The organism is Micromonospora sp. NPDC049171, assembly GCF_040648275.1.
Lineage (GTDB): Bacteria > Actinomycetota > Actinomycetes > Mycobacteriales > Micromonosporaceae > Micromonospora.
The window spans coordinates 1-56,944 of sequence record NZ_JBEZDJ010000023.1 but is presented as its reverse complement, the minus strand read 5'-3'; the positions used below and the strand labels follow the sequence as shown (position 1 = coordinate 56,944).

The following is a 56,944-nucleotide window of genomic DNA, read 5'->3' as shown; positions in this document are numbered from 1 at the left end:
CAGTTCATCTCCGGGGTGTTCTTCGTCTTCACCGACCTGCCCACCTGGATGCAGCAGGTCGCGGCGCTGTTCCCGCTCAAGTGGATGTGCCAGGGCCTGCGATCGGTCTTCCTGCCGGAGAGCTTCGGCGCCCAGGAGCCGGGCGGCTCGTTCGAGCTGGGGCGGGTCGCCCTGGTGTTGGCCCTGTGGTGCGTGATCGGTGTGGTGCTCTGCCTGACCACCTTCCGCTGGACCACCAAGCGCGACGGCTGACCCGTTTCCCTGGGCCCCGGATCGCCCCGAGGCCTGTCAGACTTTGCCGATGGCCGCTCGACCAACCCGGCGTGGTCTCCTGCTCGCTGGTGCGGGAGCGACGGCGCTGGCGGTCGGGCTCGGCTGGGCGGCCCGCGACCTGATCCGTCCCTCGCCGGCACGGCCGACGCCCCCGGACGCGCCGGCCGGTGACGAGCGCCTGACCAGCCGGCCGTCCACCGCACGGGGCCGCTCGGTCGACTTCTACACCGCCGTCCCGGACGGGCACGGCGACGGCCAGGGGCTGCCGGTCTGCCTGGTGCTGCACGGCGCGTCCACCACCGCACGCGACTTCCCCGGGCTCGGCCTGGGGCGCTTCCTGACCGACGCGGTACGCCGAGGCGCACCGCCGTTCGTGCTCGCCGGAGCGACAGGCGATCGCCTCTCCTGGCGCCCCGCCGGACGAGACGACCCGCAACGGATGGTGCGGGAGGAGTTGCCGGCCTGGTGCGCCGAGCGGGGCTTCGACACCACCCGGCTGGCGGCCTGGGGCTGGTCGATGGGGGGCTATGGCTCGCTGTTGCTCGCCGAGACCTGGCCGGGCCTGCTCCGGGCGGTGGCGGCCTGCTCCCCCGCCGTCGCGCCCGGCGACGCCGTCTTCGCCGGTGTCGACCGGCTGCGCGGCACCCCGCTGGGCCTCTGGTGCGGTCGGCAGGACGACTTCCTCGACGACGTGCAGGCGCTGGAGCGGGCCCTGCCGGAGCCGGCGGTCCGCGTGGAGTACGCCGACGGCCGACACGACTTCCACTACTGGGGCTCGGTCATCCCCAGCGCGTTGGACTTCGTCGCGGCGGCGCTGGACGCGCCGGCCGGCCCCACCTGAGCCGGCCGCGAGGCCCGCGAACGGGCCCGCGCGGCTGCCGGTCTCAGTACGTGTAGAAACCCTTGCCGCTCTTGCGGCCCAGGTCACCGGCGGTGACCATCCGCTGGAGCAGCTCCGGCGGGAAGAACTTCTCGTCGGCCGTGTCGGCGTAGATGTTCTTCATGGCGTGCAGCAGCACGTCCACGCCGGTGAGGTCGATGGTGGCCAGCGGGCCCATCGCGTGCCCGAAGCCCAGGCGGCAGGCCGTGTCCAGGTCCTCGGCGGACACCACGCCGGACTCCACCAGCTTGGCCGCCTCGGCGACCAGAACGGTGATCAGCCGGGTCGTGACGAAGCCGGCGATGTCCCGGTTGACCACCACCACCGTCTTGCCGACCTCCTCGGCGAAGGTCCGTGCGGTGGCCAGCGTGGCGTCGCTCGTCTTGTAACCGCGGACCAGCTCGCAGAGCTGCATCATCGGCACCGGGGAGAAGAAGTGGGTGCCGACGACCGCCTCCGGCCGCTCGGTCACCGCGGCGATCTGGGTGACCGGAATGGCCGAGGTGTTGGTGGCGAGCACCGCGTCGGCCTTGCAGATCTTGTCGAGGGCGCGGAACACCTCGTGCTTGATCTCCAGCCGCTCGAAGACGGCCTCGACCACGATGTCCGCGTCCGCCGCCGCCTCCAGGTCGGTGGTCGGGGTGATCCGGGCCAGCGTCGACTCGACCTCGGACGCCTCGATCTTGCCCTTCTCGGCGAACTTCTCCAGTGACTTCCGGATGCCGCCGAGCCCTCGGGTGGTGGCCGCGTCGTCCAGGTCGCGCAGCGTCACCTGCCAGCCCGCCTGCGCCGCCACCTGGGCGATGCCGGAGCCCATCAACCCCGCCCCGACGACCGCGAGTCGACCCGCCATCTACTTCTCCCTCGCTGCGATTGGGTGCCTGCCTGGCACCCTAAGGGTCTGTGTCGAAGCCCCGGGCCGGCCCGTGGCGGGCCCAGGACTCTGACACAGACCCTAGTCGGCGAGCCTGAACGATGGCTAAGTGGCGGTCGGGCCGGGTGGCGGGGTTCCGGCCTCAGATCTCCAGCGACGGCTCCTGCGGTGTGGTGCCCCGCTCCACCGCCACCCCGAGCGCCCGCAGGTCGGCCACGAAGTCCGGATAGCCCCGGTCGACGTGATGCACGTGGGAGACCTCGGTGACCCCCAGCGCACACAGCCCGGCGATGATCAGCCCGGCACCGGCACGGATGTCGGTCGCCTGGACCGGGGCACCGGAGAGCCGACCCCGCCCACGGACCACCGCGTGGTGCCCGTCGGTCTTGATGTCCGCGCCGAGCCGCATCATCTCGTTGGCGAACATGAACCGGCCATCGAAGATGTTCTCGGTGATCAGGGAGGCGCCGTCGCTGACCGCGGCCAGCCCGATCGCCATCGGCAGCAGGTCGGTGGCGAAGCCGGGGTACGGCAACGTCACCACGTCCACCGCCCGGGGCCGGTCGTCCATCCGTACCCGGAAGCCGTCCCCCCGGGTCTCCACCAGGCCGCCGGCCGCGACCACCTTGTCCAGCGCGACCTCCAGGTACGCCGGGTCCAGCCCGGTCACCGTCACGTCGCCCCGGGTCATCGCCGCCCCGAACGCCCAGGTGCCGGCGACGATCCGGTCCCCCACCGTGGCGTGCCGGACGGGGTGCAGACCCGGCACGCCGGTGATCCGCAGGGTGGACGTGCCCGCGCCGGAGATCCGGGCGCCCATCTGGTTGAGCATCGTGCAGATGTCGACGATCTCCGGCTCCCGGGCCGCGTTGTCGATCATCGTGACGCCCTGGGCCAGCACCGCCGCCATCACCAGGTTCTCGGTCGCGCCGACGCTGGGAAAATCCAGCACGATCTCCGCGCCACGCAGCCCGTGCGGAGCGGAGGCGATGACGAAGCCGTGCTCACCGGAGATCTCCGCGCCCATCCGGGTCAGCCCGGAGATGTGCATGTCCAGCCCTCGTGACCCGATGGCATCACCGCCGGGATGGGCCACCCGCACGTACCCCCGGCGGGCCAGCAGCGGGCCGAGCACACAGATCGAGGCGCGCAACCGGCGAACCAGGTCGTAGTCGGCCTCCGCCCCGGGCTGCTCGGGCACGTCGATGGTCACCGAACGGGACCGGGCCACGCCGCCGCGGGCGACCATCGGGTCGACCGGGTCGTCCGCGTCGAACCGGACGTCGCAGCCCAGCCGACGCAGCACCTCGCCCATGATCGCGATGTCGGTGATCCGGGGAACGTTCGTGATCACGCTGCGGCCCGGGGCGAGCAGCGCGGCGGCCATCAACTTCAGGGCCGAGTTCTTGGCGCCGACCACGTGCACGGTGCCGGCCAGCCGGACGTCACCGTGGACCCGAATGACGTCGACATCGTTGACCGCCGGGTCGCCCGCGTCGCCGGGGCCCACCACCACCGGCCAACTGGGGGCGCTGCCCGGCCGCGCCGGGATGGTCAGGTCGGGAATCCGTAGGCTGTGCGTCATGGCCGTCCACCTCACGCGCATCTACACCAAGGCCGGCGACGCCGGCATGACCAGGCTGAGCAACAACGAGCAGGTGCCGAAGACCGATCCACGGATCGCCGCGTACGCGGACGTCGACGAGTGCAACGCGGCGATCGGCGTCGCGCTCGCCCTGGGCGGGCTCGACCAGGAACTGCGGGACGTGCTGGGGTCGGTGCAGAACGACCTGTTCGACGTCGGCGCCGACCTGTCCACCCCGGTCGAACCGGAGCCGAAGTACCCGCCGCTGCGGGTGACCGAGGAGTACGTCGAGCGCCTGGAAGGCTGGTGCGACGAGTACAACGCACGCCTGAGCAAGCTCGACTCCTTCATCCTCCCCGGCGGCACCGCGGGCGCGGCGCTGCTGCACGTGGCGCGGACCACCGCCCGGCGCGCCGAACGGGCAGCGTGGGCGCTGGTCAGCCACGATCCGGAACGAACCAGCACGCTCCCGGCAAAGTATCTCAACCGGCTCTCCGATCTGCTCTTTATCCTGTCAAGAACGGCAAATCCGGCGGGAGACGTGCTATGGGTGCCGGGCGGCAAGCGCTAGAACGTCGGCGCACCGCACCACGTCGAGGTATGGGTTCCCAATCTGCCCGCCACCACGCGTAGCCAGGGCCCAACTCCCGCCCCCATGATCCACTCGGGATCATGAATACGCGGCATCCGGCCCAGCGGAACACCCCGACTTCAAGAGAGTCGAGTCGAAAACCGCGCCAGACCGACGCACAGCGGCAACATGGGGTTTCCGGGGGAGCCCGCCCGGCGCAGGGATCAAGCCTGACCGCCCGGAGCCGGGTGGGCTCCCCCGGAAACCCCGAGCGCAACCACAAGCGAGCCAGGCGGGGCCCCCAAGAACCCAGGAGCAACCACAGACGACCCGATCAGGCAGCCGGCCAGTCCTGGGAGGCCATACGCGGCGAGACCGCCCCCGGAGGGGCGGCCTCGAGCCAGGACAGGAAACCGGTAACGGTCGACCGCGCCATGGCGATCTCCACCGGTGCGTGGTGACTGGTACAGCGGAGGATCACCCAGTCGGCCGGCATGGAGAGCCGTTCCTGACCCTCCGGGAGTCGTCGGCGCTCGACCGCCAAATCTTTGCGGGAGAGAACCCGCTTGGGTCGGATCGCGAAGCTGAACATCCTGTACCACCGCAGTTCGTCACCGGCGAACCGGCCGAAGCCGGGCGACCAGCCACGGCCGTCGAGCATGGTGGTGACGCGGACGCTGAGCCGGATGATGCCACCGCTGCGGGTGACCAGGGCTCGCCGGACGAAGAGGGTGAGCAGCGCGCCGACGATGACGACAACGCCGATCCCGATTCCTTCGACGATGTCCATCCCCGGTGTGACTCAGCGGCTCTGCGCGGAGACCGGGGTTGCGCTCTCGGCCAGCACGATGACGCCGTCGGCGCTCACCGAGAGGAAGCCGCCGGCCACCTCGTAGGAGACCTGCTCACCGCCGGCGAGCTTGATGCGGACCTGACCGGGCTCCGCGAGCTGGCCGAGCAGCGGCGCGTGCCCCGGCAGGACACCGAGCTCGCCTTCGGTCGTCCGGGCGACGAGCATCTCTGCGTCACCGGACCAGACCTTCTCCTCGACGGCGACGAGCTCGACGTGAAGCTGCTTTGCCACGCTGTCTCCTTGCTGCGGCGACGGATTGCCGAAAGTCTAGCCTGACGCACAGGCGCTCCCAACGCGGGTGGCGAGAACCGCGTCACGACTACTTGGTCTTGTTGACGAAGTCCGGATGCTCCAGCAGGAACGGATCGAGCTGCTCGCTGTGCAGGGCGGTGAAGAAGTCCGCAACGGCCGGCTGGAACTGCTCGCCGAGATAGACACCCCTGTTGTTCGTGAGTTCACCACCGGCGAGCTTGATCATTTGGATGGTGTTGGGGCGGATGTCCTTCAGGGCGAGCCCGAAGTCGACAACGCTGCTGCCCCGACCGTTGAAGATCAGCGACTGGCCGGCGGCGCGGAGCACCTTGTCCAACTTGATCGGGTTGGCCACCACGTCGGCGCTGAACGCCTGGCCGACCATGGCCTTGACGAACTGCTGCTGGTGGCGCTGCCGGCCGTAGTCGGAGTCCGGGACGCCGTTCTTCGGATAACGCTGCCGGACGTAGTCCAGGGCCTGCCACCCGCTGAGGTGTTGGTTGCCCTTCTTGTAGATCGCCTGCGGGCCGACGTAGCCCTCGCCGTACGTCTTGCCCGGCCGCGGCTTACCGTCGGGCTGCTTGTGCTCGGACTTGACCTCGCGCTCGATGTACATGTCGACGCCGCCCATGGCATCGACGATCTTCTGGAAGCCGGTGAAGTTGATGATGGCGCCGGCGTCGAACCGTTTGATGCCTGTCACGTTCTGCACCGTGGTGGCCAGCAGTTCGAAGCCGCGCGCCGCGTCGGGGTTCGCTCCCGGCACCTTGCTGCCGAACGACATGGCGGCGTTGATCTTCGTGGTCTCGCCAGGGAAGTTGGCCTTCTTGAACGCCGGGATGGGCACGTAGAGGTCGCGCGGCAGCGAGAACAGGTAGGCCCGGTCCATCGAGGCCGGCACGTGCAACACCATGATCGAGTCGGCCAACGGCGCGGCCGTGGGCGTACGCGGGTCGATGCCGACGAGCAGGATGTTGAGTGGGCCCTTGATGTCGCTCTTCTTCGGCTGGGCGCCGGCCGCCTGGTCGCCGAACAGGTCAGCCTTGCCGACGGCGCCCTCGTAGCGGGCCATCAGGACCTCCGCGCCGACCAGCACCGCACCGCTGAGCACGACCAGCACGGTGCCGAACACCGTGCAGATCCTGGCCCAGCGCGGGACGCCCCGCCAGACGGACGACTTGCGGCCACGCTTGCCGGCCTTACCCACGAGCAGCTCCGTTCGTTACGCCCACACGAGGGAAGACGGGCGCACGTCGTCGAAAGGTTGCAAAGATCAACGCTCGTCGGGTGAGCGTGCGGATCGACCGTATCTCGGGTGGCGCGCAACGAACGACCCCGAGTAACGGACCGCGACGATGGTAAGACGCGAAGGTGAACAAAAGACTGCCCCGGCATTGCCGGGGCAGTCTTTTTGTTACGGGTCGAATCGGGGCTGATCAGCCCTTCATCAGCTCCTCAGCCTTGCGCTCCAGGTCCTCAAGACCGCCGCACATGAAGAACGCCTGCTCGGGGAAGTGATCGTACTCACCCTCGCTGATCTTCCGGAACGCCTCGATGGTCTCCTTGATCGGGACCGTCGAGCCCGGTACGCCGGTGAACTGCTCCGCCGCGTAGGTGTTCTGCGAGAGGAAGCGCTCGATCCGCCGGGCCCGCGCCACGGTGATCTTGTCTTCCTCGGAGAGCTCCTCGATACCGAGGATGGCGATGATGTCCTGCAGGTCGCGGTAGCGCTGCAGGATCCGCTTCACCTCGGTGGCGACCTGGAAGTGCTCCTGACCGACGAACTCCGGGGCGAGGATCCGGGACGAGGACGCCAGCGGGTCGACCGCCGGGTAGATGCCCTTGTCGGAGATCGACCGCTCCAGGTTGGTGGTCGCGTCCAGGTGGGCGAACGTGGTGGCCGGGGCGGGGTCGGTGTAGTCGTCCGCCGGCACGTAGATCGCCTGCATGGAGGTGATGGCCTGGCCCCGGACCGAGGTGATCCGCTCCTGGAGCTCGCCCATCTCGTCGGCCAGGGTCGGCTGGTAACCCACGGCGCTCGGCATCCGGCCGAGCAGGGTGGACACCTCGGAACCGGCCTGCGTGAAGCGGAAGATGTTGTCGATGAAGAGCAGCACCTCCTGCTTCTTCACGTCGCGGAAGTACTCCGCCATGGTCAGCGCGGAGAGCGCCACCCGCAGCCGGGTGCCCGGCGGCTCGTCCATCTGGCCGTAGACAAGTGCGGTCTTGTCGATGACGCCGGACTCGGTCATCTCGGCGATGAGGTCGTTGCCCTCACGGGTGCGCTCACCCACGCCGGCGAACACCGAGGTACCACCGAAGTTGCGGGCAACCCGGGTGATCATCTCCTGGATGAGCACCGTCTTGCCCACGCCCGCGCCGCCGAACAGGCCGATCTTGCCGCCCTTGACGTACGGGGCGAGCAGGTCGATGACCTTGATGCCGGTCTCCAGCATCTCGGTCTTCGGCTCCAGGTCCGCGAAGGCCGGGGCCTTGCGGTGGATGCCCCACCGGTCGTCGGCCTCGAACGTCTCGCCCTCTTTGAGGTTGAGCACCTCGCCGATCGCGTTGAACACGTGGCCCTTGACCGCGTCGCCCACCGGCACCGTGATCGGCTCACCGCGGTCGCGCACCTCGGCGCCACGGACCAGACCGTCGGTCGGCTGCATCGAGATGGCACGGACCAGGTTGTCACCCAGGTGCTGGGCGACCTCCAGGGTCAGCGTCTTCTCACCGCCGGACAGGTTCACCGTGACGTTGAGGGCGTTGAACAGGGGCGGCATGGCGTCGCGCGGGAATTCGGCGTCGACGACCGGGCCGATGACCCGGACCACGCGACCCGTGGCCGTCTTGGTCTCTACTGGTGCAGTCATCACACTTCACTTCCCGACGCGGCCAGCGCGTTGGCGCCGCCGACGATCTCGCTGATCTCCTGGGTGATCCCGGCCTGGCGAGCCGAGTTCATCTCGCGCGTGTACTTCTCGATCATCTCTTCGGCGTTGTCGGTGGCGCTCTTCATCGCCCGCCGCCGTGCCGCCGACTCACTCGCCGCCGACTCGATCAACGCCGCGTAGATCCGCGTGTTGATGTACCTCGGCAGGAGCGCGTCGAGCAGCGCCTCCGCCTCCGGCTCGAACTCGTACGCCGGCAGCAGCCCCTCGGAGGGCGGCCGGTCCTCCACCTGCATCGGACCAATGATCTTGGTAACCGGGTTCTGCGTCATGAGCGAGTGGAACTCGGTGTAGACGATGTGCAACTCGTCGACGCCGAGCACCCCGTCCGCCCCGGCACTGCCGTCGGCGTCGTCCGCACCGGCCGTGAACGCCTTGATCAGCGTCTCACCGACGGTACGGGCGTCCTCGAACGACGGCTGCTCACTGAAGCCGGTCCAGTTCGCCTCGATCGGCCGGTTGCGGAACCGGTAGAACCCGACGCCCTTACGCCCGATCACGTAGAGCACCGGCTCCTTGCCGTCCGCCTTGAGCCGCGCGATCAGCGACTCCGCCATCCTGATCGCGTTGGAGCTGTAGCCGCCGGCCAGACCACGGTCACTGGTGACCAGCAGGACGCCCGCCCGCCGCACCCGCTCGCGCGGGGTGAGCAGCGGGTGGTCGATCCGAGCGTTGGACGCCAGCGCCGTGAGCACACCGGTGATGGCCTGGGCGTACGGCAGGGACGCCTGCACCCGGGCCTGAGCCTTGGCGATCCGGCTCGTCGCCACGAGCTCCATCGCCTTGGTGATCTTCTTCATCGACTTCGCCGAGCGGATCCGTTGACGAAGAACGCGTACCTGGGCGGCCATCAGATCAGCTCTCGGCCGGGCGGTCGGTCGCGCTGTCGCGGAAGCGGGTCACCGTCTCGCGGTTCTCGTCGCCCTCAAGCGGTGCGGCCGGCGCGTCGTTGACCGTGCGCTCGTCGTCCTTGTTGAGGAAGACCTGCTTGAACTCGGCGATCGCCGCGTCCAGCGAGCCGACGATGTCGTCGCCCCACTGGTTGTCGGCGATCCCGGCCAGCACACCCTGGTGCTTGTGCCGCAGGTACTGGAGGAACTCCGCCTCGAAGCGACGGACCTCGCCCACCGGGATGTCGTCGAGCTTGCCCTCGACACCGGCCCAGACCGAGACGACCTCCTGCTCGACCGGGAACGGCGAGTAGTTCGGCTGCTTGAGCAGCTCGACGAGGCGTACACCGCGGTCGAGCTGGGCCCGGGAGGCCCGGTCCAGGTCGGAGGCGAAGGCGGCGAACGCCTCCAGCTCGCGGTACTGGGCGAGGTTGAGCCGCAGCGAACCGGCGACCTTGCGCATCGGCTTCACCTGCGCGGCACCACCGACCCGGGAGACCGAGGTGCCGACGTTGATCGCCGGACGGACGCCCTGGTTGAACAGGTCGGTCTCCAGGAAGATCTGGCCGTCGGTGATCGAGATGACGTTGGTCGGGATGAAGGCCGAGATGTCGTTGGCCTTCGTCTCGATGATCGGCAGACCGGTCATCGAGCCGCCACCCAGCTCGTCGGAGAGCTTCGCGCAGCGCTCCAGCAGGCGGGAGTGCAGGTAGAAGACGTCACCCGGGTACGCCTCACGGCCCGGCGGGCGACGCAGCAGCAGCGACACGGCGCGGTACGCCTCGGCCTGCTTGCTCAGGTCGTCGAAGACGATCAGGACGTGCTTGCCGCCGTACATCCAGTGCTGCCCGATGGACGAGCCGGTGTACGGGGCCAGGTACTTGAAGCCGGCCGGGTCGGACGCCGGGGAGGCCACGATGGTCGTGTACTCCATCGCGCCGGCCTCTTCCAGCTGGCCCTTGATCGAGGCGATCGTGGAGGCCTTCTGACCGATGGCGACGTAGATGCAGCGGACCTGCTTCTTCGGGTCGCCGGTGCGCCAGTTGTCCCGCTGGTTGAGGATCGCGTCCAGGGCGACGGTGGTCTTACCGGTCTTACGGTCACCGATGATCAGCTGCCGCTGGCCCCGACCGATCGGGGTCATCGCGTCGATGGCCTTGATGCCGGTCTGCAGCGGCTCGAACACCGACTGGCGGGACATCACGTTCGGAGCCTGCAGCTCCAGCTCGCGGAAGCCCTCGTTGGCGATGTCGCCGAGGCCGTCGATCGGCTTGCCGAGCGCGTCGACCACGCGGCCGAGGAAGGCATCGCCGACCGGAACGGAGAGAACCCGCTCGGTGCGCTTGACGCGCTGCCCCTCCTCCAGCTTGGCGGAGTCACCGAGAACGACGACACCGATCTCCCGGACGTCGAGGTTCAACGCCACGCCGAGCGTGCCGTCCTCGAACTCCAGGAGCTCGTTGGTCATGGTCGAGGGCAGGCCCTCGACGTGGGCGATGCCGTCACCGGTGTCGGCGACGGTGCCGACCTCCTCGCGGGAGACGTCGGACGAGTAGGAAGAGACGTAGCGCTCCAGGGCGCCGCGGATCTCCTCCGTCGAGATGGTCAGCTCGGCCATCCTCTGCTTCCTTAAAATTCAGGGGCCCGGGATACCTAGTACCGACCGGTCCGAATGGCGTCTGTCATTCCGGGCGCTGCGGCGGCGAAGCCACCGCATTGCTGGGCGGCGAAGCCGTTCAGCGCTTCGCGAGCGCGTTGCGGGTCTCGTTGAGGCGGCGCAGGATGGTGCCGTCGTACAGGTCGGAACCGACCCGCACACTCACGCCACCCAGGACGTGCGGGTCGACCGTCTGCTTGACGGAGACCTCTCGACCGTATATCGCGGCGAGGCTCGCACCCAGCCGGCGTTCGTCCTCGTCACTCAACGGGGCCGCGACTGTCACGTACGCCACCTGCCGGTCGCTCCGCTCGGCGGCGAGCTCCACCAGCCGGGTCAACGCGCCGGTGAAGGAGCGCCCCCCGAACCCGCTGAGCGCCACCTCGACGAGGCGGACGGTGACCGGGCGGGCCTTGTCGGCGAGCAGCTCGCGGGCCAGGGTGGCCCGCTGCTCGACCGGGGCGACCGGGTCGGCGAGCGTGTTGCCCAACGCCGACTGACCGGCCACGACCTGACCGAAGCGGAACAGCTCGTCCTCGACCTCGCCCAGCTCTCCGGCGGAGTCGGCGCTGGCCAGCAGCGCCTCCACGCCGAGCCGCTCGGCACCGTCGAGCAGCTCCGACGGTGCCGACCACCGGCCGGCGACGAGCGACACGAGCAGGTCGAGCGCGTCCGCGCCGATCCGCCCGCCCAGCATGTCGCCGAGCAGGGCCCCGCGGTCCTCGCCGGACCGGGACGGCTCGGAGAGCGCCCGGCGCAGCCGCGGCTCACGCCGCAGCAGGGTCGCCACGGAGAGGATGGCGTCGGCGGTGGAGGCCACCGCCGACGGCTCCGCGCCGCGGACGTACGCGTCGAGGCGCTCGGCCGCGACCTTGTACGACTCCCGGCTGGCGGCCTGCATCAGCGGGCCCCCGTGCTCTCGAGGCCGCTCAGGAACCGGTCGACGGTGCCCTTGCGTCGCGCCTCGTCGGCCAGCGACTCGCCAACGATCTTGCTGGCCAGGTCCACCGCGATCGTGCCGACCTCGGCGCGCAGCTCGCGCACGATGGTGGCCCGCTCGGCGGCGAGTGCGTCCTTGCCCGCCTGGATGACCCGGTCGGACTCTTCCCGCGCCTTGGCGAGGATGTCCTGTCGGATCCCCTCGGCGTCGGCCCGCGCGTCGTCACGGATCTTGGCGGCGTCGGTCCGGGCCTCAGCGAGCTGGGCACGGTACTGCTCGAGCAGCTGGTTCGCCTCGGCCTGGGCGGCCTCGGCACGCTTGATGCCGCCCTCGATCGCGTCGACCCGAGCCTGGAACGTCTGCTCCATGCGGGGGAAGACGAACTTCATCAGCACGAAGCAGAGCACGGCGAAGGCAACCGAACCGACGATCAGCTCCTGCCAGAGCGGGATGATCGGGTTGTGGGTCGTCTCACCACCCTCGGCGGCAAGGAAGTACATGGGAAACCTCCCGGTCAGAGGGGCTGGATCAGCCGGCGGTGCCGGACCAGACGAAGCCGAACGCGACACCCAGCAGCGCCAGGGCCTCGATAACGGCGAAGCCGATCCAGACGTACGGCAGGGTCATCCGGGACGACTCCGGCTGGCGGGCGGTCGACTGGATGTAGGCGGCGAAGACCAGGCCGACGCCGATGCCCGGGCCGATAGCCGCGAGGCCGTAGCCGATGGCGGCGGTGCTGCCGGTTACTTCGGCGAGAACGCTAGCGTCCATTGGTGGTTCCTCCTGGTGATCACGCGTGACTGTCACGCGGGACGACAACGGTTGGTGCGAAGTGGATCAGTGCCCGTCGGCGAGCGAGCCCTGCACGTAGCTCGCGGACAGCACCGTGAAGACGTAGGCCTGCAGAACGATCACCAGGAACTCGAGGAAGGTGAGCGCCACGGTCATCACCCAGGACAGCACCGACACCGGCGCCAGCCAGGCGTTCGACTGGATCATCGCGAACCCGCCGAGCGTGAAGACCAGCAGGATCATGTGACCCGCGAACATGTTCGCGAAGAGACGGACGGCCAGAGTGAACGGCCGGAAGAGGAAGGTCGAGGCGAACTCGATCGGAACCAGGATCGGCAGGATGTACCACGGAGCCGGCGGGATCATCGCCGACTTGAAGTACTTGAAGAAGCCGTGCTTGCGGATGCCGATCCAGATGAACATCACGTAACTGATGGCGGTGAGGATCACCGGGAACGCGATGTGCGAGTTCGGAGAGATCTGGAAAACCGGCACGATCGCGAACAGGTTCGTCACCAGGATGAAGCAGAACAGCGTGGTGAAGTACGGAGCGAACCGCACACCCGCGTGCCCGATCATGTCGACCGCGATGTTGTTCCGCACGAAACCGTAGATCGACTCGGCGAGCCACTGCTTCTTGGTCGGCACGAGCTGCGGCTTCCGGTACGTCGCCAGGAAGAAGATGATCAGGACGCCGACCGCGATCCAGACCATCGCCGTGATCTTGGTGAACCAGTAGGAGTCGTGTGCGCCCCAAGGCAGGATGCTGGGCAGGTAGAAGTCTTCCACGCTGGGTGGGAATATCGCCTGGCCCGCTGCCAGAACGTTCGCCTGTCCGAACACCGCGTCCCTTCCTAAGTAGGCGTGCCGAGCCGGCGGACGACCAGGATGATGCCCCCGGTCATGCCGAGCACGACGCCGATGCCGGTGGCGATGCCGCCGGTCTCGAGCCACTGGTCGACCAGCCAGCCAACGAAACCCCACACGAGCATGCCTCCGATGAGGTAGCTGAGCGCGGTCCAACCCTGACCGGCGCCGGACGGAATGTCGTCCGGTTCGCCGGCGGGACGGGGGGTTTGGTCACCAGCCATGACGGGGCGAACGATATCAGCCGGGAAGACGAGGCTGTGCCTCACCCCCCGCACAACCGTCGTTGTGTGGGCACTTCGTGGGCTCCGTCGTCTGTGGGCACGGTACTCCCCTTCCGCCCGTCGCAAAATGACCGGAGGCCGACACGTTGCCGCGCGTCCGACAGGTGGGACGACCGGGTCGTGGCCAGGTCAGTCCCGCGGTCGGCGAGCGTGCACCGTGGTCAGCCACCAGATGTGCACCGCCGTCCACACTGCCACCCCGGCAACGATGCCGAGGCAGAGCGGGATCAATCCGGCCCAACCGGACGAGGCCACCGCCACCATCACCACACCCAGGAGGGTGAACTTCACCGCGTACAGGCCCAGCCCCAGCGGCAGCAGCAACTGTGGGTTGATCTGGTCGGCCCAGGCCAGCACCACTGTCGTGAGGGTGTAGCTGAGCACCGTGACGCCCACGCCAGCCGCCGCGCCGAGCGCGGCCGTCGCGCCGCCGGTCGCCCCGCCCACCACCGCGGCGAGCACCGCCAACGCCGCCGACGCACCCAACAGGACCGGCAGGTGCCGCAGCCGCCACCGCCGATCGGTCTCGGGCGCGACCACCCCGGGCTCAGCCACGGGGGTACGCCGGAAACGCCGCGACCAGCTCGGCCACCTCGGCACCGATCCGGGTCAGCTCGTCGGCACCACCCGGTGCTCCGGGATCGGTGCGCACCGCGCGGGTGATGAGGGTGGCCACCTGCCGCAGCTCCCCCTCCCGCATGCCCTGGGTGGTCACGCTCGGAGTGCCCACCCGCAGGCCGGAGGCCACCATCGGCGGCTGCGGGTCGTACGGGATGGCGTTCTTGTTCAGGGTGATCGACGCGGCGTCGCAGCGTCGCTCGGCCTCCGCGCCGGTCACCCCCACCTCCCGCAGGTCGATCAGGGCGAGGTGGGTGTCCGTGCCACCGGACACCTGGCGCATCCCCTCGTCGGCCAACCCGGCCGCGAGCGCCTGGGCGTTGCTGACCACCTGCCGGGCGTACGTCTGGAACTCGGGCTGGGCGGCCTCGCGTAGCGCGACCGCCTTGGCCGCGACGGCGTGCATCAGCGGGCCACCCTGGGTGAACGGGAAGACCGCCTTGTCGATCCGCTGGGCCAGCGACTCCCGGCAGAGGATCATGCCGCCGCGCGGGCCGCGCAACACCTTGTGGGTGGTGGCGCAGACGACGTCCGCGTACGGCACCGGGGACGGGATCGCCCGGCCGGCGACCAGGCCGATGAAGTGCGCGGCGTCCACCATCAGGTACGCCCCCACCTCGTCGGCGATCTCCCGGAACCGGGCGAAGTCGATCAGACGGGGGTACGCGGTCGCGCCACAGATGATCAGCTTGGGTCGGTGCGTCCGCGCCAGATCCCGTACCTCGTCGTAGTCGATCAGCTCGGTGTCCGGGCGGACCGGGTAACCGACCGGGCGGAACCACTTGCCGGAGAAGTTCACCCGGCTGCCGTGGGTGAGGTGCCCGCCGTGCGGCAGGTCCATCGCCAGCACGGTGTCCCCCGGCTGCACCAGCGCGGCGTACGCGGCCAGGTTGGCGCTCGCCCCGGAGTGCGGCTGGAGGTTGGCGTGCTCGGCCCCGAAGAGCTCCTTGGCCCGGGCGATGCCGATCTCCTCGGCCCGGTCCACCTCGGCGCAGCCGCCGTAGTAGCGCCGGCCCGGATAGCCCTCGGCGTACTTGTTGGTGAGCGTCGAACCGAGCGCGGCCAGCACCGCCGGCGAGGTCAGGTTTTCGCTGGCGATGAGCTGCAGGCCACCCCGCAACCGGTCCAGCTCGCCGAGGACCACCCCGGCGATCTCCGGGTCGGTGGCCCTGAGCTGGGCGAAATCCGGCCCCCAGAAGGTGCTCGTCTCGGTCTCCACAGCGAACGAGTCTAGGGGGCCGCACACTGGGACCTGTGAGATGCCTGGTCACCGGAGCCACCGGATACATCGGCGGGCGGCTGACGCCGCTGCTGCTCGCCGAGGGTCACACCGTGCGGTGCCTGGCCCGCAAGGCGGTCCGGCTGCGCGATGTGCCCTGGGCCTCGGCGGCCGAGATCGTCGAGGGGGACCTGAGCCGGCCGGACACGTTGCCCGCCGCCTTCGCCGACGTGGACGTCGCGTACTTCCTGGTGCACTCACTCGGCCGGCCCGACTTCGAGGCGGCCGACCGGGCGGCGGCGACGAACTTCGCGGCGGCGGCCCGCGCGGCGGGCGTACGCCGAATCGTCTACCTGGGCGGGCCGCAGCCGGCGTCCGACGCGGAGGTCCCCTCCCCGCACCTGCGGTCCCGCGCCGAGGTGGGCCGGATCCTGCTGGCCAGCGGTGTGCCCACGGCGGTGCTCCGGGCCGCGGTGATCATCGGCTCCGGCTCGGCGTCGTTCGAGATGCTGCGGTACCTCACCGAGCGGCTGCCCGCCATGGTCACCCCCCGCTGGGTGCGCAACCGGATCCAACCCATCGCGGTCCGCGACGTGCTGCGCTACCTGGCCGGCTGCGTCGACCTGCCGCCGGACGTCAGCCGGGGCTTCGACATCGCCGGACCCGACGTGCTGACCTTCCGCGAGATGATGCAGCGCTACGCCCGGGTGGCCGGGCTGCGCCGGCGGATCATCGTGCCGGTCCGCCCGCTCACCCCGTCGCTCTCCTCGCACTGGGTCGGCCTGATCACCCCGGTGCCGAACGCGATCGCCCGCCCCCTGGTGGAGAGCCTGATCCACGAGGCGGTCGCCCACGAACACGACATCGCCCGGTACGTTCCCGACCCGTCCGGCGGGCTGACCGGCTTCGACAACGCGGTGGCGCTGGCGCTCGCCAAGGTCCGGGACGCCCAGGTGGAGACCCGCTGGTCGACCGCGAGCGGCCCGGACGCGCCCGCCGAGCCACTGCCCAGTGACCCGGGCTGGTCCGGCGGCACCGCCTACACCGACGTCCGGGAGAGAACCGTGGACGCGCCGGCCGTGGCGCTCTGGCGGGTCATCGAGGGGGTCGGCGGCGAACACGGCTGGTACTCGTTCCCACTCGCCTGGTCGGTGCGCGGCTGGCTGGACCGGCTGGTCGGCGGGGTCGGGCTGCGTCGCGGCCGACGGGACCCGCACCGCCTCCAGGTCGGCGAGGCGCTGGACTTCTGGCGGGTCGAGGAGATCGTCCCCGGCGAGCTGCTGCGCCTGCGCGCCGAGATGCGGCTGCCCGGCCGGGCCTGGTTGGAGATGCGGGTGCTGCCGGCCGAGGGTGGCCGCAGCCGCTACCAGCAACGCGCGGTCTTCCTGCCCCGCGGCCTGGCCGGCCACGCCTACTGGGGCTCGGTGGCGCCCTTCCACGCGCTGGTCTTCGGCGGAATGGCCCGCAACATAGCCCGCAACGCCGAACAAACTCCCTGATCGGCAGTCGGGTCGGGTTGGTCCCTGTCGCGCGGCGAAGGGGCACGGCAGACCACCCCACCCCCGACCCCTTTGCTCTGCACCCCGATATGCACCGATCACGGAACGTAGCCGTCGCATCCGCGGGTGCAGAGCAAAGGGAACGGTGGAGGGTGGTCCCTGTCGCCTCTTAGGTACGGTTCGCTGTCGAGTCAGTTGCCGGTGCGGGCTTCGGTCAGCTGGTAGGCCGTGCGCTCGCTGGGCGGGACGAAGTCGCGAATCGGCTGGTCGCGCAGGGCGGTGGCGAGCACCTCGCCGACCGCGTCCACCATCCGGGCCTGTACGGCCTGACCGACCGCGTCCCGGGGATCGTCCGGGTTCGCCGCCATCGAGGCGACCGCGAGTTGCGGTGTGAACGCCACGACTGTCTCCGTCTCGTACCGTTCCGAGCTGCCGGTCTTGCCCGCCACCGGACGGCCGAGCCGTGCGCGCAGGCCGGGCGCGGTAGCACCGTCGCAACGCCCGTACATCGACTGGTCGCCGACCGGGCAGCGGGCCGCGTCGGTGGCCGCCCGCGCCACGTCGGCGTCGAGCACCTGTCGGCAGTCCGGCTTGGCGGCGTCGACCGGTCGGCCGCCCGAGTCGGTGATCGACACCACTGGCAGCGGCGCGCACCGGATCCCCTCGGCCGCCACCGTGGCGTACGCGGTGGCCAGGTCCAGCGGCGTGGTCGCGGCAACGCCCAGGGTGAACGGACCCCAGTCCTTCGCGCCGTAGCGGGCCAGTCGGGCGTCGGCGTCGGCCCGGAGCACGATGCCGAGTCGCTCGGCCATCTCCACCACCCGGTCGGCGCCGACCTTCTCGGTGAGCCAGGCGAAGTACGTGTTCACCGACCGGCCGAACGCGCTCCACATGGTGCGGGGGCCGTCCATCGCCGACGGGCTGGCGTTCGCCGGGCACCAGTGGCCGTCACAGCTCGCCTCCCCGGTCACCGGGAAGCGGGTGAGCAACTGGGTGGGGGCCACGAAGTCGGTCGACAGCGGCAGGCCCGCCTCCAGCGCGGCCAGCATGGTGAAGAGCTTGAACGTCGAACCGCCCTGGTACCCCTCGATCGCACCGCCACCGGCGATCAACTGGTTGACGGTGTTGGGGCGGTTCTTCTGCCCGACCGGGTTGTCCCGCACGCCGTAGGCGCGGTTCACCGACATCGCCAGCACCCGTCCGGTGCCCGGCTGCACCACCGCGGTCGGCACCGTCTCGGCATCGGTCGGCTGATAGATCTTGAGCACCTGCTCGGTGGTGGCCCGCTGCACCCCGGGGTCCAGCGACGACACGATGGAGAAGCCGCCCCGGCGTAGCGCCCGCTGCCGCTCGTCGGCCGTCGCCCCGAACGCGGACTGGCTACTCCACCAGCGGGTGAACCAATCGCAGAAGAACCCCCAGTCGTTGTGCGTCTCGGGCACCGCCGTGCAGTCGTTCGGGGTCTCGCTGGGCCGTAGTTGCAGTGGCTCGGCCCGCGCCGCCGTCGCCGCGTCCGCCGGCACCTGCCCCGACTCCACCAGCCGCTCCAACACGTACGACCGCCGCGCCAGCGCGCTGTCGGCGTCACCGTTGATCGGGTCGTCGCTGTCCGGCGAGCGGACCAGACCGGCCAGCAGTGCCGCCTGGGCCAGGGTCAGCTCGGCCGGAGAGCGGGAGAAGTAGCGCTTGCTGGCCGCCGCGATGCCGTACGCCCCGGCGCCGAAGTAGGCGATGTTGAGGTAGCGGGTGAGGATCTCCTCCTTGTCGAGTTCGCGCTCCAACGCGAGCGCGTACCGCATCTCCTGGAGTTTGCGGGCGGTGGTGACCTCGGTGGCCGCCACGCGCTGCGCCTCGGTCAGCCGGGGGTCGCTGCTGAGCACGTTGCGGACGTACTGCATGGTCAGCGTGGAGGCGCCCTGCCGGGTCTGGCCGTCGCGCCGGTTGACGGTGAACGCGCGTACCACGCCCCGCAGGTCCACACCGCTGTGCCGGTAGAACCGGACGTCCTCGGCGGCCACGATCGCCTGGCGCATCACCGGGGCCACCTCGTGCAGCGGCACGTCCACCCGGTCCTCCTGGTAGAAGGAGGTGATCAGGGTGGTGCCGTCGTTGGCGTAGAGGTTGGAGCGCTGGGCGGTGGGCGGCGTGCGGAGCGTGTTCGGCAGCTCCGAGTACGGCGTGGACAGGGCACTGAAGCCGATCCCGAACACCAGCGCCGCCGGCAGGGCGGCCGCGGCCAGCACCAACCCGGCGAGTACGCCGGCGATCACCACGGTCAGCAGTTTGTGGAAATGGGCCCGGATCATCAGCTCTCCCCGCAGGAGCCGGTCACGCTAGGACCCGTTCAGAATGACCCGCAACGCCCCTTTCACCCCAGGTTTTCCCCAAACCCGGAGGAAACTCGCACCGCGCTCAGGGCAGCAGCGCGCCGGCCAGCGGGTGGACCGTCTCCTCGATCTCGTCGGCGACCCGGCTGAAGCACTGGTCACCACGACCCCACGGGTCGTCCAGATCGTCCGTCGGCAGCGTCGAGGTGCCCACCCGGGCATCGTGAGCGGCGGCCACCAGGGCCACACCCCGGGCGTACACGGCATCCGGGGTCGCGTCGCCCGGCGGCAACGCGGCGGCGTCCACCGCGGCCAGTAGCCGGCCGAACTCGCCCAGCACGAACGTGCGGGCCGCCGCGTCCGGTCGCAGCGCCACCACGTACTCCTGCTGGTCGGCAGTGGCGGTCAGGACCAGGTCGGCGGCGTCGATGTGGTCCGAGCGCAGCTTGCGCGCGGCGAACCCCTCCACGTCCCCACCACGGCCGGTGACCTGCCGGGCCGCCGGCGGGTTCATCTCCTCACCCGCGTGCCAACCACCCGTGCCGGCGCTGTGGCTGTGCACCAGCCCGTCGGCCTGGGTCGGGTCCTGCGCACGCCGGGTCAACCGCTCCCGCACCGCGAGGGCGAGCAGCCGCTCCGCCATCGGGGAGCGGCAGATGTTGCCCATGCAGACGTGCAGGACCGTGAACGGGGGCACTCAGACCCCCCGGACGTCGACGAGGTCCGGCACGACGTCGCGCAGCTTCTCCAGCGGGATCGCACCGGCCCGCAGCAGTTGCGGCACCTCACCGGTCAGGTCCACGATCGTGCTGGGCACCGGGTCCGGGCACGGACCGGCCTCCAGGTAGGCCCGCACCGAGTAGCTGAGCTGGTCCCGTGCCTCCTCGGCGGTCACCGCGGCGGGCTGACCGGTCTTGTTGGCCGACGAGACCGCCATCGGGCCGGTCTCGCGCAGCACTTCGAGGGCCACCGGGTGCAGCGGCATCCGCACCGCCACCGTGCCCGTCTTGTCGCCCAGGTCCCACTGCAGGCTCGGCGAGTGCTCGACCACGATCGTCAGCGCACCCGGCCAGAACGCCTCCACCAGGTCCCGTGCGGCGGTGGGCAGCGAGAAGACCAACCCGTCCAGGGTGTGCCGCGAGCCGATCAGCACCGGCGGCGGCATCTGCCGATCCCGGCCCTTGGCATCCAGCAGGGCCTTGACCGCGTACGGGGTGAACGCGTCCGCGCCGATCCCATAGACGGTGTCGGTGGGGAGGACGACAAGCTCGCCGTTCTTGACCGCCTCGATCGCCGCGGCGATGCCGCGGTCCCGATCGGCGGGCGACCGACAGTCGTAGAGCATCACGAGGAGTCAGTCTGCCACGCCGCCCCGGCCGGGGCGTGCTGGCCGTCCGCCCGTCGGGACGCGGTGGCGTAACGGGGCCGTCCGGTGAGGTCCAGATGTTCCGTGACGGCGGTGAATCCGCCGTCCTCGGCCAGCAGGCCGGGGACCGCCGCGCCGTGGGTGTCGTCGTGCTCGACCCCGAAGACGCCGCCCGCGCGCAGCAGCACCGCCGCCCGGCCGACGACCGGACGGATCACCGTCAGGCCGTCCGCGCCGCCGAAGACCGCCTCGGCGGGGTCGTGCCCGGCCACCTCCGGCGGGACCACCACGTCGTCGGGCACGTACGGCGGGTTGCAGAGCAGCACGTCCACCGAGCCCACCAGAGCCGCCAGCAGGTCCGGCGCGGTCACGTCGGCCTCGACCACCTCGATCGGCCGGTCCCCCGCCCCGGCCCGCTCCGCCGCGTTGCGCCGCAGCCAGGCCAGCGCCTGCGGGGACCGCTCCACCGCGATCACCCGCGCACCCGCCACCTCCTGCGCCACCGCCAGCGCGATCGCGCCCGAGCCGCTACACAGGTCGACCACCACCGGGTCGACCCGCCCCCGGGCCTGCTCGATGCCCCAGCCGGCCAACAACTCGGTCTCCGGCCGGGGCACGAAGACACCCGGGCCGACCGACAGTTCGAGGTGCCGGAACCCGGCCCGGCCGGTCAGGTGCTGCAACGGCTCGCGCGCGGCACGCCGACGCGTCAGGCCGTCGAGCCGCGCCACCTGCTCGCCGCTGAGGTCGTCGGCGAGCGCCAGCCGACCGCGGGGCACCCCCAGCACGTACGCCGCCAGCACCTCGGCCTCCACCCGGGCCGAGCCGACCCCGGCGGCGGCGAGCGCGCGGGCCGCTCGGGCCACCGCGGCCGACGGGCGGACGGGACCTGTCCCTTCGGGGGGGTGTTGCGGCAGAGTGGTCACGCGATAATCATGATGCGTCGCGGGCGGCGCGACCAACGGGTGCGCGGACGGCGCACACGACAGGAGGTTGGCGGGTGGGCTGGCTCGACCGGGTCGATGACCAGGTTGATGCCCTCACGCGCGCCCGGGCGTTGCAGGAGGCCAGCCGCTCCGCGGAGTCGTACGTGCTGCTGGAGCGTGTGATCCGCACCACGACCGACCCGGCGGCACGGGCGGACGCGATGGTGCAGCGCCTCTCCGCACTGATCAATCTCGGTCGCACGGCGGAGTTCACCCGGGCCATCGAGGAGGCGTCGGCGGCCGTCCGTGATCTCGCCGAACCGTACCTGCACGGGCACCTCAACGCACTCGCCGCCCTCGCCGCCCACCACCAGGGCGCACTGGACCGCTGCGTCACGCACCTCGTCCGAGCCGCCCGGGCGCTGGGCGCCGTCGAGGACCCGGACCGGGACACCGCCTGGGGCTGGCACGACCTGGCGATGGCGTACAGCTACCTCAGCTTCCACGGGTACGCCCTGGGGGCCATCGAGCGGGCCCGGCAGCTGGGGCTCACCGCCGGGATCCCCGAGGAGACGTTCGCCGCGCCCGGCATCCGGCTGCGCAACGCCGTGGCACTGGACCACAACGGCGACAGCGACGGCTGCCTGCGGGTGCTCCGGGACGTGGCCGCCGACCTGGCCCGCTTCGTCCGCTCCGGGCGGGCCGGCCGGCTACGCCCGAGCAGCCTCGCCGCGTACGGCTACGCGGCGGCCCGGCAGGCCGCGCTCGGCGACCAACTGGAGACCGACCGGAAGACCGAACCGGCCCGCCTGATCAGCCACGGTGGGGACAGCGCCCGCGCCCGCGACATGCGTCAGCTCGGGCAGGTGTGCCTCGCCGTCGCCGACGGGCGGCCGATCGAGGCGGTCACCCGACTGGACACCATCCACGTGTCCAACGAGACGCTCGGGGCGGCCGAGCCGGCCCGCCTGCGCAGCATCGCACTGGCCTGTGCCGGTGACCATCCGGCGGCGCACCGGGCCGACCGGCTGGCGTTCCGGCTCGCCGCCCAACGCAACGATCGGCTGCGTGACGTCTACATCGACGGCATCGCCGCCCGGATCGACCACGAGGAGATGCGCCGCGAGGCGGCACGATTCGAGGGCGAGGCGTTGACCGACCCGCTCACCGGGCTACCCAACCGGCGCCGGCTGGAGCGCTACATCACCGCCGTGGTCAGGCGGGGCGAGCGGGTGGTGATCGGCGTCTGTGATCTGGACGGCTTCAAGGCGGTCAACACCCGCCACGGGCACCACTCCGGTGACCTGGTGCTCCAACGCATCTCCGGGGTGATCAACCGGGTGATGCGCCGGGGTGACTTCGTGGCCCGCTACGGCGGGGACGAGTTCGTGGTGGTGCTGCCGGACACCGGCATGACCGAGGCCGCCGAGGTGGCCCGCCGGATCGAGGCCGCCGTCCGACTCGAAGACTGGGAGTCGCTGGTGCCGGGGACCCCGGTGGGAGTGAGCATCGGCTTCGCGGAGGTCTCCGGCGGCGGGCTGCGGGACGCGCTCAGCGTCGCCTTCGAGCAGGCCGACCGGGAGATGCTCCGCGCCAAGTCCCGCCCCCGCGCGAGCTGATCGCCCGCGCGCCCGCGCGAGCTGGCGTCGATCAAGGAGTTGTGGTGCCTCACGAAGGCCGTGCGGCGGGACAATCCGCCCACCACAACTCCAAGATCGACGAGGGGTGGCGCCGGGTCGGGGGTCGCGGTTAGCGGCGGGTCAGCTCGGTGTCGCCGGCCAGCCGGGCCGCGCGGTCGGCCTCGGCGAGCGCGTCCAGCACCCCGTCCAGGTCACCGGCGAGCGCCAGATCCAGGTTGTACGCCGTGTAGCCGATCCGGTGGTCGCTGATCCGGTTCTGCGGGAAGTTGTAGGTGCGGATCCGCTCCGAGCGGTCCACGGTGCGCACCTGCGCCTTCCGGGCGTCCGAGGCGGCGGCGTCGGCCTGCTCCTGCGCGGCGGCGAGCAGCCGGGCCCGCAGGATCCGCATCGCCTGCTCCCGGTTCTGCAACTGGGACTTCTCGTTCTGGCAGGAGACGACGATGCCGGTCGGCAGGTGGGTGATCCGCACCGCCGAGTCCGTGGTGTTCACCGACTGGCCACCCGGGCCGGACGACCGGAACACGTCGATCCGCAGGTCGTTGGCGTCGATGGTGACGTCGACGTCCTCGGCCTCGGGCAGCACCAGCACCCCGGCGGCGCTGGTGTGGATGCGGCCCTGCGACTCGGTGACCGGGACCCGCTGCACCCGGTGCACGCCGCCCTCCCACTTGAGTCGCGACCAGACGCCGTTGCCACCCTCCGGCACACCCTTGGTCTTGATCGACAGCGAGACGTCCTTGACCCCGCCGAGGTCGGAGTCCTGTGCGTCGATCACCTCGGTGATCCAGCCGTGCCGCTCGGCGTACCGGGTGTACATCCGCAGCAGGTCGGCGGCGAAGAGCGCCGACTCCTCACCACCCTCACCGGCCTTGATCTCGACGATCACGTCCTTGGCGTCGTGCGGGTCACGCGGGATGAGCAGCTCGGCGAGGCGCTCCTCCAGCATCGGCAGGGACGCCGCGATCGCCTCGGTCTCGGCCGCGAAGGACGGGTCCTCGGCGGCCAACTCGCGGGCCGCGGCCAGGTCGGCGCGGGCCTGTTCCAACTCATCGGCGGCCTTGTGCAGCGGCACCAGCTCCGCGTAGCGGCGACCCACCCTGCGCGCGGTGGCCTGGTCGGCGTGGATGGCCGGATCGGCCAACCGCTTCTCCAGCTCCGCGTACTCGTCGAGGAGGCCGGCCAGACGCTCGCTGCTCATGCTGCGGATGCTCCTTCGACGGTGCGACGCCGGCCGGGTCGGGCCGAAGGCCGACCGCCGGATGCGTAACAGGGCACAACGCGGACGGCGCCCGCGCCCGGTGGGAAACCGGACGCGGGCGCCGAACGAGGAGTTACTTGGCCTTCTTGGCCTGAACCTTGGCGTACTTCTGCTGGAACTTCGCGACCCGGCCGGCGGTGTCGAGAACGCGCTGCTTACCGGTGTAGAACGGGTGGCAGGCGCTGCAGGTCTCGGCGTGGATCGTGCCGCCCTTGGCGGTGCTGCGGGTCGTGAACGTGTTGCCACAGGAGCAGCTGACCTCGGTGGTCACGTACTCCGGGTGGATGTTTGCCTTCATCTCGCCTCGGTCCTCTCGTTGGTGGTCGCCGGGTCGCCGTCAACACTCGTCGCGCCGTACACGACGGGCTCGGGCGTGAACCGGAACCGGTGGCCGATTGACCAGTGTGCCATGGGCCTGAGCCGACCCGGTAATCGGGCCGCACACCTCGTCCGGCATCGTCAACACGTGCTCCCCCCTGCGCATTCCCGCCGCCCGGCAGGGCATTCGCCCACCCGGCGGGCCACCGCCACGTGCCCCACCGGGGGTACGCGCACGAGCGCGCGTCTCGGACGTGCCGGCTCGACCGACACGTCCGAGACGCGAACCGAGCCGGAGGTGCGCCGATGACCCGACTGATCGCCACCCGAGGACTGCCCGCCTCGGGCAAGACGACCTTCGCCCGTACGCTTCAGCCGTCCGTCCTCCGGGTCAACCGGGACGACCTGCGCCGGATGTTGCACGGCGAGCGGCTCTTCACCCAGTGGGCCGAGGCGCAGGTGACAGTCGTCCAGCGGGCCCAGGTCGAGGCCCTGCTGCGGGCCCGGGCGGACGTCTGCGTGGACGACACCAACCTGCGCGGGCGGACGCTGCGGGGCTGGGCCGACCTGGCCGCCCGGCACGGTGCGATCTTCGAGGTGCACGACTTCACCGACGTGCCGCTGGACGAGTGCCTGCGCCGTGACGCCGCGCGTGCGCCCGCCGACCAGGTCGGTGCGGACGCGATCCGCCGGCTGCACGAGCGGTACCTGAGGGGGCGGGCACTGCCGTTGCCGGTGCCGCAGGCCCGCACCGGACGCCCCGCCGCCGTGCACGCGCCGTCGAGTGAGCCACCGGAGATCGTCCTGGTGGACATCGACGGCACCGTCGCGCTGGCCGTCTCCCGCAGCCCGTACGACATGACCCGGGTGGGCGAGGACCAGCCGAACACGGCGGTGATCGCGGCGGTCCGGGCGATGCACGCCGCCGGGTACGGGGTGGTCTTCTGTTCCGGGCGGGACGCCTCCGCCCGCCCGGCCACCGAGGCGTGGCTGGCCCGGCACGTGCGGATCCCGTACCTCGGTCTGCACCTGCGTGCCGTCGGCGACTCCCGGAAGGACTCGATCGTGAAGCGGGAGATCTACGACCGGGAGATCCGGGACCGGTTCCGGGTGGCCGGTGTCTTCGACGACCGGGTCCAGGTGGTCCAGATGTGGCGAGCCCTCGGCCTCACCGTCTTCCAGGTGGCCGACGGCGACTTCTGAGGGCCGCCTCTCGGGGTACGACGAAGGGGCACGGCCGGACGGCCGTGCCCCTTCGTCGTCGGTCACCCGGGACGTGTTACTCCCCCGGCGTCGACTTCGCGATCTGCATCAGGAACTCGATGTTGGTGCGGGACTGCTTGAGCCGGTCCAGCAGGAGGTCCATCGCCGCCTGCGAGTCCAGCGAGTGCAGCACCTTGCGGAGCTTGTGGATGATGGCCAGCTCTTCGGGTGCGAGCAGGACCTCTTCCTTACGCGTACCGGACGGGTTGATGTCGATGGCCGGGAAGGTCCGCTTGTCGGCGATCTTCCGGTCCAGCTTCAGCTCCGCGTTGCCGGTGCCCTTGAACTCCTCGAAGATGACCGTGTCCGCCATGGACCCGGTCTCCACCAGCGCCGTGGCGATGATGGTCAGCGACCCGCCGTTCTCGATGTTGCGGGCCGCGCCGAGGAAGCGCTTCGGCGGGTAGAGCGCCGTGGAGTCGATACCACCCGACATGATCCGACCGCTGGCCGGAGCCGCCAGGTTGTACGACCGGCCCAGCCGGGTCACCGAGTCGAGCAGCACGACCACGTCGTGGCCAAGCTCGACGAGGCGCTTGGCCCGCTCGATGGCCAGCTCGGCCACGGTCGTGTGGTCCTGCGGCGGACGGTCGAACGTGGCCGCGATGACCTCGCCCTTGATCGACCGCTGCATGTCGGTGACCTCTTCGGGCCGCTCGTCCACAAGCACCACCATGAGGTGGCACTCCGGGTTGTTGCGGGTGATCGCGTTCGCGATCGCCTGCAGCACCATCGTCTTACCCGCCTTCGGCGGCGACTGGATGAGTGCCCGCTGACCCTTGCCGATCGGCATGACCAGGTCGATGACCCGGGTGGTCAGGATGTGCGGCTCGGTCTCCAGGCGCAGGCGCTCCTGCGGGTAGAGCGGGGTGAGCTTGTAGAACTCCGGCCGGCGCCGCGCCTCCTCCGGCTCCATCCCGTTGATGGTGTCCAGCCGCATCAGCGGGTTGTACTTGTCGCGCCGCTGGTCGCCGCTGTTGCCGCCCTCGCGGGCCGCCCGCACCGCACCGGTGATCGCGTCACCGCGGCGCAGGCCGTACTTCTTGATCTGGGACATCGAGACGTACACGTCGTTCGGGCCGGCCAGGTAGCCGGTGGTCCGCACGAAGGCGTAGTTGTCGAGCACGTCGATGATGCCGGCCACCGGGACGAGAACGTCGTCCTCGCTGACCTGCGGCTCGCGACCGCCGGTCTCGGCACCGGTCTCGGTGCGCTCGCCGCGCCCGCGGCGACGGTCCCGGAAGCGGCTGCGCCGACCGCGCCGGCCGCCACCCTCCTCGTCGTCGCCGTCGCTGTCCCGCTCGACACGCTGACCACGGTCGTTGCGGTCGTTGCGGTCAGCGCGGTCGTTGCGCTCTGGACGGTCGTTGCGCTCGGCACGCTCGCCCCGGTCGGAACGCTCTGCGCGGTCGTTGCGCTCGCCCCGCTCGGCGCGGTCGCCCCGGTCGTTGCGCTCGCCCCGCTCGGCACGCTCGCCCCGCTCGGCACGCTCGCCCCGGTCGTTGCGCTCGCCCCGCTCGGCACGGTCGCCCCGCTCGGCACGCTCGCCGCGGTCGGCACGCTCGGCGCGCTCCGGACGCTCAGCCCGGTCACGGCGATTCTCGCCGCGGTCGGTCCGCTCGCCGGCGCCAGCCTCTTCGGTACGCGCCTCTTCGGTACGGGCCTCGGTCGGACGAGCCTCGGTCGGACGTGCCTCAGCGGGACGCGTCTCGGTCGGACGGGTCTCCGCTGCCGCGGTCCGGCTCCGCCGGGTGCGAGTGCGGCCTTCGGTCTCGGCGGCCGGCTCGGCGGGCGCCGGCTCGGCGCTACGCCCTTCGGCTGCCGGCCGGTCGGCGGTTTCCCGCACTTCGGCACGCACCCCCTCGCGGGTCGGGGCGGCCGCGGCCGCGACCTCGGCCCGCGGTCGAGGGGTCCCGGCGGCGTTGCCGCCCTGCCGCTCGGAGATCGCGGCGATCAGCTCGCCCTTGCGCATGCGAGCCGTGCCGGAGATGCCGAGCGACGCAGCCAGGCTCTGCAGCTCTGGCAGCAGCATCGCCGACAGACCGGTGCCGCTACGCCGCCGACGGGCGGGAGCGGCGGCGGTGGCATCGCCAGCGACGTTGGAAACATCCGACGTCACGTCGGTGGTGTCGCTCAATGGATTCCTTCCCTCGATAAAGGCCGGGACTGCCCGGAGTCGGAGCTCAGGTGGCCGGGCGGCCTCGGTGCACCCGCCTCGCAAGGACGCGTCGCGGGAGTCTGTGACACAGCAGCCGGTCGGTATCCCGACTCACCAACGTCGGTGAGCAGGTCTCGCCGTCTGCGGCGACCTGTGGAATCTGCGGTGCGGCGTGGGCCTTTGGCAGGGGTGTGACGGGCTGACCGCCGAGAGCTTCGGGGGTGCGCCGCCTCGCAGGAGATCGCGTGCTTCGCGGCTGTGCTAGGTCTAGAGCGTAATCAACTCTTCCGACCTGCGGCAACAGGGTCCCGCTCGGCGTGTCCCAGTCTACCCCGAGCAACCCGCGCACCGCTGACGTCTATCGGTAACTGCCAAATCTGCCAGTCTGTTCCCACCGGGAAGCCCGCCGGCGGCTCGCTGAACGCCAGCACGGTCGGCCCGGCACCACTGACCACAGCCGCCACATCCGCCGCTCGCAACGCTCTGACCAGGGCCGATGTGCCTGGCATCCCGGGTGCGCGGTAGTCCTGGTGGAGCCGGTCGACGGTCGCCGGCAGCAGCAGGGTCGGGTCGGCGGTGAGCGCGTGCACCAGCAGCGCCGCCCGCCCCGCGGTCAACGCGGCGTCCTGATGCGGCACGGTGGCCGGCAACGCGGCCCGCGCGGCCGCGGTCAGCCCGCGCTCCGCCGGGACGAAAACGGTGGGCCGGACCCCGTCCGCGACCGGCAGGGAGACCGCCCGCGCGCCCCCCGGCTCGGACCAGGCCACCGTGAAGCCGCCGAGCAGGCACGGTGCGACGTTGTCGGGATGGCCCTCGATCTCGGCGGCCAGCCGGAGCGCGGCCGGGTCGTCCAGCCGGTGCTCCCCGTCGGTGACCAGGGCACGGGCCAGCAGCACCCCGGCGACGATCGCGGCGGACGAGGAGCCCAGACCGCGCGCCTGGGGGATCCGGTTGACGCACTCCACGCTCAGGCCCTCGGGATGGGCGCCGAGCACGTCGAACGCGGCCCGCATGGCCCGCACCACCAGGTGCCGGTCGTCGGCCGGCAGCTCACCGGCACCCTGCCCGGTCACCGTCACCCGAACCCCGCCCGACGCGACCTCGGCGGCCACGTCGTCGTAGAGCCCGAGGGCGAGACCCAACGCGTCGAAGCCCGGACCCAGGTTGGCGCTGGTCGCGGGGACCCGGACACGGACCGGCCCGGCGGTGAAGTTCGTCGGCACGCGCTCATGCTAGGGCGTGTGTCAAAGCCCTCGGTCGAGCCGAGGCGGAGTCCAGGGGCGGTCCGGCGGTCGTCGTCCGGGCCCGCCACAGGCCGACCAGGGGCCTTGACACACGCCCCGGGGCTAGGGGATCGACAGACTCAGCCGGCCGGGCTCGGCACCTGCTCCGCAGCCGGATCGCTGAGCGTGAGCCGGCGGGTGGCGATCCGCCAGCCGACCGCGTACACGAGGGTGATCAGCCCGCAGCCGGCGAGCACCACCCGTTCGTCCACCACGTCCACCACCAGGGCCACCGCCAGCTGACTCACCGAGATCGCCAGCGTCGCGAGCATCATGTCGGTGGCGAAGACACGCCCCCGCAGCCGGTCCGGAACCTCGCCCTGAAGGGCGAAGTTCGACATCACCCAGTTGCTGCCGCCGGCGAAGTGCGCCACGAAGACCAGCAGCAGCACCAGCGGAAACCAACGCGCCGCCGACGCGCCCAGATAGGACAGCCCGTAGAGCGACATCGACAGCGCGAGCCCCGGCAACAGCCACGCCCGTCTGGTGAGCACCCGGCGCATCAGGATCGGCCCCACCAGCGCCCCGGCGCCGCGTACCGCGAAGAGCAGGCCGGCACCGAGCGAGCCGACGCCGTACACGCCGGCCAGCAGCGGGAACACGGTAAGCACGCCGTTGCCCAGGCCCACCGCCGACTTCACCGTGACCAGCGCGAGCACCCGGGGGCGGTGACCGATGTAGCCGAGCGCCTCGCGGACCGCGGCCCAGGTCCGCTGGGGCGGCAGGTCGGTGTCCCGTGGTGCCTGCAACGGGCGGCGGATCCGCGTGGCGAGGGCCGCGGCCAGCACCAGGCTCACCGCCGCCACCCAGAAGCAGGCGTACGGGCCGGCAGCGGTGCTGAGGACGCCGCCGAGCGAGGCACCGACCACGGTCATGGTGCCCCAGGCCGAGCCGGCCACGGCGTTGCCGGCGGCCAACTCGTGCGGTTCCAGCACGTTGGGCAGCGCGGCCTGGGCGGCCGGCGAGTAGAACGCCTTGGCCACCGCGACCACCCCGATCGCGACAAGCGCCAGCCACGCCGTTCCGGCGCTGCGCACGCCGAGCAGCAGCAACACACCCACCAGGGTGGCCACGTTGGCGCCGATCATGATCTTCCGGCGGTCGACGCGGTCGGCGATGGTGCCGGTGTACGGCAGCAGCAGCGCCACGATGCCGGTGTCCACCGCCAACACCAGCGCGCCCCAGACGCCGCTGCCGGTCAGCTGCGGCAGCAGCACCAGCAGCGGCACCATGACGAACCAGTCGGCGCCGAAGACCACCAGTTCGGCCAGGAAAAGGTTGCGGAAACTCCGATTGCCGGTCAGGACCGAGAGGGTGGACGCCACGGAGCCGGACCCTACCGGGTCGGTGTGGGTGTGGGCCGCACACCCGCTGCGAGCAGCGCGGAGACGGTGACGAACGTGAAGCCCCGGGCCCGCAGCCCGTTGATCATGTCCGGCAGACCGCGGAGGGCGACCAGACGTCGCCGGTCACCGACGTCGTGCCCGAGCACGATCGTCCCCGGCCGGACCTCGGTCGTGATCTGCCGGGCGTGGCCGGCCGGGTCGTCCGGAAACTCGCGCTCCACCATCTGCAGCGACCAGAGCACCAGTCGATAGTCGAGTCGCGCCGCGGCGTGCAGCACCGCCCCACCCAGGTGACCGTACGGCGGGCGGACCAGTTGGGGTGCGCTTCCGGTCGCGTCGGCGATCGCGTCGTGGCTGCGGCTCAGGTCGTCGTACACCTCGGCGGCGTCCATCTGGGCCAGGTCGCGGTGTTTCCAGCTGTGGTTACCCACCTCGTGGCCGGCGAGTCGACCGCGGACGACGTCGGCGTGCCGCTTGGCCTGCGCCCCGACCAGGAAGAAGGTGGCGGGCACCCGGTGCTGGGCCAGAGCGTCCAGGACCATCGGGGTCCACTGTGGTGCCGGGCCGTCGTCGAAGGTGAGTGCCACAAGTCGTTGCCCGGTCGGCACCGACCAGATGACCGCCAGCTCACCGGAGTCGACTCCCCGCCCGTTGCCGAGCGTGGCGCTGGCCGGGCCTCCCGCCAGTGGCAACCGGCGATGGGTGCTCCGCCACACCTCGGATGCCCCCACGCCGACGGCCACGCCGCCCACCACCAGGGCGCCCCGGCGCAGCAGGTCGCGGCGGGACCAGCCGCGCGCGCCCTCGCTCATCCGTCCGCCCCACTCCGCACCGCACGTCCAACAGACCACTAGGAGTATGCAAGACGTAACGCAAAGTGCAGGCCCGGATCCCCCCATCGGAGTGTCCCCGGGCCGGGTGGCGGCAACGCCCCCGGCGGAGGCCGCCGGGGGCGTTGCGCAGTGCCTGTCGGAGTCAGGCCCTACTCGGTCGGCTCCGACGGGGGCAGCGGCGAGGTACGGCTACGGGGCAGGCGCAGCACCTCGAACTGGTCCGTGCCGTCCACCAGGGCACCCGACGGGGCGGCCGACTGTGCACTCCCGGCCGTCGCCGGGGCGGACACGTCACCGGGCACCGCCACCTGGTTCGGGCTCGTCGCCTCGCCGGTCTCCGCCGCCGTCACCGCCGGCTCGCCGGAGCGCCGCCGGTCGCGTCGGGCCCGCAGCGACTCCTTGGTGTGCTCCACCATCGTGTAGAGCGTCGGCACCAGGATCAGGGTGAGCAGCGTGGAGCTGAGCAGACCGCCGATCACCACCACCGCCAGCGGCTGCGAGATGAAGCCGCCCTCGCCGGTCAGCCCGAAGGCCATCGGCAGCAGCGCGAAGATGGTCGCCACGGCGGTCATCAGGATCGGGCGCAGCCGACGCCGGCCGCCCTCGACCACCGCCTCCCGGACCCCCATGCCCTGCGCCCGGTACTGGTTGATCAGGTCGAGCAGCACGATCGCGTTCGTCACCACGATGCCGACGAGCATCAGCACACCGATCAACGCCGGCACGCCGAGCGGCGTCCCGGTGACCAGCAGCAGCCCGATCGCGCCGGTCGACGCGAACGGGATGGAGATCAGCAGGATCAGCGCCTGGGTGAGGCTGCGGAACGTGGCCACCATGATCAGGAAGACGATCGCGATCGCCACCAGCACCGCCAGGCCCAGATCACCGAAGGCATCCGCCTGGTCCGCGCTGACGCCACCGATCGTGAAGCTCGCGCCCGGCACGTCGATGCCGTCCAGCCGCTTCTGCAGCTCCTTGCTCGTCGCGCCCAGGTTCGAGCCGGTCGCCGCACCGGTCACCGACACGCTGCGCTCACCGTCGATCCGGGTGACCTGCTGCGGCCCCTCGCCCTGGGTGACGTCCGCGATGTCGTCCAGCTTGACCGAACCCACCGGCAGCGCCCGCAGCTCCTCCACAGTCATCGGTGGTTGCGAGCCCAGCCGCAGGACGACGTTCTGCTGCTGACCGTCGAGCGCGACCTCACCCAGCGGCGCTCCCCGGAACGCCTGCGACACGAGCTGCCCCACGGCGGCCTCGGTGAACCCGGCCCGACCGGCGGCGACCCGGTCGACAGTCACGTCGACCCGCGGCACCCGGTCGGCCAGGCTGGTGGAGACGTCCTCGACGTCCGGGACACCGGCCATCGCCGCCCGGGCCTCCTCGGTGGCCCGGGTCAGCGCCTCCGGGTCGCTGGCCTGGACGATCACCTCCAGTTGGCTGGTCGACGCCTCCTGCCCGCCACCGAAGCTGATCTCACCCACACCGGCGCCGAGCCTGTCGAACTCCTTGCGCAGCACCTCACGCATCTGCTTCGCGTCGGTGTCACCGTCGAGCGCCAGCGACCAGTTGGCGACGTTGTTGCCGCCACCACCCGCCCACGGGTTGTCCCCCGCGCCGGCGGTCACCTGGTACGTCTCGACGCCCTTGGTGGCCGACAGCACCGACTCGACCTGCTTGGCCGCCGCGTCGGTGGCCGCCAGGCCACTGCCGGCCGGCAGCTCCTGACTCATGTTCAGGGTGTCCTGGCCGGAGTCGTCCAGGAAGTTGGTCTCCAGCTTCTGGGCCAGGCCGAAGGTGCCGAAGAGCACCAGCAGACCGAGCCCCACGGTGATCCACCGGGTCGACCGCTTGCGGGTGGCGAACCCGACCACCGGCAGGTACGCCCGCTGCAACGGGCTGCGCAGCTCCTTCTCCTCCGCGACACGTCGCACCGCCTCGTCGTCCGCGGTGCCGCCACGCGGCTTGAGGAACCAGTACGCGAGCACCGGGATCACGGTCAGCGACACCAGCAGCGACGCGAGCAGCGCCACCGTCACGGTGATCGCGAACGGTGCGAAGAGCTGGCCCACGAACCCGCCGACCAGCGCGATCGGCGCGAACACCGCCACCGTGGTGAGGGTGGACGCGGTCACGGCGCCGGCCACCTCACGGACGCCGGTGACGATGGCGTGCCGCTTCTCCTCGCCGTACTCCAGATGTCGTTTGATGTTCTCCAACACCACGATCGAGTCGTCCACCACCCGACCCACCGCGATGGTCAGCGCGCCGAGGGTGAGCAGGTTGAGCGAGTAGTCGCCGATCCACAGGGCGATCAACGCCACCAGCACGGAGAGGGGGATGGAGACCGCGGTGACCACCGTCGACCGCACCGACAGCAGGAACACGAGGATGACGAGGACCGCCATCACCAGGCCGAGCAGGCCCTCGGTGGTCAACGACTCGATCGACTTCTCCACGAACGGCGCCTGGTCGAAGACCACAGTCAGCTCCGCGCCGGAGGCGTCCTTCAGGTCGGCGAGCCGGTCGCGGATCTCGTGCGAGATCTGCACGGCGTTGCCGTCCGGCGCGGCGGTGACCGCGATGCCGAGGCTGTCCTTGCCGTTGGTCCGGGTGATCGCGGTGGCCGGAGCGAGCTGCTGCTCGACACTGGCCACATCACCGAGGCGGACCGGCGACGCGCCCGGGGTGATCACGATGCCGCGCAGATCCTCCAGGCTGGCGATCGGCGTGCCGACCTGCACCGGCAGGGTCAGCCCGTCGTCGGTCACCGCGCCGGCCGGAACGGCAACGCCGTTCGTCTTCAGCGCCGCGCCGATCGCCGTCGGCTGCACCTGCGCCGCGGCCAGCTTCGCCGGGTCCGGGGTGACCACCACGAGGTCGTCGCGGGTGCCGGTCACCTCGACCGTGCGGACGCCCTCGATGCCCTCCAGCTCCGGCACCACTGTCGCCCGCAGCTTCTCGGCCAGCGCCCGCTCGTCCGCCGCGCCGGCCGCGGCCAGCACCACCGCCGGCAGGTCGTCGGTGCTACCCGCGATGACCTGGGGGTCGACGCTCGACGGCAGCTGGGCGTCGATCCGGCTCAGCGCGGTCTGCATCTTGTTGACCACGTCGTCCAGGTCGGTGCCGAACTCGTACGTCACCTGGACGGTGGCCGACCCCTCGCGGGAGGTGGAGGTGACCTTGTCCAACCCCTGGATGCCCTGGAGGGCGTTCTCGATCGGCTCGGTCACCTGCGACTCGACGATCTCGGGGCCGGCACCGGGGTAGGCGGCCACGATGAACGCGGCCGGGAACTCGAGCGACGGCAGCAGTTGCTGCTTCAGCGACGGAACGGCGAACGCTCCGAACGCCGTGGTCACCACCGCGATGAGGGCGATCAGCCCTCGGTTGGCGAGGCTGAATCTGGCGAGCAGCGACATCGGCCTGGTTCACTCCTGAACGAGAATGCGGGCGGGGATACCCGAAAGTGTGCCGGACTCGATCACCCGAACCCCGGCCACCCCCACGCCGTCCCGTTTACCGCCCGTACTCCGCCGGTCACCAACCGGCCGGTGACCGCTCAGGCCAGGTCGAGGGCGCGGGCGGCGGCCAGCGGGTCGTTCGCGATGGTCAGCGGCGCCGGGGCCGTGGAGATCGCCCACTCCGGGTCCTTCAGGCCGTGACCGGTCACCGTGCAGACCACTGTCGACCCGGGCGGCACCGCGCCCGCCGCGGCCTGCTGGAGCAGGCCGGCCACGCTGGCCGCGCTGCCCAGCTCCACGAAGACACCCACCTCGCGGGCGAGCAGCCGGTACGCGGAGAGGATCTCCCGGTCGGTCACCGCGGCGATCAGGCCACCGGAGGTGTCCCGGGCGTCCAACGCCCTGGTCCAGCTCGCCGGGTTGCCGATCCGGATGGCGGTGGCGATCGTCGACGGCTCCGGCACCACCTGGCCGGTCACGATCGGGGCCGCACCGGAGGCCTGGAAGCCGTACATCTTCGGCGCGCGGGTGGTGGCGCCGGCGGCCTGCTCCTCCGCGTAGCCCATCCAGTAGGCGGAGATGTTGCCGGCGTTGCCGACCGGCAGGCAGTGGATGTCGGGCGCGTCACCGAGTGCCTCGACGATCTCGAAGGCGGCGGTCTTCTGGCCGTGCAACCGGTCGATGTTGACCGAGTTGACCAACGCGACCGGGTGGTCCTGAGCGAGCTTCGCGGCGAGCGACAGGCAGTCGTCGAAGTTGCCACTGACCTGGAGCAGCTTCGCGCCGTGCACCAGGGCCTGGGCCAGCTTGCCCAACGCGATCTTGCCCTGCGGCACCAGCACCGCGCAGGTCAGCCCGGCCCGCGCCGCGTACGCCGCGGCGGAGGCGCTGGTGTTGCCGGTGGAGGCGCAGATGATGGCCTTGTTGCCGGCCTCGACCGCCTTGGACACCGCGAGGGTCATCCCCCGGTCCTTGAAGGAGCCGGTCGGGTTGGCACCCTCCACCTTGAGGTGCACGTCGCAGCCGATCCGCGCGGACAGCACCGGCGCGGGCAACAGCGGGGTGTTGCCCTCGTGCAGCGTGACAACCGGCGTGGCCGCGGTGACCGGCAGCCGATCCCGGTACGCCTCGATCAGACCCCGCCACATGTCGTTCTCCTCGCCTCTGACACTGCGCCGACCCGCGCATCGGGCCACCTTGGACCAGCCTGCCGGAGTGGTCAAGGGCACACCCCGGCTTACCCACCTGGCGGGACGCGCGAGCCAGCCCCACCCATGGGTGTCAACGAATCAGGCGCCGCCCTCGACCCGCAACACACTGGTCACGGACCGGACAATGTCCAGACCGCGCAGCTCGCCGACTGTCGCGGCGAGCGCGGCATCCGGTGCGACGTGGGTGACGATGACCAACTCGGCGTCGCCGTCCCGGCCGGGCGACCCACTCGCCGAACCCTGCCGCACCGTCGCGATCGACACGTCGTGCCGGGCGAACACGTTCGCCACGGAGGCCAGCACACCGGGACGGTCGGCCACGTCGAGGCTGACGTGGTAGCGGGTCAACGCCTCGCCCATCGGCCGGACCGCCAGGTCCGCGTACGCGCTCTCGCTGGCCGCGCGCACCCCGGCGAGCCGGTTGCGGGACACCGCGACCACGTCACCGAGCACCGCGCTGGCGGTCGGCGCACCCCCGGCGCCCCGACCGTAGAACATCAGCTGCCCGGCCGCGTCCGCCTCCACGAAGACCGCGTTGAACGCGTCGCCGACGCTGGCCAGCGGGTGACTGCGCGGGATCATCGCCGGGTGCACCCGGACGCTGACGGTCTCCCGGCCGCTGCGGTCGACGCCTCGGGCCGCGATGCAGAGCAGCTTGATCGTGCAGCCCATCGCCTGAGCGCTGGCCATGTCCGCGGCGGTCACCTCGGTGATGCCCTCGCGGTGCACGTCGGCGGCGCCGACCCGGGTGTGGAACGCCAGCGAGGCGAGGATCGCCGCCTTCGCCGCGGCGTCGAAGCCCTCCACGTCGGCGGTCGGGTCGGCCTCCGCGTACCCCAGGGAGGTTGCCTCCTCCAGGGCCTCGGCGAACCCGGCGCCGGTCGCGTCCATCGCGGAGAGGATGAAGTTGGTGGTGCCGTTGACGATGCCGGTGACCCGGTTGATCCGGTCACCGTGCAGCGACTCGCGCAGCGGGCGCAGCAGCGGGATCGCGCCGGCTACGGACGCCTCGTAGTAGAGGTCGCCGCCGCCCTCGGCCGCCGCCTCGTGCAGGGCCACGCCATCCTCGGCGAGCAGCGCCTTGTTGGCGGTGACCACGCTCTTGCCGGCCCGCAGCGCCTCGACCAGCCAGCCCCGGGCCGGCTCGATGCCGCCCACCACCTCGATCACCACGTCGACGTCGTCGCGCTTGATCAGGCCGAGCGCGTCGGAGGTGAACAGGGCCTCGTCGACCGGCAGATCACCCCGATCGCGGCCGAGCCGACGGACGGCGATGCCGGCGATCTCCAGTGGAGCGCCGATGCGGGCGGCCAGGTCGGCCGACTGCTCGTGCAGCAGCCGGACCACCTCCTGGCCGACCGTGCCACAGCCGAGCAGCGCCAAGCGCACAGGTGACGTCATCCCACATCCAATGCCAGCAGATCGTCTTCGGTCTCCCGCCGGACGATCAGACGCGCCTGACCGTCGCGCACCGCGACAACCGGCGGCCGGGGCACATGGTTGTAGTTGCTGGCCATGCTCCGGCAGTACGCGCCGGTGCCGGGCACCGCGACAAGATCTCCGGGCTGCACGTCGGCGGGCAGGAATTCATCCTTCACCACGATGTCCCCGGACTCACAGTGCTTTCCCACCACGCGGGCGAGCAACGGCTGCGCGCCCGACGCGCGGGAGGCCAGCGTCGCCGAGTAGGACGCGTCGTAGAGCGCGGTGCGAATGTTGTCGCTCATCCCGCCGTCGACGCTGACGAACGTGCGGATGCCGTCGAGCTCCTTGACCGTGCCGACCTCGTAGAGGGTGAACACGGCCGGCCCGACGATGGCCCGCCCCGGTTCGATCGACAGGTGCGGCACGGCCAGGTTCTCCGCCGCGCACTCCGAATCGACGATCTTGCGCAGCCGCTTGGCCAGGTCCTGCGGGGTGGCCGGGTCGTCCTGGGTGGTGTACGCGATGCCGAAGCCGCCGCCTAGGTCCAGCTCGGGAAGCTCCACCCCGCGCGCGTCGCGGATCTGCGCCTGCAGGGCGAGCACCCGGCGGGCCGAGACCTCGAAGCCACTGGCGTCGAAGATCTGCGAGCCGATGTGCGAGTGCAGACCGCGCAACTCCAGCACACCCTCGTCGAGGATCTTGAACGCGGCGTTCGCGGCGGCGCCACCGGCCAGCGAGAAGCCGAACTTCTGGTCCTCGTGGGCGGTGGCGATGAACTCGTGGGTGTGCGCCTCGACGCCGACGGTGACCCGGACCAGCACCCGGGGCCGGACCCCCCGTTCGCGGGCCAGCGCGGTGAGCCTGTCGATCTCGGTGAACGAGTCGACGATGATCCGGCCCACCCCGGCGTCCAGCGCCCGGCCCAGCTCGGCGACCGACTTGTTGTTGCCGTGGAAGCCGATCCGCTCCGGCGGCATCCCGGCCGACAGCGCGGTGGCCAGCTCACCCCCGGTGCAGACGTCCAGGTGCAGCCCCTCCTCGGCGATCATCCGGACCACCGCCCGGCAGAGGAACGCCTTACCCGCGTAGAAGATGTCCTCGGTCGGGAAGGCCGCCCGGAAGTCGCGGCAGCGCGACCGCAGGTCGGCCTCGTCGAGGACGTACACCGGGGTGCCGAACTCGGCCGCGATGTCGCGGACGCTCAGGCCCGCGACGGCGACCGCGCCGTCCGCGCCGCGCGTCACCGACCGCGGCCACAGCGCCGGCAACAGGGCGTTGACATCCTCCGGGGTACGCAGCCAGGCCGGCCCCCGGCTGTTGATGTCCGCGTGCAGCGCACCCGCCTCATGAGCCCTCATGTCACATCCTCTCCGGTGCGGAGACGCCCAGCAGGTGCAGCCCGTTGGCGATCACCGTGCGGGTGGCGTTGTTGAGCCAGAGCCGGGCGCGGTGCAGGTCGGTGACCTCCTCGTCGCCCAGCGGCAGCACCCGGCAGTTGTCGTAGAAGCGGTGGTAGGAGGCGGCGACGCCCTCCTCCAGGTAGCGGGCCACCCGGTGCGGCTCCCGCAGCTCGGCGGCCGTCGCCACCACGGCGGGGAACTCGGCGAGCGCCTTGAGCAGCTCGTTCTCCTTCTCGTGATCGAGCAGCTCGGGGCGGAACGCGTCGGCGTCGCCCGGGACCAGCCCCACCTCGGCGGCGTTGCGGGCCACGCCCGCCGTCCGGGCGGCGACGTACTGCACGTAGTAGACCGGGTTGTCGCGGGTCGCCCGGGTCCACAGCTCGATGTCGATGTCGATCGGGGAGTCGCTGGAGTAGCGGGCCAACGCGTACCGGGAGGCGTCCACGCCGATCGCCTCGACCAGGTCCTCCAGGGTGATCACCGTGCCGGCCCGCTTGCTCATCCGCATCGGAGCGCCGTCGCGCAGCAGGTTGACCAGCTGCCCGATGAGGATCTCCAGGTTGCGCTCCGGGTCGTCGCCGAAGCAGGCGGCCATCGCCTTCATCCGGCCGATGTAGCCGTGGTGGTCGGCACCCAACATGATCACGACCCGCTCGAAGCCGCGCTCGCGCTTGTCCAGGTAGTAGGCGCAGTCCGCGGCGAAGTACGTCCACTCGCCGTTGGACTTGCGCAGCACCCGGTCCTTGTCGTCGCCGAAGTCGGTGGTGCGCAGCCAGGTGGCGCCCTCGGACTCGTAGAGGTGCCCCTGCTCGCGCAGCCGGTTCAGCGCGAGGTCCAACTCGCCCCGGTCGTGCAGGTCCTTCTCGTTGAAGTAGGTGTCGAACTCGACCCCGAAGTCGCGCAGCGAGGAGCGGATCTCGTCGAACATCAGCGCGACGCCCTCGACCCGGAAGACCTCCTGGGCGGCGTCGTCGTCGAGGGTCCGCACCTCCGGCCGGCGGGCCTGCACCTCGGTGGCGATCTCGGCGATGTACGCCCCGCCGTAGCCGTCCTCCGGCGCCGCCTCACCCTTGGCCGCGGCGAGCAGCGAACGGGCGAACCTGTCGATCTGCGAACCGGCGTCGTTGAAGTAGTACTCCGTGCCGACGTCGGCGCCGGTGGCCCGCAGCAGCCGGCTCAACGCGTCACCGACGGCCGCCCAGCGGACCCCGCCGATGTGCACCGGCCCGGTCGGGTTGGCCGAGACGAACTCCAGGTTGATCCGCTCGCCGGCGAGCCGGTCGCTGCGGCCGTACTCCGCACCGGCCTCGACGATCACCCGGGCGAGCTGACCGGCGGCGGCCGCGTCGAGCCGGATGTTCAGAAAGCCCGGACCGGCGATTTCGACCGACTTGATGCCCGTTGACCGGCCCAGCTCGTCGGCCAGGGCGGCGGCCAACTCCCGGGGCGGAACACCCACCTTCTTGCTCAACTGCAGGGCGAGGGTCGAGGCGTAGTCGCCGTGCTCGGGATTGCGCGGTCGCTCCACCACTGTGTGCTCCGGCAGGGCTGCGCGGTCCAGGCCACGCTCGACGAAGACGGCGTGGGCGGCGGCAAGGACGACCGAGGCGAGTTCTGCAGGAGTCACCCAGCCATGTTATCGGGGGTAGACTCGGGCACTCGGCGGCTACCCTGCGCGTCATCCGGCCCGCCACTCCCCTGACCGACCGACTTGACGAGGCACGATGAGCATCAGCACCCCCGGTGGCCCTGAGCGCCGCCCGACCGTGGTCAGCACCGGGAAGAAGCCGGCCGCGGGCCGGCCGGCACCCGGCGCCAAGGCCGGTTCCGGCAAGCCGGCGGGCTCCCCGCGGGCAGGTGGCAAGGGCCCGCGCAAACCGGTCACCCCGGTCAAGGTGAGCCAGGGCCGCGCCTGGGGCCCCATCGCGCTCTTCGTCGCGGTGGGCGTGCTCGCGGCCGGCATCATCGGCTACGGCGCCTACGCGGCGTTCCAGGGCTCCAAGCCGTGGGACAAGCGGGCCAACGCCATCGACGGCATCGCCAACATCCGCAAGACCGACGGCGAGAGCCTGAAGTACGAGTCGCACAAGTCAGGCCCGCTGACCTGGAAATACTCCCCGCCGGTGGGTGGCGTGCACAACGCCGCCTGGCAAAACTGCATGGGCGACGTCTACGACGCCCCGATCGCCAACGAGCACGCGGTGCACAGCCTGGAGCACGGCGCGGTGTGGATCACCTACCGCCCCGACCTGCCCGCCGACCAGGTCAACAAGCTCGCCGGCAAGGTGCGCGGCGTCGAGAAGATGATGATGAGCCCGTACGAGGGCCTGGACAAGCCGATCTCGCTGCAGGCCTGGGGCTACCAGCTCAAGCTCGACAACGCCGACGACTCGCGCATCGACGAGTTCATCAAGGACCTGCGGGTGAACGCCTCCGCCGAGGGCCCGACGGCGCTGTGCAACACCGGCATCACCGCCACCGGCACCACGCCCCGCGAGCTCCCGCAGCAGCAGCAGCCACCCCAGCAGTAAGGACGCCGATGACCGCCCCCGCCACCACCGACAGCGAGTACGACGACACCCCGGCCGTCCCGGACGAGGACGGCCGGGCCCCGGCGTCGCGCTACGGCGTGCTGGCGCTCGCCGTCATGGTGGTGGTGGGGCTCCTCCTCGGGTACGCCGGCGGCCTGCTCACCCCGCGACTCACCCGGCCGGGTGACGCGTCGGTCGAGGCGGGCTTCGCCCGGGACATGACGACCCACCACGCGCAGGCGGTGGAGATGAGCCTGATCGCGTACCGGTCGGCGACCCTCCCCGAGGTGCGGCAGATCGCTGTCGACATCGCCACCGGTCAGCAGGGCGAGATCGGCGCCATGCAGACCTGGCTGCGCGAATGGGGTCTGAGCCCGACCGGGTCGCAGCCGCCGATGTCGTGGATGTCCGACGGGGCCCGCCTCAACAAGGACGGGCTGATGCCGGGGATGGCCACGCCGCAGCAGATGACCGCCCTGCGCGACGCGCGGGGCATCGAGGTCGACAGGCAGTTCCTGACCCTGATGTACGACCACCACCTCGGCGGCATCCACATGATCGACGCGGCGCTCGACGAGACCGACAACGCCGAGGTGGTGCGGGTGGCGAAGACCATGAAGGCCACCCAGCAGACCGAGCTGAACAACCTCCGGCAACTCCAGGCACAGGCGGCCAAGGGCTAGCTAGCCCACTCGCGACGGCCGTACCGGGCCCGCGCCACCGCCGCTCATCGGCGCGGGCGCGGGCCCGCCCCATACCCACCCCAGCCCCAGTCGGCGCAGCACCCGACGCCCAGCGCCCAGCGGCCCGGCGCACAGCGGCCCGGCGCACAGCGGCCCGGCGCATGATCGACTCCGGTTTCAGGAAACCGGGCTGTCCGCGCGACCGGGACGCCCCGACTTACAGAAACCCGAGTCGATCAAGTTGCGCACGTGGGGAATTGTGGACTGAATGTCACTTGTGTCCGGTGTGGGGTATTTGACCGGGACAGGCGATTACGTTGCTTAGAGAGTTTTCTCCGCACATATCGTGACCAGTTGCGATTCGTGCTCGTTGCCCAAGACGTGGGGGTTGCACTCAGAGACGCACGGCGTTCGGTCACCAGCTGGTGCCGACGCCACACCATCGGTGGTGACGGGGCGGTGGCAGCCGTCCGTCGCGGACAGCGGCAGGGCGAGCCGGGAATGCTCAGCCGCGAACAGGAACTCGAACTGATCGACACACTGCGGGGCGTCCACCCCGACGAGTTCGGCCTGGACGAAGAGCTGTGGACCAGGCAGAGCCTCACCACGCTCATCACGCGCCGATTCGATCTGCCGTTGGACACGGGCGCGGTCGGGGCGTACCTGCGGGCCTGGGGGTTGGGTCCGCGCGAGCCGCGCGAGCGCGCCTGCGGGCTCTGCGTCAGCGCGGTCGAGCGCTGGGTGCGCAGTGAGTACCCGGCGATCACCCGGGCCGCCCAGGAGCACCTCGCGGAGGTCTACTGGATCGGTCGGGTGCGGCTGCGCGGCACCATGCCGGCAGCCGACGTGATCTCCGCGATCTCGTCCCGCGGCCGGGTGCGCTTCATGATCACCACGCCGACGGTGGACCCGCCACTCCCCCGCGACTTCGTGCTGCGGCTCAGCGGCGCGGAGCAGCGCACCGTGCATCTGATCGTGGACGGCTCCTGGCCGCGCAACGAGTGGCCACGCCGGCTGCCGCGGCGAGTCGTCCTGCACCCGCTGCCCAGTTGTGGGCGGGCGGTCGCGGCCTGAGCGCAGGGGTGAGCCGGTCGCCGACACGATCGGCTCACCCGATACCGATTCGGCGTACGCAGGGGAGGTTTGCTAGTCTTCTCCAGTCGCTGAGCCCCCGTAGCTCAGGGGATAGAGCACCGCCCTCCGGAGGCGGGGGCGCAGGTTCGAATCCTGCCGGGGGCACACTTGCCAAGAAATCAGGCCGGGCGCAGGAGCATGTTGGCTCCCCGCGCCCGGTTTTCGCATTCCCGCTGGTCGTAGCCGCCCAACGGGGGTCATCCTGCCGCGGCGGCGAAACGGCGGGCGAGACCCGCGAAGGCGGCCCTGAGCTCCGCGGGCCCGACAACCTCGATGGCGGCGTCGAACCTGCCGAGGGCGGCTGCGAGGCCGGTCCAGGACCAGGAGCCCTGCACGAGTCGGCACCGGTCGGGGCCAAGTTCTTCGACGAGCCCGTCGTTCGTGTACGTGGCGGCCACGGCGGCGGGAAGGTCGAGGATGACCTCACCGAGGCAGGGCCACGCCGACGCGTCGGTGGACCCTCGGAATCGGGCGGCCACGAAGGTGGCCACGTCTGTCGCGGGGAGCCGTCGGGGGGCGAAGCGCGGTCCGGTTGGGGTACGCGGGCTGATGCGGTCGACCCGGAACGTGCGCCAGTCGCCACGGTCGAGGTCCCAGCCGACGAGGTACCAGCGTCCCTTCCAGGTGACGAGGTGGTGGGGCTCCACGCGGCGGGGTGGCGCGTGGCGGTCGGACGTCGTCGAGGCGTAGTCGAAGCGCAGGACATCGTGGGCGTGCACGGCCGTCCCGATGGCCGTCAGCACACTGCTGTCGACCGGCGGGTCCGGGCGGGTGGTGGGTTGTTCGACGGCGGTGACCCGCAGGGTGTCGATGCGGTGCCGCAACCGACTGGGCATGACCTGCCGCATGGTGTGCAGCGCTCGCGCGGCGCCCTCCTCGATGCCCGCTCCGGAGAGGGGGGCCAGTTGGAGCGCGACGGCGATGGCGACCGCCTGCTCGTCGTCGAACAGCAGCGGTGGCAACTGAGCACCGGCGTCCAGCCGGTACCCGCCGTCCGGGCCCTTGACGGCCCGGACCGGGTAGCCGAGCTCGCGCAACCTGTCGACATCGCGCCGCACGGTGCGGGGGCTGACGTCCAGCCTTTCGGCAAGCAGGCCGCCCGGCCAGTCGCGGCGCGCCTGGAGCAGCGAGAGCAACGCCAGCAGTCGCGCCGATGTCTTGGGCATGCCTCCGATCTTCGCAAAGGTAGCGGACACAACCTGACCGCTACCGCTGTCATCGTTCCCTCGTCCCCGGGCAGCAGCCACGGGGTGAGGACACGTACCAGGAGGGGCAACCATGAGCATCGACACCGTCGCGCACGTCAACCTGCGGGGCAACGCCCGTGCCGCTCTCGAGTTCTACCGGTCGGTGTTCGGCGGTGACCTCGTCGCGGTGACCTATGCCGAGGCTCAGAACGTGCAGCACCCGGACGAGGCCGACCAGGTCATGTGGGGTCAGGTCACGTCCGCCGAGGGCTTCCAGATCATGGCGTACGACGTGCCGTCCGGGCGACCGTGGAGCCCGGGCGAGAGCCCGTTCTTCGTCTCGGTCCGCGGTAGGGACGCCGACGAGATCACCGGCTACTGGAAGAAGCTCAGCGAGGGCGCGACAATCGTGGTCGACCTCGCACCTGCCGGCTGGGCGCCCCTCTACGGCATGCTCACCGATCCGTTCGGCATCACCTGGGTGCTCGACGTCGCGGTCGCCAACAGTCCCGCCTGACCACCCCACTGGCGTCGACGATCGCACAAGATCAAGAATGTCGGCATGCTGTTTCTCGTGTTGCTCCTCGCCGCGCTGGGTGGGGCCGTCCTCGCGACGACCCTCACCGTTCGCGGGCTCCGCACGGTGTTCCGGAGCAGCGAACGGTCGGGTTGGCTGCGGGCGGCGGCCCTTCTCGCCGGCGCGGGCGCCGTCGCCGTGTACGCCTGGGGTCTGCTCCACCTCGGCTACGCGGTGCTGCGGGCGGAGGACGGTGGCGCCGGCTCCTTCCCGATCGAACCCTGTCGGGAGGCCGGGCCGCAGCGGGCGAGCCAGGTCAACGGGTACGACGTCCGCCTCCTGCCGCTGCGCTTCGAGTGCCGCCTCAGCGGTGGCAGCACCTACGTCACCTCGTCAGTGCCCGGGTACGTCAACCCGAGCACCGCAGCCCTCGGTCTGATCACCGCCACCTGCGGAGTCCTCGCCACCACGACGGCACGGCACGCCCGACCGCCGGTGGCGTGAACGTCGGCCGTCAACTGCCCACGTACGTCGCCAGGTGCTCGCCGGTGAGGGTGGAACGGGCGGCGACGAGGTCGGCGGGGGTGCCCTCGAAGACGACCCGACCACCGTCGTGGCCGGCACCGGGACCGAGGTCGATGATCCAGTCGGCGTGCGCCATGACCGCCTGGTGGTGCTCGATGACGATCACCGACTTGCCGGCGTCGACGAGGCGGTCCAGCAGGCCGAGCAGTTGCTCGACGTCGGCCAGGTGCAGGCCGGTGGTCGGTTCGTCGAGGACGTAGACGCCGCCCTTCTCGGCCATGTGGGTGGCCAGCTTGAGGCGCTGCCGCTCGCCGCCGGAGAGGGTCGTGAGCGGTTGGCCCAGGCTGAGGTAGCCGAGCCCGACGTCGGCGAGCCGGTCGAGGATGGCGTGCGCGGCCGGCGTACGTGCCTCGCCGGCGCCGAAGAACTTCTCGGCCTCGGTCACCGACATCGCGAGCACCTCGCTGATGTCGCGACCGCCGAAGCGGTATTCCAGCACCGACGCCTGGAACCGCTTGCCCTCGCAGTCCTCGCACGGTGCGGCGACGCCGGCCATCATCCCCAGGTCGGTGTAGATGACACCGGCGCCGTTGCAGCTCGGGCACGCGCCCTCGGAGTTGGCGCTGAACAGCGCCGGCTTCACACCGTTGGCCTTCGCGAACGCCTTACGGATCGGGTCGAGCAATCCGGTGTACGTGGCCGGGTTGCTCCGCCGTGAGCCACGGATCGCGCCCTGGTCGATCGACACCACACCGGCACCGGCGGGGATCGAGGAGTGCACGAGTGAACTCTTGCCGGAGCCGGCGACACCTGTCACGACGACGAGCACCCCGAGCGGGACGTCGACGTCGACGGCCTGGAGGTTGTTGGCCGTCGCGCCACGGATCTCCAGCCTGCCGGTGGGCGTACGCACCGTCTCCTTGAGGGCCGCCCGGTCGTCGAGGTGGCGGCCGGTGATGGTGCCGCTGGCGCGTAGGCCCTCCAGGGTGCCCGCGTAGCAGATCGTCCCGCCGTCCGTGCCGGCTCCGGGACCGAGATCGACGACGTGGTCGGCGATGGCGATGGCCTCCGGCTTGTGCTCCACGACCAGCACGGTGTTGCCCTTGTCGCGCAGTTGCAGCAGCAGCTCGTTCATCCGCTGGATGTCGTGCGGGTGCAGCCCGATCGTGGGCTCGTCGAAGACGTAGGTGACGTCGGTGAGCGACGAGCCGAGGTGGCGGATCATCTTGGTGCGCTGCGCCTCGCCGCCCGACAGGGTGCCCGACGGTCGGTCGAGCGACAGGTAACCCAACCCGATCTTCTCGAACGAGTCGAGGAGGTGTTGCAGCCCGGCCAGCAACGGGGTCACCGACGAGTCCCTGATCCCCCGGACCCAGGCGGCGAGATCACTGATCTGCATGGCGCAGGCGTCGGCGATGTTCTTTCCCTGGATCTTCGACGACCGGGCCTCCTGGCTGAGCCGGGTGCCGTCGCAGTCGGGGCAGGTCGTGAAGGTCACGGCCCGTTCCACGAAGGCGCGGATGTGCGGCTGCAACGCGTCGATGTCCTTGGCGAGGAAGGACTTCTGGATGGACGGGATCAGGCCCGTGTACGTCAGGTTGATCCCATCAATTTTGATCTTGGTGGGCTCCCGGTGGAGCAGGTCGTGCTGCTCCCGCTTGGTGTACTTGCCGATCGGCTTGTCCGGGTCGAAGTAGCCGCAGCCACGGAAGATCCGGCCGTACCAGCCCTCCATGCTGTAGCCCGGGATCGTGATCGCGCCCTCGTTGAGCGAGAGGCTGTCGTCGTACAGCGCCGACAGGTCGATGTCGTTGATCGACCCCATGCCCTCGCAGCGTGGGCACATCCCGCCGAGCCGGGTGAATGTCGCCTTCTCGGTCTTCGTCTTGCCAACGCCACGGTCGACGGTGATGGCACCGGTGGCCTTCACCGAGGGGACGTTGAAGGAGTACGCGTTGGGCGAGCCGATGTGCGGCTGACCGAGCCGGCTGAACAGGATGCGCAGCATCGCGTTGGCGTCGGTGGCGGTGCCGACCGTGGACCGGGAGTTGGCGCCCATCCGCTCCTGGTCCACGATGATCGCCGTGGTCAGGCCGTCCAGCAGGTCGACCTCGGGCCGGGCCAGCGTCGGCATGAAGCCCTGCAGGAACGCGCTGTAGGTCTCGTTGATCATCCGCTGCGACTCGGCGGCGATGGTGCCGAACACCAACGAGCTCTTGCCGGAGCCGGAGACACCCGTGAACACGGTCAGCCGGCGCTTCGGGATCTCGACGCTGACGTCCCTGAGGTTGTTGACGCGCGCGCCCTGCACACGGATCAGATCGTGGCTGTCCGCGACGTGCGGCGTGGACGGCGGGGTGGCCGTGCTCATCGAGTCTCCATCTGGCCGGGGTTGGACGGGTCAGCGCACTTCCTGGATGCGGATCAGATTGCCGGCGGGATCGCGGAAGGCGCAGTCGCGCACGCCGTACGGCTGCTCGGTTGGCTCCTGGACGACCTCGGCGTCACTGGCCTCCAGGTTGGCGAAGGTGGCGTCGAGGTCGGCGGTGGCCAGATTGACGCCGAAGTAGCTGCCCTTGGCCACCAGCTCCAGGATGGTCTGGCGTTCGTCGTCGGTGATGCCGGGGCTGGCGGCCGGCGGGTGCAGGACGATGGCCGTGCTCGGCTGGCCGGCCGGCCCGACGGTGATCCAGCGCATCCCCCCGTAGCCGACGTCGAGGCGGACCTCGAAACCGAGGACGTCGCGGTAGAAGGCCAGCGAGGCATCGGGGTCGAGGTGCGGAAGGAAGCTTGAGTGAATGGTGATGTCCATGGCCGTCACGCTAGTTGTGGCTCCGTGACCTGCGCTTCTCGATTCCTGATCGGTCTGGTCACCTGTTTCGCCACGCAGGACGGCATCCCCGCCGTCGCCTGCCCCGCCCGCCGCCGGTAGACGCTCGGCGGCACGCCGACCAGCTCGGTGAAGCGGGTGCTGAAGGTGCCCAACGACGAGCAGCCGACCGCGAAACAGACCTCGGTGACGCTGAGGTCGCCACGACGCAACAACGCCATCGCGCGCTCGATCCGCCGCGTCATCAAGTAGCTGTACGGAGATTCGCCGTAGGCGAGCCGGAACTCGCGGCTGAGGTGCCCGGCCGACATGTGCGCGCCCCGGGCGAGCGCCTCGACGTCGAGCGGAGACGCGTACTCCCGGTCGATCCGGTCGCGGACCCGGCGCAGCCGCGCGAGGTCGCCCAGTCGCTGGGTCGCATCGGGTTTGCTGCTCACCTGGGAAATCGTGCCACAACCCACCGACAATCAGCCGCTCGCCGGGCGCGGGCGGAGGCCGGCGAGCCCGGTCAGCCGGCCTCGCGGCGGGCGCGGGCCCGACGCTTCCCCTCGTGCATGGCCTGCACCCGGGCCACCGGGATGGTCCGGCCCTCGGCGACCAGGTCGGCCGGGAGCGGCTGCGGCGCCGGCATCAGCGCGGCCCACGGGTCGCCGTCGCCGAGCAGCGCCGGCGCGGTCCGGATGGTGAAGTCGGCCGGGGTCACCTCGGTCAGGTCGGCCCAGTCGACCGGGAAGGACACCGGCATCCCGGGGCGCAGCCGCGGGCTGTACGTGGCCACCACCGTCGCCCCGCCCGCGCGGGTGGCGTCCACGAAGACCCGGCCACCCCGGTCCTCCTTGATGTACGCCGTGGTGGCCAACGCCGGGTCGAGCCGCTCGGCGCGGACGGCCAGCGCCCGGGTGGCGGCGGCCAACTCCTCCGCCGTGGGTTCGTCGGCCACCGGGACGAACACGTGCACGCCCTTCGCCCCGCTGGTCTTGACCGCACCGGCCAGGCCGGCGTCGGCGAGTGCCTGGCGGACCAGCAGGGCCGCGGCGACGGCTGCCCGGAAGCCGTCGCCCTCCGGCGGGTCCAGGTCGAGCACCAGGTGCGTCGGGCGCTGCGGATCCGCCGCGGTGGCCAGTGTCGGGTGGTACTCCACCGCGCGCTGGTTGGCGAACCAGAGCAGGGTGCGCCGGTCGTCGCAGAGGGCGTACGAGATCTCCCGGTGCGACGCCTCCGCCCAGACCGGCACCCGGCGGACCCAGTCCGGGGTGTAGCGGGGCAGGTTCTTCTGCATGAAGGGCGGCTGGCCGGGGCGGACCCGGATCACCGACAGGGGGCGGCCCCGCACCTGCGGGAGGATCCGCCCACTGACCGCGTCGAGGTAGTCGACCAGGTCACGCTTGGTCGCGCCGTCGCGGTCGGACAGCGGCTGGTCCAGGTTGGTCAGGGCCACGCCGTCCCGGGTCTCGTCAGCCTCGCTCACCCGACCACCTTCGCGGCCCCACGGCCCTCGGTCAACCTGCCCTGCCGACCGGCCCGTTGCCGGCGGTCAACCTGCCCTGCCGACCGGCTCGGTGTCGGCGGTCAACTCACCCGGCCGGCTGGTTCGGGCGGGTCGGGTGCCGGGCAGCGTGGTCAGTGCCACCAGCAACGCGGCGACCACCAGGGCGGCGGCCACGGCGAACGCCACCCGGTAGCCACCGGCCAACGCGGCCGTCTCGGCCCAGCCGGCGGTCCGCAGGCTGTCGCTGCGGGCGGCGGCCAGGGTGGCCAGCGCGGCCAGGCCGACCGCCCCACCGACCTGCTGGGTGGTGTTGGCCAGGCCGGAGGCGAGCCCGGCGTCGGTCGCGCCGGCCATGGCCAGGGTGGTGACCGCCGGCAGGGTCAGACCGCCGGCCATCCCGAAGATCAACATCGCCGGGAGTACGTCGGCGAGGTACGCGCCGTCGGTGGGCAGCCGGGCGAGCAGCAGGAAGCCGACGGTGGCCAGGCCCAGCCCGACCAGCAGTACGGTCCGGGCGCCCCAACGGGCGATCAGCCGACCGGCCAGGCCGAGTGACACCACCGCGATCACCACCGGGGTGGGCAGGAAGGCCCAGCCGGTCGTGGCCGCGTCCAGCCCGAGCACCAGTTGCAGCTCCACGGCGAGCAGGAACTGGAAACCGAAGTACGCGGCCACCATGAGGAACTGCACGGCGTTCGCCGCCACCAGACCCGGGACGCGCAGCACCCGACCCGGCAGCAGCGGGGTCGCCGCCACTCGTTGGCGGAGCACGAACCCGCCGAGCAGCAGCGCCGCGAGGGCCGCCGCGCCGAGGGTGCGCGGGCTGGTCCAGCCGTGCTCGCCGGTCCCCACGATGCCCAGCACGGCGGCCATCAGACCGGCGGTGACGAGCAGCGCGCCGGGCAGGTCCAGGCCGGCCCGTAGGCCGATACCCCGTTCGGCGGGGAGCCGGCGGACGGCCGTGAGCAGGATGGCCGCACCGATCGGCAGGTTGACCAGGAAGATCGCCCGCCACCCGGCCGCGTCGGTGAGCACCCCACCGGCGACGGTGCCGACCGACGCGCCGGCTGCTCCGGTGAAGCTGAAGACGGCGATCGCACGGGCGCGCTCGGCCGGTTCGGGATAGAGCCGGACGATCATGCCGAGGCTGACCGCCATGGCCAGCGCCCCACCGACGCCCTGGCCGAACCGGGCGGCCACCAGCAGGGCCGGCCCGGTGGCGACCGCGCAGGCCAGCGAGGCGAGGGTGAACAGCGCGACGCCGGCCAGGAAGACCCCCCGCCGGCCGAGCAGGTCGCCGAGTCGGCCGGCGAGCAGCAGCAGCCCGCCGAACGCGACCAGGTAGGCGTTGACCACCCACGCCAGGCCGGCGGCGGTGAAGCCCAGGTCGCGCTGTACGGCGGGCAGCGCCACCGCCACGACCGTGCCATCCAGGATGATCATCAGGCTGCCGGCACAGAGCACGAGCAGTGCCGGCCAGCGGGACGCAACGACGCGGTCCATGAAACCCCCTCCTTGGTGCACGGTTTGTTACCGAGGTCATCGTCTGTGACCATGAACCGGAGCGGAAGGAGGCACTGATATGTCCCAGAGGAACAGCGATGTGTCCGCGCTGGTCCAGGCCGAGGTGACGTGCACGGCCGAGAACGTGCCGTTCACCCCGGGCCAGGCTCGGGCGTGCACCGTCCGCCAGGTGCTCGACCGGGTCGGCGGCAAGTGGAGCATCGGCGTTCTGGTGGCCGCCTCACACGGGCCGGTGCGCTTCACCGAGCTGGAGCGGCACATCGAGGGAATCAGCCGCCGGATGCTCACCCTGACACTGCGCAACCTGGAACGGGACGGTCTGCTGCACCGCCGGGTCTACCCGACCGTTCCGCCGAAGGTCGAATACACCGCCACCCCGATGGCGCTGGAGCTGTACGAGTCACTTGTCGCGCTGACCGCCTGGGCCGAGCGGCACCGTCGGGCCATCGCCGAGGCGCGGACCAGGTACGACGCCGAGCACGCCGAGTAAACCAACGCCGGATGTGGGGAACGCCACCGCAGGAGTCTGACCGATCGGTCAGGATCTGACCGATCGGTCAGGCATGCTGGTTCACGGAGGTGGACCAATGATGGCCAGAGCGGTGTCCGAAACGCACGGTGAGATTCTCGCCGCGGCGGCGCGACGGTTCGCGGTCACCGGCTACCGGGGCACCTCGCTCCAGGACATCGCCGGCGAGGTCGGCTGTTCCAAGGCCACCGTGCTCTACCACTTCGCCAACAAGGAAGCCCTGCTCGCCGAGCTGATGGCTCCCGCGATCGGTGTGCTGCGAGACCTCGACGACCAGCTCACCGGCCTGACCGGGGCGCCCGCCCAGGAGGTCGCCGCGATCGGCTTCGTCGACCTCGCGGTCCGGTTCCGGCGGGAGATCGCGGTGCTGCGCGGCGAGTTCCCCGAGCTGCTGTGCCAGCCGGCCTTCGCACACATCCAGCAGATCTCGGATCGGCTGCGCGACGCGCTGGCCGGGCACTCCGACCGCCCCGGTGCCCGGATCGCCGCGCTGGTGCTGCTCGCCGGCATCTCCGAGGCGTGCGCCGAGTTCGTCGACATGCCCGACGACGAGTTGCGCCCCGCCCTGCTCACCCTCGTCCGGCGGGCCGTCGAGCCCGTCGAGTCACCCCAGCACCCAGCACCCACGACCGAGGACAAGGACTCCTGATGGCCACCCTGCTCTACCGGCTTGGCCGGGGCGCGTTGCGCCGGCGTCGACTCGTTGTCGCGCTCTGGCTCGTCGTACTCGTCATCGCCGGCCTGGCCGCGGCGACCCTGCGCGGCCCGACGGCGAGCAACTTCACCATGCCCGGCACCGAGAGCCAGCGGGCGCTCGACCTGCTCGCCGAGCAGTTCCCCGCGGCCAGCGGCGCCACCGGCACCATCACGGTCAAGGCGCCGGCCGACGGCCAACTGGCCACCCCCGAGGGCCAGGCCGTGGTGCAGGAGCTGGTCCAGGAGGCCTCGTCCCTGCCCGGCGTGGTCGGCGCGGTCAACCCGCTCCAGGTCGGCGCGGTCTCGCCCAACGGCCGGTACGCGCTGGTCCAGGTCCAGTTCGCCAGCGGCGGCGACGAGGTGAGCGACGCGCAGCGCACCGCGTACGAGGAGGTCGGCGCCGCCGCCGAGGCGAAGGGTTGGCAGGTGGCCCCGGGTGGTGAGGTGCTGGGTGGTGAGCCGGAGATCGGCTCCACCGAGGCGCTCGGCGTCCTCGTCGCCGCGATCGTCCTGATCATCACGTTCGGTTCCCTCGTCGCCGCCGGAATGACGATGCTCAACGCGCTGATCGGCGTGGGCGTCGGCATGGCCGGTCTGTTCGCGCTCAGCGGCGTCATCGAGTTGACCAGCACCGCACCGATCCTGGCGCTGATGCTCGGCCTCGCCGTCGGCATCGACTACTCGTTGTTCATCACCTCCCGGCACCGGCAGAACCTGCTCGACGGCCTGTCCCCGGAGGAGGCGGTCGGCCGAGCGGTCGGCACCGCCGGGTCCGCGGTGGTCTTCGCGGGCGCGACGGTGGTCATCGCGCTGGCCGGACTGGCCGTGGTGAACATCCCGTTCCTCACCGTGATGGGTCTCGCCGCCGCCGGCACGGTCACCGTCGCCGTCCTCGTCGCGATCACCCTCCAGCCGGCACTGCTCGGCTTCGCCGGTCGCCGGGTGCTCCCCCGCCGACTGCGCGCCGTCGCCACCGACGGCACCGACACCAGCGCTGGCACCACCACCGACACCAGCGCTTTCGCCGACCACTCCGGCGGCACCGACCGGCCGGCCGCCGAGGACGAGTCCCGGTTCGGGTTCCGCTGGGCACGACTGGTCACCCGCTTCCGCGTACCCGTCATCCTGGTCGGTCTGCTCGGCCTGGGCCTGCTCGCGCTGCCCACGCCGGACATGCGGCTGGCCCTGCCGGGGGCCGCGACGGCCGCCGTCGGCTCACCCGCCCGGGTGGCCAACGACCTGACCGTCGAGGGTTTCGGAGCGGGCTTCACCGGCCGGCTCGCGGTGGTGGTCGCCGGTGCCACGCCGCAGGCCACCGCGACCGCCGTGCCGCAGGTCACCGCACTGCTCCAGCGCACCGAGAACGTCCTCGCGGTGGCACCGGCGCAGCTCAGCCCGGACGGTCGGACCGCGCTGCTCGGCGTGGTGCCCAAGACCGGCCCGACCGACGAGGCCACCGAAACCCTGGTGCACGACATCCGCGGCGCGGTGGGCGGGATCCGCGACGCTGACGTGCTGCTCACCGGTGCCACCGCGATCGGCATCGACGTCTCCGAGAAGCTCTCCGACGCGCTACCGGTCTACCTGCTGCTGGTGGTCGGGCTCTCGGTGCTGCTGCTGATGCTGGTGTTCCGCTCGCTGCTGGTGCCGGTCAAGGCCGCGTTGGGCTTCCTGCTCACCGTCGCCGCCACGTTCGGCATCACGGTGGCGGTCTTCCAGCAGGGGCACCTCGCCGACCTGGTCGGCCTGGACACGCCGGGCCCGCTGATCAGCTTCCTGCCGATCCTGCTGATCGGCATCCTGTTCGGGCTCGCCATGGACTACGAGGTGTTCCTGGTGTCCCGCATGCGGGAGGACTTCGTCCACGGCAAGTCCGCCCGGCAGGCCACCATCAGCGGCATGGGGCACGGCGCCCGGGTGGTCACCGCCGCCGCGCTGATCATGATGTCGGTCTTCGGGGGCTTCGTCTTCCTGGAGGACCCGGTGATCAAGTCGATGGGCTTCGCGCTCGCGGTGGGCGTCGCCATCGACGCGTTCGTGGTCCGGATGACGATCGTCCCGGCGGTGATGTCACTCCTGGGTGACCGCGCCTGGTGGCTGCCGAGCTGGCTCAACCGCGCCCTACCGAACGTCGACATCGAGGGCGAAGGCCTCCGCACCCACCTGGAAGAACAAACCCCAGCACGGGTCTAACCCCGCCGCCGCCCGGTCGATCATGGAGTTGTGGTGCCCGTCGTGCCCCGATCCGAGGCCTTCGTCCAGCACCACAACCCCATGATCGACACGATCGGGCACGGCGTCAGACGCCGGCCGGGTAGGTTTCCATCTCGCCGGAGGCGGCCGGGACCGGCAGCGGGTGCAGAGCGGTTGTCTCGTCGCACCAGATGAACGCGTCGTAGCGGTCGCCGAGCCGGGTGGGCACGTAGTTGCCCCAGGACTCGAAGGACGGGTCGTAGACGACCCCGATCGCCCGATGGTCGGCGGTGTCGGTCACCCAGCCGGGCTGGTCGTCACCGCCGAAGATCAGCACCGCCCGGTCCGGCATCAGCTCGTGCAGCCGCCGCTCGATCGACCCCGCGCGGGCCGGAGGCACCACCATCGGTTCGGGTGGCGAACCCCACCGGGGTGCGGCGATCACCGTGCCCCGGTAGCTACCGAAGCCGATCAGCGCCACCGCGTCGTCGCCGTGCCGTTCCCGGGCCAACTGACCAATGTTGACCATCCCGTCCGCGGCCATGTCGGTGGCCCGCGCGTCCCCGACGTGCGTGTTGTGCGCCCAGACGATGCCCCGGGCCTCCGGGCCGTAGCGGTCCAGCAGCCGGTCCAGGGTGTCCTGCATGTGGGTGTCGCGGATGTTCCACGAGTCCGGCCCACCGGCCACCATCGCCCGGTAGTACCGCTCCGCCCCCGCCACCACCTCCGCGTTCTGCCAGGCCGAGAAGCGGTCCGGGCCGTCGGAGAGGGCATGTTCACGGGTCCGGGCGAGCAGCCGGACGACCTCCTCCTCACAGCGGGCGGAGACGAACCGGCTGGCCGCGCCGTACTCCTCGACCCTCTTCCCGTACGGCTCGAAGCACCGGTACGCGTCCTGCGCCGCCTCCAGCGACGTCGGGTCCTCCTCCCCCAGGTAGTCGAAGATCGCCTGCATCGACTCCCAGAGGCTGTACACGTCGAGCCCGTGGAACCCGGCGCGTTGCTCCTCCGGCCGCTCCACGTTCCAGGCCCGCAACCAACTGGCGAACCTGGCCACCTCGGCGTTGGCCCACATCCAGGTCGGCCACCGCTGGAACTGGTCCAGCGCAAGCTGCGGTTGGAGTGCGCCGTCCGGCGCGGCGGTCACCGAACGGTGCACCCGGTCACAGTCCGGCCAGTCACCCTCCACCGCGACGAAGGAGAAGCCGCACTCCGCGACCAACCGACGGGTGAGCTGCTCACGCAGCCGGTAGTAGTCGTAACTGCCGTGGGTGGACTCGCCGATCATCACCACCCGGGCGTCCCGAACGCGCTCCAGCAACGGGTCGAAGTCGCTCGGCGCGCCGAGCCGCTGAACCAGCATGCCAGCGGCTACCCGACCCCCGTGGGGACAAACCGTGGGCGCGCCGCGGGCCGACACGCCGGCCGCCGGGCCGTCGTGGGTGCCGACCGAGCCGGTGTACGGCCACCGCGAGCGGGTAGCCGGCCGACATGACCGTCACCGGCGTTCAGTTGCAGGAGTACCTGGCCGGACTCGACTACCCGGTCTCCCGGGAGGACCTGATCCGCTGGGGCCAGGAGAACGGCGCCAGCACAGAAATGTTGCAGATGTTGCAGTCGCTACCGCCCGAACAGTTCAACTCCCCAGACGAGTTAAACGCCGCCCTAACCACGCTCCCCTAACCCCTGCCCCCGCCCGTCGCCCCCGCCCGTCGCCCCCGCCCCGTCGCCCCCGCCCCGTCGCCCCCGCCTCGTCGGCCCCGGTGATCATGAGGTTATTGCCCTCCGGCACGGGGTGGTTTCTAGGCTTCAGTGCAACTGATCTTGGTTGTGGTGGAGGTGCTGGTGGCGAGGCCGGGTGTGGTGACGTTCGGGCATCGGCAGGT

At 71.2% G+C, this 56,944-nt stretch carries 52 protein-coding genes and 1 tRNA gene (1 of these 53 cut by a window edge); 16 read left to right on the top strand and 37 right to left on the bottom strand.

Features of this window, described 5'->3' with window-relative positions; translation table 11 throughout:
* Together AB0B14_RS26425 and AB0B14_RS26420 are read left to right on the top strand one after the other, a co-directional pair.
* Window positions 1-252, top strand: partial view of an ABC transporter permease gene (locus AB0B14_RS26425; protein ID WP_357066901.1) — the 3' portion only. 594 nt of this gene lie to the left of the window's left edge; only the last 252 of its 846 coding nucleotides appear in the window; its start codon lies beyond the left edge, outside the window; its stop codon occupies window positions 250-252.
* Window positions 253-301: 49 nt separating this feature from the next.
* Window positions 302-1,114 carry an alpha/beta hydrolase-fold protein gene (locus tag AB0B14_RS26420; protein WP_357524740.1) on the top strand — a complete coding sequence of 271 codons (813 nt, stop codon included), beginning with the start codon at window positions 302-304 and terminating at the stop codon, window positions 1,112-1,114.
* Between the two features lie 43 nt (window positions 1,115-1,157).
* On the opposite strand, the gene AB0B14_RS26415 is transcribed toward AB0B14_RS26420, so the two are convergent.
* Together AB0B14_RS26415 and murA are read right to left on the bottom strand one after the other, a co-directional pair.
* Window positions 1,158-2,006: a 3-hydroxyacyl-CoA dehydrogenase family protein gene (locus AB0B14_RS26415; RefSeq protein ID WP_357066897.1), complete on the bottom strand. Its 849-nt coding sequence runs from the start codon at window positions 2,004-2,006 to the stop codon at window positions 1,158-1,160.
* A gap of 163 nt (window positions 2,007-2,169) precedes the next feature.
* Window positions 2,170-3,612, bottom strand: coding sequence for a UDP-N-acetylglucosamine 1-carboxyvinyltransferase (gene murA / locus AB0B14_RS26410; RefSeq protein WP_357524738.1), 1,443 nt, complete (start codon window positions 3,610-3,612; stop codon window positions 2,170-2,172).
* On the opposite strand from murA, the gene AB0B14_RS26405 reads away from it, so the two are divergent.
* Complete coding sequence (locus AB0B14_RS26405) at window positions 3,611-4,183, top strand: cob(I)yrinic acid a,c-diamide adenosyltransferase (RefSeq protein WP_357524736.1); 573 nt, start codon at window positions 3,611-3,613, stop codon at window positions 4,181-4,183. The two genes, murA and AB0B14_RS26405, sit on opposite strands and share 2 nt — an antisense overlap.
* 334 nt (window positions 4,184-4,517) lie before the next feature.
* On the opposite strand, the gene AB0B14_RS26400 is transcribed toward AB0B14_RS26405, so the two are convergent.
* The 13 genes from AB0B14_RS26400 to glyA form a co-directional block, all read right to left on the bottom strand.
* Window positions 4,518-4,973: a DUF2550 domain-containing protein gene (locus tag AB0B14_RS26400; RefSeq protein WP_357066891.1), complete on the bottom strand. Its 456-nt coding sequence runs from the start codon at window positions 4,971-4,973 to the stop codon at window positions 4,518-4,520.
* Between the two features lie 12 nt (window positions 4,974-4,985).
* Window positions 4,986-5,267, bottom strand: a complete 282-nt coding sequence (locus AB0B14_RS26395) for a F0F1 ATP synthase subunit epsilon (protein WP_357066889.1) — start codon at window positions 5,265-5,267, stop codon at window positions 4,986-4,988.
* Between the two features lie 88 nt (window positions 5,268-5,355).
* A complete protein-coding gene (locus AB0B14_RS26390; RefSeq protein ID WP_357524797.1) occupies window positions 5,356-6,501 on the bottom strand; it encodes an LCP family protein in 1,146 nt (381 codons plus the stop codon).
* A 223-nt stretch (window positions 6,502-6,724) separates the two neighbouring features.
* Complete coding sequence (atpD, locus tag AB0B14_RS26385; protein ID WP_357066887.1) at window positions 6,725-8,161, bottom strand: F0F1 ATP synthase subunit beta; 1,437 nt, start codon at window positions 8,159-8,161, stop codon at window positions 6,725-6,727.
* Window positions 8,161-9,090 (bottom strand): F0F1 ATP synthase subunit gamma, encoded by a 930-nt coding sequence (locus AB0B14_RS26380; protein WP_357066885.1) that lies wholly within the window; start codon window positions 9,088-9,090, stop codon window positions 8,161-8,163. The genes atpD and AB0B14_RS26380 overlap by 1 nt, the downstream gene beginning before the upstream one ends.
* A gap of 4 nt (window positions 9,091-9,094) precedes the next feature.
* A complete protein-coding gene (gene atpA / locus AB0B14_RS26375; RefSeq protein ID WP_357066883.1) occupies window positions 9,095-10,747 on the bottom strand; it encodes a F0F1 ATP synthase subunit alpha in 1,653 nt (550 codons plus the stop codon).
* A 118-nt stretch (window positions 10,748-10,865) separates the two neighbouring features.
* Window positions 10,866-11,687, bottom strand: a complete 822-nt coding sequence (locus tag AB0B14_RS26370) for a F0F1 ATP synthase subunit delta (protein ID WP_357066881.1) — start codon at window positions 11,685-11,687, stop codon at window positions 10,866-10,868.
* A complete protein-coding gene (locus AB0B14_RS26365; protein ID WP_357066879.1) occupies window positions 11,687-12,226 on the bottom strand; it encodes a F0F1 ATP synthase subunit B in 540 nt (179 codons plus the stop codon). The genes AB0B14_RS26370 and AB0B14_RS26365 overlap by 1 nt, the downstream gene beginning before the upstream one ends.
* A 28-nt stretch (window positions 12,227-12,254) precedes the next feature.
* Window positions 12,255-12,497 carry an ATP synthase F0 subunit C gene (locus AB0B14_RS26360; protein ID WP_357066878.1) on the bottom strand — a complete coding sequence of 81 codons (243 nt, stop codon included), beginning with the start codon at window positions 12,495-12,497 and terminating at the stop codon, window positions 12,255-12,257.
* A 66-nt stretch (window positions 12,498-12,563) separates the two neighbouring features.
* Complete coding sequence (gene atpB, locus AB0B14_RS26355; protein WP_357066876.1) at window positions 12,564-13,361, bottom strand: F0F1 ATP synthase subunit A; 798 nt, start codon at window positions 13,359-13,361, stop codon at window positions 12,564-12,566.
* 11 nt (window positions 13,362-13,372) lie between these two features.
* Window positions 13,373-13,609 carry a hypothetical protein gene (locus AB0B14_RS26350; RefSeq protein ID WP_357066874.1) on the bottom strand — a complete coding sequence of 79 codons (237 nt, stop codon included), beginning with the start codon at window positions 13,607-13,609 and terminating at the stop codon, window positions 13,373-13,375.
* Between the two features lie 189 nt (window positions 13,610-13,798).
* On the bottom strand, window positions 13,799-14,224 hold the full coding sequence (locus AB0B14_RS26345; protein WP_357524733.1) for a hypothetical protein: 426 nt from the start codon (window positions 14,222-14,224) through the stop codon (window positions 13,799-13,801).
* Window positions 14,217-15,506: a serine hydroxymethyltransferase gene (gene glyA / locus AB0B14_RS26340; RefSeq protein ID WP_357066870.1), complete on the bottom strand. Its 1,290-nt coding sequence runs from the start codon at window positions 15,504-15,506 to the stop codon at window positions 14,217-14,219. Before glyA ends, AB0B14_RS26345 begins: the two co-directional genes overlap by 8 nt.
* Window positions 15,507-15,541: 35 nt before the next feature.
* Here glyA and AB0B14_RS26335 point away from each other — a divergent pair, with 35 nt between their 5' ends.
* Window positions 15,542-17,005: an SDR family oxidoreductase gene (locus AB0B14_RS26335; RefSeq protein WP_357066868.1), complete on the top strand. Its 1,464-nt coding sequence runs from the start codon at window positions 15,542-15,544 to the stop codon at window positions 17,003-17,005.
* Between the two features lie 191 nt (window positions 17,006-17,196).
* Here AB0B14_RS26335 and AB0B14_RS26330 read toward each other — a convergent pair whose 3' ends face one another.
* From AB0B14_RS26330 to prmC, 4 genes are all read right to left on the bottom strand, one after another.
* On the bottom strand, window positions 17,197-19,311 hold the full coding sequence (locus AB0B14_RS26330; protein WP_357066865.1) for a transglycosylase domain-containing protein: 2,115 nt from the start codon (window positions 19,309-19,311) through the stop codon (window positions 17,197-17,199).
* 106 nt (window positions 19,312-19,417) lie between these two features.
* Window positions 19,418-20,029 carry a phosphotyrosine protein phosphatase gene (locus tag AB0B14_RS26325; RefSeq protein WP_357066863.1) on the bottom strand — a complete coding sequence of 204 codons (612 nt, stop codon included), beginning with the start codon at window positions 20,027-20,029 and terminating at the stop codon, window positions 19,418-19,420.
* Complete coding sequence (locus AB0B14_RS26320) at window positions 20,030-20,677, bottom strand: L-threonylcarbamoyladenylate synthase (protein WP_357067216.1); 648 nt, start codon at window positions 20,675-20,677, stop codon at window positions 20,030-20,032. It lies immediately after the preceding gene.
* The gene (gene prmC, locus AB0B14_RS26315) at window positions 20,677-21,624 is read right to left on the bottom strand and encodes a peptide chain release factor N(5)-glutamine methyltransferase (RefSeq protein ID WP_357066860.1); all 948 of its coding nucleotides are present in this window, start codon (window positions 21,622-21,624) and stop codon (window positions 20,677-20,679) included. Before prmC ends, AB0B14_RS26320 begins: the two co-directional genes overlap by 1 nt.
* Before the next feature lie 74 nt (window positions 21,625-21,698).
* Here prmC and AB0B14_RS26310 point away from each other — a divergent pair, with 74 nt between their 5' ends.
* Window positions 21,699-23,243, top strand: a complete 1,545-nt coding sequence (locus AB0B14_RS26310) for a GGDEF domain-containing protein (protein WP_357066858.1) — start codon at window positions 21,699-21,701, stop codon at window positions 23,241-23,243.
* A gap of 130 nt (window positions 23,244-23,373) precedes the next feature.
* Here the strand turns inward: AB0B14_RS26310 and prfA are convergent, their stop codons facing one another.
* Window positions 23,374-24,462, bottom strand: coding sequence for a peptide chain release factor 1 (prfA, locus tag AB0B14_RS26305; RefSeq protein ID WP_357066856.1), 1,089 nt, complete (start codon window positions 24,460-24,462; stop codon window positions 23,374-23,376).
* Between the two features lie 133 nt (window positions 24,463-24,595).
* Window positions 24,596-24,820 (bottom strand): 50S ribosomal protein L31, encoded by a 225-nt coding sequence (gene rpmE / locus AB0B14_RS26300; RefSeq protein ID WP_355008073.1) that lies wholly within the window; start codon window positions 24,818-24,820, stop codon window positions 24,596-24,598.
* Between the two features lie 326 nt (window positions 24,821-25,146).
* Between rpmE and AB0B14_RS26295 the strand changes: the two genes are divergently transcribed.
* A complete protein-coding gene (locus AB0B14_RS26295; protein WP_357066854.1) occupies window positions 25,147-26,043 on the top strand; it encodes an AAA family ATPase in 897 nt (298 codons plus the stop codon).
* A 76-nt stretch (window positions 26,044-26,119) separates the two neighbouring features.
* On the opposite strand, the gene rho is transcribed toward AB0B14_RS26295, so the two are convergent.
* From rho to argS, 9 genes are all read right to left on the bottom strand, one after another.
* Window positions 26,120-28,240, bottom strand: coding sequence for a transcription termination factor Rho (gene rho, locus AB0B14_RS26290; protein WP_357524731.1), 2,121 nt, complete (start codon window positions 28,238-28,240; stop codon window positions 26,120-26,122).
* A gap of 299 nt (window positions 28,241-28,539) precedes the next feature.
* A complete protein-coding gene (gene thrB / locus AB0B14_RS26285; RefSeq protein WP_357066850.1) occupies window positions 28,540-29,484 on the bottom strand; it encodes a homoserine kinase in 945 nt (314 codons plus the stop codon).
* Window positions 29,485-29,624: 140 nt separating this feature from the next.
* Window positions 29,625-30,869 carry an MFS transporter gene (locus tag AB0B14_RS26280; protein WP_357066848.1) on the bottom strand — a complete coding sequence of 415 codons (1,245 nt, stop codon included), beginning with the start codon at window positions 30,867-30,869 and terminating at the stop codon, window positions 29,625-29,627.
* A gap of 11 nt (window positions 30,870-30,880) precedes the next feature.
* Window positions 30,881-31,702 carry a polysaccharide deacetylase family protein gene (locus AB0B14_RS26275; protein ID WP_357066846.1) on the bottom strand — a complete coding sequence of 274 codons (822 nt, stop codon included), beginning with the start codon at window positions 31,700-31,702 and terminating at the stop codon, window positions 30,881-30,883.
* A gap of 170 nt (window positions 31,703-31,872) precedes the next feature.
* Complete coding sequence (locus AB0B14_RS26270) at window positions 31,873-35,142, bottom strand: efflux RND transporter permease subunit (protein WP_357066844.1); 3,270 nt, start codon at window positions 35,140-35,142, stop codon at window positions 31,873-31,875.
* 140 nt (window positions 35,143-35,282) lie between these two features.
* Window positions 35,283-36,332, bottom strand: coding sequence for a threonine synthase (thrC, locus tag AB0B14_RS26265; protein ID WP_357524729.1), 1,050 nt, complete (start codon window positions 36,330-36,332; stop codon window positions 35,283-35,285).
* 141 nt (window positions 36,333-36,473) lie between these two features.
* A complete protein-coding gene (locus AB0B14_RS26260) occupies window positions 36,474-37,784 on the bottom strand; it encodes a homoserine dehydrogenase (protein WP_357067214.1) in 1,311 nt (436 codons plus the stop codon).
* 8 nt (window positions 37,785-37,792) lie between these two features.
* Window positions 37,793-39,178, bottom strand: a complete 1,386-nt coding sequence (gene lysA, locus AB0B14_RS26255) for a diaminopimelate decarboxylase (RefSeq protein ID WP_357066840.1) — start codon at window positions 39,176-39,178, stop codon at window positions 37,793-37,795.
* Between the two features lies 1 nt (window position 39,179).
* The gene (argS, locus tag AB0B14_RS26250) at window positions 39,180-40,847 is read right to left on the bottom strand and encodes an arginine--tRNA ligase (RefSeq protein ID WP_357524727.1); all 1,668 of its coding nucleotides are present in this window, start codon (window positions 40,845-40,847) and stop codon (window positions 39,180-39,182) included.
* A 97-nt stretch (window positions 40,848-40,944) separates the two neighbouring features.
* Between argS and AB0B14_RS26245 the strand changes: the two genes are divergently transcribed.
* The 4 genes from AB0B14_RS26245 to AB0B14_RS26230 all read left to right on the top strand — a co-directional run bounded on the left by AB0B14_RS26245 (window position 40,945) and on the right by AB0B14_RS26230 (window position 43,673).
* Window positions 40,945-41,751 (top strand): DUF3105 domain-containing protein, encoded by an 807-nt coding sequence (locus tag AB0B14_RS26245; protein ID WP_357066837.1) that lies wholly within the window; start codon window positions 40,945-40,947, stop codon window positions 41,749-41,751.
* 8 nt (window positions 41,752-41,759) lie between these two features.
* Window positions 41,760-42,434 (top strand): DUF305 domain-containing protein, encoded by a 675-nt coding sequence (locus tag AB0B14_RS26240; RefSeq protein WP_357066835.1) that lies wholly within the window; start codon window positions 41,760-41,762, stop codon window positions 42,432-42,434.
* Between the two features lie 381 nt (window positions 42,435-42,815).
* Complete coding sequence (locus AB0B14_RS26235; RefSeq protein ID WP_357524793.1) at window positions 42,816-43,508, top strand: winged helix-turn-helix domain-containing protein; 693 nt, start codon at window positions 42,816-42,818, stop codon at window positions 43,506-43,508.
* A gap of 93 nt (window positions 43,509-43,601) precedes the next feature.
* A tRNA-Arg gene (locus tag AB0B14_RS26230) sits at window positions 43,602-43,673 on the top strand.
* Window positions 43,674-43,765: 92 nt separating this feature from the next.
* Here the strand turns inward: AB0B14_RS26230 and AB0B14_RS26225 are convergent.
* Window positions 43,766-44,734, bottom strand: a complete 969-nt coding sequence (locus AB0B14_RS26225; protein WP_357524725.1) for a WYL domain-containing protein — start codon at window positions 44,732-44,734, stop codon at window positions 43,766-43,768.
* Window positions 44,735-44,846: 112 nt separating this feature from the next.
* Between AB0B14_RS26225 and AB0B14_RS26220 the strand changes: the two genes are divergently transcribed.
* On the top strand, window positions 44,847-45,272 hold the full coding sequence (locus AB0B14_RS26220; RefSeq protein WP_357066831.1) for a VOC family protein: 426 nt from the start codon (window positions 44,847-44,849) through the stop codon (window positions 45,270-45,272).
* Window positions 45,273-45,317: 45 nt separating this feature from the next.
* Window positions 45,318-45,776 carry a hypothetical protein gene (locus AB0B14_RS26215; protein ID WP_357066829.1) on the top strand — a complete coding sequence of 153 codons (459 nt, stop codon included), beginning with the start codon at window positions 45,318-45,320 and terminating at the stop codon, window positions 45,774-45,776.
* Between the two features lie 10 nt (window positions 45,777-45,786).
* Here the strand turns inward: AB0B14_RS26215 and AB0B14_RS26210 are convergent, their stop codons facing one another.
* From AB0B14_RS26210 to AB0B14_RS26190, 5 genes are all read right to left on the bottom strand, one after another.
* Window positions 45,787-48,168, bottom strand: a complete 2,382-nt coding sequence (locus AB0B14_RS26210) for an excinuclease ABC subunit UvrA (protein ID WP_357524723.1) — start codon at window positions 48,166-48,168, stop codon at window positions 45,787-45,789.
* A 30-nt stretch (window positions 48,169-48,198) separates the two neighbouring features.
* Window positions 48,199-48,609: a VOC family protein gene (locus AB0B14_RS26205; protein WP_357066824.1), complete on the bottom strand. Its 411-nt coding sequence runs from the start codon at window positions 48,607-48,609 to the stop codon at window positions 48,199-48,201.
* A 5-nt stretch (window positions 48,610-48,614) separates the two neighbouring features.
* Window positions 48,615-49,064 carry a helix-turn-helix transcriptional regulator gene (locus tag AB0B14_RS26200; protein ID WP_357066822.1) on the bottom strand — a complete coding sequence of 150 codons (450 nt, stop codon included), beginning with the start codon at window positions 49,062-49,064 and terminating at the stop codon, window positions 48,615-48,617.
* 71 nt (window positions 49,065-49,135) lie between these two features.
* Entirely contained in the window at window positions 49,136-50,095 is a 960-nt protein-coding gene (locus tag AB0B14_RS26195) for an ATP-dependent DNA ligase (RefSeq protein ID WP_357066820.1), read from the bottom strand.
* Window positions 50,096-50,161: 66 nt separating this feature from the next.
* Complete coding sequence (locus AB0B14_RS26190) at window positions 50,162-51,619, bottom strand: MFS transporter (RefSeq protein ID WP_357066818.1); 1,458 nt, start codon at window positions 51,617-51,619, stop codon at window positions 50,162-50,164.
* Window positions 51,620-51,698: 79 nt separating this feature from the next.
* Here AB0B14_RS26190 and AB0B14_RS26185 point away from each other — a divergent pair, with 79 nt between their 5' ends.
* The 3 genes from AB0B14_RS26185 (at window position 51,699) to AB0B14_RS26175 (ending at window position 55,058) form a co-directional block, all read left to right on the top strand.
* Window positions 51,699-52,130, top strand: coding sequence for a helix-turn-helix domain-containing protein (locus AB0B14_RS26185; RefSeq protein WP_357066816.1), 432 nt, complete (start codon window positions 51,699-51,701; stop codon window positions 52,128-52,130).
* Between the two features lie 100 nt (window positions 52,131-52,230).
* Window positions 52,231-52,818 (top strand): helix-turn-helix domain-containing protein, encoded by a 588-nt coding sequence (locus AB0B14_RS26180; protein ID WP_357067210.1) that lies wholly within the window; start codon window positions 52,231-52,233, stop codon window positions 52,816-52,818.
* A complete protein-coding gene (locus AB0B14_RS26175; RefSeq protein WP_357524721.1) occupies window positions 52,818-55,058 on the top strand; it encodes an MMPL family transporter in 2,241 nt (746 codons plus the stop codon). Before AB0B14_RS26180 ends, AB0B14_RS26175 begins: the two co-directional genes overlap by 1 nt.
* Before the next feature lie 106 nt (window positions 55,059-55,164).
* Here AB0B14_RS26175 and AB0B14_RS26170 read toward each other — a convergent pair whose 3' ends face one another.
* Window positions 55,165-56,421 (bottom strand): erythromycin esterase family protein, encoded by a 1,257-nt coding sequence (locus AB0B14_RS26170; protein WP_357066812.1) that lies wholly within the window; start codon window positions 56,419-56,421, stop codon window positions 55,165-55,167.
* 128 nt (window positions 56,422-56,549) lie between these two features.
* Here AB0B14_RS26170 and AB0B14_RS26165 point away from each other — a divergent pair, with 128 nt between their 5' ends.
* Window positions 56,550-56,741, top strand: coding sequence for a DUF2795 domain-containing protein (locus tag AB0B14_RS26165; RefSeq protein WP_357066810.1), 192 nt, complete (start codon window positions 56,550-56,552; stop codon window positions 56,739-56,741).
* Window positions 56,742-56,944 lie beyond the last annotated feature (203 nt).

Excerpts from the sequence above, each read along its gene's own strand:
- AB0B14_RS26320 (WP_357067216.1), bottom strand. The coding sequence starts at position 20,677 with ATGCTCTACGACTGTCGGTCGCCCGCCGATCGGGACCGCGGCATCGCC.
- AB0B14_RS26240 (WP_357066835.1), top strand. The coding sequence starts at position 41,760 with ATGACCGCCCCCGCCACCACCGACAGCGAGTACGACGACACCCCGGCC.
- AB0B14_RS26405 (WP_357524736.1), top strand. The coding sequence starts at position 3,611 with ATGGCCGTCCACCTCACGCGCATCTACACCAAGGCCGGCGACGCCGGC.
- AB0B14_RS26190 (WP_357066818.1), bottom strand. The coding sequence starts at position 51,619 with ATGGACCGCGTCGTTGCGTCCCGCTGGCCGGCACTGCTCGTGCTCTGT.
- AB0B14_RS26415 (WP_357066897.1), bottom strand. The coding sequence starts at position 2,006 with ATGGCGGGTCGACTCGCGGTCGTCGGGGCGGGGTTGATGGGCTCCGGC.
- AB0B14_RS26350 (WP_357066874.1), bottom strand. The coding sequence starts at position 13,609 with ATGGCTGGTGACCAAACCCCCCGTCCCGCCGGCGAACCGGACGACATT.
- AB0B14_RS26370 (WP_357066881.1), bottom strand. The coding sequence starts at position 11,687 with ATGCAGGCCGCCAGCCGGGAGTCGTACAAGGTCGCGGCCGAGCGCCTC.
- AB0B14_RS26205 (WP_357066824.1), bottom strand. The coding sequence starts at position 48,609 with ATGGACATCACCATTCACTCAAGCTTCCTTCCGCACCTCGACCCCGAT.
- AB0B14_RS26380 (WP_357066885.1), bottom strand. The coding sequence starts at position 9,090 with ATGGCCGCCCAGGTACGCGTTCTTCGTCAACGGATCCGCTCGGCGAAG.
- lysA (WP_357066840.1), bottom strand. The coding sequence starts at position 39,178 with ATGAGGGCTCATGAGGCGGGTGCGCTGCACGCGGACATCAACAGCCGG.
- rpmE (WP_355008073.1), bottom strand. The coding sequence starts at position 24,820 with ATGAAGGCAAACATCCACCCGGAGTACGTGACCACCGAGGTCAGCTGC.
- thrC (WP_357524729.1), bottom strand. The coding sequence starts at position 36,332 with ATGTGGCGGGGTCTGATCGAGGCGTACCGGGATCGGCTGCCGGTCACC.
- murA (WP_357524738.1), bottom strand. The coding sequence starts at position 3,612 with ATGACGCACAGCCTACGGATTCCCGACCTGACCATCCCGGCGCGGCCG.
- AB0B14_RS26400 (WP_357066891.1), bottom strand. The coding sequence starts at position 4,973 with ATGGACATCGTCGAAGGAATCGGGATCGGCGTTGTCGTCATCGTCGGC.
- AB0B14_RS26165 (WP_357066810.1), top strand. The coding sequence starts at position 56,550 with ATGACCGTCACCGGCGTTCAGTTGCAGGAGTACCTGGCCGGACTCGAC.
- prfA (WP_357066856.1), bottom strand. The coding sequence starts at position 24,462 with ATGAGCAGCGAGCGTCTGGCCGGCCTCCTCGACGAGTACGCGGAGCTG.
- AB0B14_RS26365 (WP_357066879.1), bottom strand. The coding sequence starts at position 12,226 with ATGTACTTCCTTGCCGCCGAGGGTGGTGAGACGACCCACAACCCGATC.
- AB0B14_RS26330 (WP_357066865.1), bottom strand. The coding sequence starts at position 19,311 with ATGATCCGGGCCCATTTCCACAAACTGCTGACCGTGGTGATCGCCGGC.
- AB0B14_RS26220 (WP_357066831.1), top strand. The coding sequence starts at position 44,847 with ATGAGCATCGACACCGTCGCGCACGTCAACCTGCGGGGCAACGCCCGT.
- AB0B14_RS26245 (WP_357066837.1), top strand. The coding sequence starts at position 40,945 with ATGAGCATCAGCACCCCCGGTGGCCCTGAGCGCCGCCCGACCGTGGTC.
- AB0B14_RS26185 (WP_357066816.1), top strand. The coding sequence starts at position 51,699 with ATGTCCCAGAGGAACAGCGATGTGTCCGCGCTGGTCCAGGCCGAGGTG.
- AB0B14_RS26360 (WP_357066878.1), bottom strand. The coding sequence starts at position 12,497 with ATGGACGCTAGCGTTCTCGCCGAAGTAACCGGCAGCACCGCCGCCATC.
- AB0B14_RS26295 (WP_357066854.1), top strand. The coding sequence starts at position 25,147 with ATGACCCGACTGATCGCCACCCGAGGACTGCCCGCCTCGGGCAAGACG.
- AB0B14_RS26420 (WP_357524740.1), top strand. The coding sequence starts at position 302 with ATGGCCGCTCGACCAACCCGGCGTGGTCTCCTGCTCGCTGGTGCGGGA.
- atpA (WP_357066883.1), bottom strand. The coding sequence starts at position 10,747 with ATGGCCGAGCTGACCATCTCGACGGAGGAGATCCGCGGCGCCCTGGAG.
- AB0B14_RS26225 (WP_357524725.1), bottom strand. The coding sequence starts at position 44,734 with ATGCCCAAGACATCGGCGCGACTGCTGGCGTTGCTCTCGCTGCTCCAG.
- AB0B14_RS26270 (WP_357066844.1), bottom strand. The coding sequence starts at position 35,142 with ATGTCGCTGCTCGCCAGATTCAGCCTCGCCAACCGAGGGCTGATCGCC.
- AB0B14_RS26210 (WP_357524723.1), bottom strand. The coding sequence starts at position 48,168 with ATGAGCACGGCCACCCCGCCGTCCACGCCGCACGTCGCGGACAGCCAC.
- AB0B14_RS26275 (WP_357066846.1), bottom strand. The coding sequence starts at position 31,702 with ATGAGCGAGGGCGCGCGCGGCTGGTCCCGCCGCGACCTGCTGCGCCGG.
- AB0B14_RS26215 (WP_357066829.1), top strand. The coding sequence starts at position 45,318 with ATGCTGTTTCTCGTGTTGCTCCTCGCCGCGCTGGGTGGGGCCGTCCTC.
- AB0B14_RS26175 (WP_357524721.1), top strand. The coding sequence starts at position 52,818 with ATGGCCACCCTGCTCTACCGGCTTGGCCGGGGCGCGTTGCGCCGGCGT.
- AB0B14_RS26170 (WP_357066812.1), bottom strand. The coding sequence starts at position 56,421 with ATGCTGGTTCAGCGGCTCGGCGCGCCGAGCGACTTCGACCCGTTGCTG.
- AB0B14_RS26180 (WP_357067210.1), top strand. The coding sequence starts at position 52,231 with ATGGCCAGAGCGGTGTCCGAAACGCACGGTGAGATTCTCGCCGCGGCG.
- atpD (WP_357066887.1), bottom strand. The coding sequence starts at position 8,161 with ATGACTGCACCAGTAGAGACCAAGACGGCCACGGGTCGCGTGGTCCGG.